The 56,453-nt window shown below is 68.3% G+C and carries 48 protein-coding genes, 1 tRNA gene, 2 pseudogenes and 1 riboswitch (2 of these 52 only partly in view); of the genes and pseudogenes, 21 read left to right on the top strand and 30 right to left on the bottom strand.

The annotated features are described in order from the left end of the window. The 6 genes from SJY11_RS05375 to pgi all read left to right on the top strand — a co-directional run. Window positions 1–1,322: the 3' portion of a murein hydrolase activator EnvC family protein gene (locus tag SJY11_RS05375; protein ID WP_376985431.1), read on the top strand. 1 nt of this gene lie to the left of the window's left edge; 1,322 of the gene's 1,323 nt are visible here — the last part of the coding sequence; its start codon straddles the left edge of the window (only 2 of its three bases are visible, at window positions 1–2); its stop codon occupies window positions 1,320–1,322. After that, complete coding sequence (locus tag SJY11_RS05370) at window positions 1,322–2,650, top strand: S41 family peptidase (protein ID WP_376985429.1); 1,329 nt, start codon at window positions 1,322–1,324, stop codon at window positions 2,648–2,650. Before SJY11_RS05375 ends, SJY11_RS05370 begins: the two co-directional genes overlap by 1 nt. A 119-nt stretch (window positions 2,651–2,769) precedes the next feature. After that, a complete protein-coding gene (locus tag SJY11_RS05365; RefSeq protein WP_376985426.1) occupies window positions 2,770–3,993 on the top strand; it encodes a divergent polysaccharide deacetylase family protein in 1,224 nt (407 codons plus the stop codon). Beyond that, window positions 3,990–4,502 carry an RNA pyrophosphohydrolase gene (locus SJY11_RS05360; RefSeq protein WP_376985424.1) on the top strand — a complete coding sequence of 171 codons (513 nt, stop codon included), beginning with the start codon at window positions 3,990–3,992 and terminating at the stop codon, window positions 4,500–4,502. Before SJY11_RS05365 ends, SJY11_RS05360 begins: the two co-directional genes overlap by 4 nt. Window positions 4,503–4,522: 20 nt before the next feature. Next, window positions 4,523–5,278 (top strand): transporter substrate-binding domain-containing protein, encoded by a 756-nt coding sequence (locus SJY11_RS05355; RefSeq protein ID WP_376985422.1) that lies wholly within the window; start codon window positions 4,523–4,525, stop codon window positions 5,276–5,278. 121 nt (window positions 5,279–5,399) lie between these two features. After that, the gene (gene pgi / locus SJY11_RS05350; RefSeq protein ID WP_376985419.1) at window positions 5,400–7,028 is read left to right on the top strand and encodes a glucose-6-phosphate isomerase; all 1,629 of its coding nucleotides are present in this window, start codon (window positions 5,400–5,402) and stop codon (window positions 7,026–7,028) included. Here pgi and SJY11_RS05345 read toward each other — a convergent pair. The 4 genes from SJY11_RS05345 to SJY11_RS05330 all read right to left on the bottom strand — a co-directional run bounded on the left by SJY11_RS05345 (window position 7,007) and on the right by SJY11_RS05330 (window position 12,686). Beyond that, on the bottom strand, window positions 7,007–8,737 hold the full coding sequence (locus tag SJY11_RS05345; RefSeq protein ID WP_376985417.1) for an ABC transporter ATP-binding protein/permease: 1,731 nt from the start codon (window positions 8,735–8,737) through the stop codon (window positions 7,007–7,009). The two genes, pgi and SJY11_RS05345, sit on opposite strands and share 22 nt — an antisense overlap. 9 nt (window positions 8,738–8,746) lie before the next feature. Beyond that, window positions 8,747–9,619 (bottom strand): ChaN family lipoprotein, encoded by an 873-nt coding sequence (locus SJY11_RS05340; protein ID WP_376985415.1) that lies wholly within the window; start codon window positions 9,617–9,619, stop codon window positions 8,747–8,749. Further along, window positions 9,612–10,367 (bottom strand): hypothetical protein, encoded by a 756-nt coding sequence (locus SJY11_RS05335; RefSeq protein ID WP_376985414.1) that lies wholly within the window; start codon window positions 10,365–10,367, stop codon window positions 9,612–9,614. The genes SJY11_RS05340 and SJY11_RS05335 overlap by 8 nt, the downstream gene beginning before the upstream one ends. A 102-nt stretch (window positions 10,368–10,469) precedes the next feature. Beyond that, window positions 10,470–12,686, bottom strand: a complete 2,217-nt coding sequence (locus tag SJY11_RS05330) for a TonB-dependent hemoglobin/transferrin/lactoferrin family receptor (protein ID WP_376985413.1) — start codon at window positions 12,684–12,686, stop codon at window positions 10,470–10,472. Window positions 12,687–13,068: 382 nt separating this feature from the next. Between SJY11_RS05330 and SJY11_RS05325 the strand changes: the two genes are divergently transcribed. After that, window positions 13,069–15,423: a xanthine dehydrogenase family protein molybdopterin-binding subunit gene (locus tag SJY11_RS05325; protein ID WP_376985412.1), complete on the top strand. Its 2,355-nt coding sequence runs from the start codon at window positions 13,069–13,071 to the stop codon at window positions 15,421–15,423. Here the strand turns inward: SJY11_RS05325 and SJY11_RS05320 are convergent. From SJY11_RS05320 to SJY11_RS05295, 6 genes are all read right to left on the bottom strand, one after another. After that, complete coding sequence (locus tag SJY11_RS05320) at window positions 15,420–16,187, bottom strand: 3-oxoacyl-ACP reductase (RefSeq protein WP_376985410.1); 768 nt, start codon at window positions 16,185–16,187, stop codon at window positions 15,420–15,422. The two genes, SJY11_RS05325 and SJY11_RS05320, sit on opposite strands and share 4 nt — an antisense overlap. Before the next feature lie 166 nt (window positions 16,188–16,353). Continuing rightward, window positions 16,354–17,325: an ABC transporter substrate-binding protein gene (locus tag SJY11_RS05315; RefSeq protein ID WP_376985409.1), complete on the bottom strand. Its 972-nt coding sequence runs from the start codon at window positions 17,323–17,325 to the stop codon at window positions 16,354–16,356. A gap of 150 nt (window positions 17,326–17,475) precedes the next feature. Next, the gene (locus tag SJY11_RS05310) at window positions 17,476–18,225 is read right to left on the bottom strand and encodes an ABC transporter permease (protein ID WP_376985407.1); all 750 of its coding nucleotides are present in this window, start codon (window positions 18,223–18,225) and stop codon (window positions 17,476–17,478) included. Further along, window positions 18,222–18,983, bottom strand: a complete 762-nt coding sequence (locus SJY11_RS05305; protein ID WP_376985405.1) for an ABC transporter ATP-binding protein — start codon at window positions 18,981–18,983, stop codon at window positions 18,222–18,224. The genes SJY11_RS05310 and SJY11_RS05305 overlap by 4 nt, the downstream gene beginning before the upstream one ends. Next, complete coding sequence (locus tag SJY11_RS05300) at window positions 18,973–20,424, bottom strand: acyl-CoA reductase (RefSeq protein WP_376985403.1); 1,452 nt, start codon at window positions 20,422–20,424, stop codon at window positions 18,973–18,975. The genes SJY11_RS05305 and SJY11_RS05300 overlap by 11 nt, the downstream gene beginning before the upstream one ends. A gap of 4 nt (window positions 20,425–20,428) precedes the next feature. Further along, on the bottom strand, window positions 20,429–21,508 hold the full coding sequence (locus SJY11_RS05295) for a LuxE/PaaK family acyltransferase (protein WP_376985400.1): 1,080 nt from the start codon (window positions 21,506–21,508) through the stop codon (window positions 20,429–20,431). Between the two features lie 102 nt (window positions 21,509–21,610). Further along, window positions 21,611–21,736: riboswitch (TPP riboswitch) on the bottom strand. 127 nt (window positions 21,737–21,863) lie between these two features. Between SJY11_RS05295 and SJY11_RS05290 the strand changes: the two genes are divergently transcribed. Then, a complete protein-coding gene (locus tag SJY11_RS05290) occupies window positions 21,864–22,136 on the top strand; it encodes a hypothetical protein (RefSeq protein WP_376985398.1) in 273 nt (90 codons plus the stop codon). A 32-nt stretch (window positions 22,137–22,168) separates the two neighbouring features. Here SJY11_RS05290 and SJY11_RS05285 read toward each other — a convergent pair whose 3' ends face one another. After that, window positions 22,169–22,849: a DUF2161 family putative PD-(D/E)XK-type phosphodiesterase gene (locus SJY11_RS05285; protein ID WP_376985396.1), complete on the bottom strand. Its 681-nt coding sequence runs from the start codon at window positions 22,847–22,849 to the stop codon at window positions 22,169–22,171. Window positions 22,850–23,373: 524 nt separating this feature from the next. On the opposite strand from SJY11_RS05285, the gene SJY11_RS05280 reads away from it, so the two are divergent. Further along, complete coding sequence (locus SJY11_RS05280) at window positions 23,374–24,279, top strand: dihydrodipicolinate synthase family protein (protein ID WP_376985394.1); 906 nt, start codon at window positions 23,374–23,376, stop codon at window positions 24,277–24,279. Window positions 24,280–24,382: 103 nt separating this feature from the next. Here the strand turns inward: SJY11_RS05280 and SJY11_RS05275 are convergent. Together SJY11_RS05275 and SJY11_RS05270 are read right to left on the bottom strand one after the other, a co-directional pair. Beyond that, window positions 24,383–24,550 (bottom strand): annotated as a pseudogene (locus SJY11_RS05275) (DUF6538 domain-containing protein); the annotation flags it as partial. Between the two features lie 97 nt (window positions 24,551–24,647). After that, window positions 24,648–24,737 (bottom strand) — tRNA-Ser (locus SJY11_RS05270). 340 nt (window positions 24,738–25,077) lie between these two features. On the opposite strand from SJY11_RS05270, the gene rplU reads away from it, so the two are divergent. From rplU to SJY11_RS05255, 3 genes are all read left to right on the top strand, one after another. Next, window positions 25,078–25,770: a 50S ribosomal protein L21 gene (gene rplU / locus SJY11_RS05265; RefSeq protein WP_376985392.1), complete on the top strand. Its 693-nt coding sequence runs from the start codon at window positions 25,078–25,080 to the stop codon at window positions 25,768–25,770. A 100-nt stretch (window positions 25,771–25,870) separates the two neighbouring features. Then, complete coding sequence (gene rpmA, locus SJY11_RS05260; RefSeq protein WP_305680153.1) at window positions 25,871–26,137, top strand: 50S ribosomal protein L27; 267 nt, start codon at window positions 25,871–25,873, stop codon at window positions 26,135–26,137. Window positions 26,138–26,288: 151 nt separating this feature from the next. Then, complete coding sequence (locus tag SJY11_RS05255; protein ID WP_376985390.1) at window positions 26,289–26,942, top strand: GNAT family N-acetyltransferase; 654 nt, start codon at window positions 26,289–26,291, stop codon at window positions 26,940–26,942. A 95-nt stretch (window positions 26,943–27,037) separates the two neighbouring features. Here SJY11_RS05255 and denD read toward each other — a convergent pair whose 3' ends face one another. The 6 genes from denD to SJY11_RS05225 all read right to left on the bottom strand — a co-directional run bounded on the left by denD (window position 27,038) and on the right by SJY11_RS05225 (window position 32,771). Continuing rightward, window positions 27,038–28,021 (bottom strand): D-erythronate dehydrogenase, encoded by a 984-nt coding sequence (gene denD, locus SJY11_RS05250; RefSeq protein WP_376985388.1) that lies wholly within the window; start codon window positions 28,019–28,021, stop codon window positions 27,038–27,040. 31 nt (window positions 28,022–28,052) lie between these two features. Next, window positions 28,053–28,799, bottom strand: coding sequence for an SDR family oxidoreductase (locus tag SJY11_RS05245; protein ID WP_326909917.1), 747 nt, complete (start codon window positions 28,797–28,799; stop codon window positions 28,053–28,055). Between the two features lie 37 nt (window positions 28,800–28,836). Then, a complete protein-coding gene (locus tag SJY11_RS05240; RefSeq protein ID WP_376985386.1) occupies window positions 28,837–29,535 on the bottom strand; it encodes a GNAT family N-acetyltransferase in 699 nt (232 codons plus the stop codon). Further along, window positions 29,532–29,858: a hypothetical protein gene (locus SJY11_RS05235; protein WP_376985384.1), complete on the bottom strand. Its 327-nt coding sequence runs from the start codon at window positions 29,856–29,858 to the stop codon at window positions 29,532–29,534. The genes SJY11_RS05240 and SJY11_RS05235 overlap by 4 nt, the downstream gene beginning before the upstream one ends. Continuing rightward, window positions 29,855–30,694, bottom strand: coding sequence for an isocitrate lyase/PEP mutase family protein (locus tag SJY11_RS05230; protein WP_376985382.1), 840 nt, complete (start codon window positions 30,692–30,694; stop codon window positions 29,855–29,857). Before SJY11_RS05230 ends, SJY11_RS05235 begins: the two co-directional genes overlap by 4 nt. Before the next feature lie 214 nt (window positions 30,695–30,908). Continuing rightward, a complete protein-coding gene (locus SJY11_RS05225) occupies window positions 30,909–32,771 on the bottom strand; it encodes an IlvD/Edd family dehydratase (protein WP_376985380.1) in 1,863 nt (620 codons plus the stop codon). A 284-nt stretch (window positions 32,772–33,055) separates the two neighbouring features. Here SJY11_RS05225 and SJY11_RS05220 point away from each other — a divergent pair, with 284 nt between their 5' ends. Together SJY11_RS05220 and SJY11_RS05215 are read left to right on the top strand one after the other, a co-directional pair. Beyond that, the gene (locus SJY11_RS05220) at window positions 33,056–34,240 is read left to right on the top strand and encodes a pyridoxal phosphate-dependent aminotransferase (protein ID WP_376985378.1); all 1,185 of its coding nucleotides are present in this window, start codon (window positions 33,056–33,058) and stop codon (window positions 34,238–34,240) included. Beyond that, window positions 34,237–34,581 carry a DMT family transporter gene (locus SJY11_RS05215; protein WP_376985377.1) on the top strand — a complete coding sequence of 115 codons (345 nt, stop codon included), beginning with the start codon at window positions 34,237–34,239 and terminating at the stop codon, window positions 34,579–34,581. Before SJY11_RS05220 ends, SJY11_RS05215 begins: the two co-directional genes overlap by 4 nt. Before the next feature lie 120 nt (window positions 34,582–34,701). On the opposite strand, the gene SJY11_RS05210 is transcribed toward SJY11_RS05215, so the two are convergent. Further along, a complete protein-coding gene (locus SJY11_RS05210) occupies window positions 34,702–35,523 on the bottom strand; it encodes a DUF3108 domain-containing protein (RefSeq protein WP_376985375.1) in 822 nt (273 codons plus the stop codon). A 299-nt stretch (window positions 35,524–35,822) separates the two neighbouring features. On the opposite strand from SJY11_RS05210, the gene rpmB reads away from it, so the two are divergent. Next, complete coding sequence (gene rpmB, locus SJY11_RS05205) at window positions 35,823–36,110, top strand: 50S ribosomal protein L28 (RefSeq protein ID WP_326909933.1); 288 nt, start codon at window positions 35,823–35,825, stop codon at window positions 36,108–36,110. A gap of 158 nt (window positions 36,111–36,268) precedes the next feature. Here rpmB and SJY11_RS05200 read toward each other — a convergent pair whose 3' ends face one another. The 7 genes from SJY11_RS05200 to SJY11_RS05170 form a co-directional block, all read right to left on the bottom strand. After that, on the bottom strand, window positions 36,269–37,270 hold the full coding sequence (locus SJY11_RS05200; RefSeq protein ID WP_376985372.1) for an esterase-like activity of phytase family protein: 1,002 nt from the start codon (window positions 37,268–37,270) through the stop codon (window positions 36,269–36,271). Between the two features lie 31 nt (window positions 37,271–37,301). Beyond that, window positions 37,302–39,203 carry a cobaltochelatase subunit CobT gene (gene cobT, locus SJY11_RS05195; RefSeq protein WP_376985370.1) on the bottom strand — a complete coding sequence of 634 codons (1,902 nt, stop codon included), beginning with the start codon at window positions 39,201–39,203 and terminating at the stop codon, window positions 37,302–37,304. Continuing rightward, window positions 39,200–39,616: a GNAT family N-acetyltransferase gene (locus SJY11_RS05190; RefSeq protein ID WP_326909939.1), complete on the bottom strand. Its 417-nt coding sequence runs from the start codon at window positions 39,614–39,616 to the stop codon at window positions 39,200–39,202. Before SJY11_RS05190 ends, cobT begins: the two co-directional genes overlap by 4 nt. Before the next feature lie 14 nt (window positions 39,617–39,630). Next, the gene (cobS, locus tag SJY11_RS05185; RefSeq protein ID WP_326909941.1) at window positions 39,631–40,617 is read right to left on the bottom strand and encodes a cobaltochelatase subunit CobS; all 987 of its coding nucleotides are present in this window, start codon (window positions 40,615–40,617) and stop codon (window positions 39,631–39,633) included. Between the two features lie 179 nt (window positions 40,618–40,796). Next, window positions 40,797–41,978 carry a glycosyltransferase family protein gene (locus SJY11_RS05180; RefSeq protein ID WP_376985367.1) on the bottom strand — a complete coding sequence of 394 codons (1,182 nt, stop codon included), beginning with the start codon at window positions 41,976–41,978 and terminating at the stop codon, window positions 40,797–40,799. Then, window positions 41,975–43,216 (bottom strand): glycosyltransferase, encoded by a 1,242-nt coding sequence (locus tag SJY11_RS05175; RefSeq protein WP_376985365.1) that lies wholly within the window; start codon window positions 43,214–43,216, stop codon window positions 41,975–41,977. Before SJY11_RS05175 ends, SJY11_RS05180 begins: the two co-directional genes overlap by 4 nt. Continuing rightward, window positions 43,213–43,875: a class I SAM-dependent methyltransferase gene (locus tag SJY11_RS05170; RefSeq protein ID WP_376985363.1), complete on the bottom strand. Its 663-nt coding sequence runs from the start codon at window positions 43,873–43,875 to the stop codon at window positions 43,213–43,215. Before SJY11_RS05170 ends, SJY11_RS05175 begins: the two co-directional genes overlap by 4 nt. 25 nt (window positions 43,876–43,900) lie before the next feature. Between SJY11_RS05170 and SJY11_RS05165 the strand changes: the two genes are divergently transcribed. Next, a complete protein-coding gene (locus SJY11_RS05165; protein WP_376985362.1) occupies window positions 43,901–44,503 on the top strand; it encodes a hypothetical protein in 603 nt (200 codons plus the stop codon). Window positions 44,504–44,522: 19 nt separating this feature from the next. Here the strand turns inward: SJY11_RS05165 and SJY11_RS05160 are convergent, their stop codons facing one another. From SJY11_RS05160 to SJY11_RS05150, 3 genes are read right to left on the bottom strand one after another with little or no spacing between them, the layout of a single operon-like run. Then, window positions 44,523–46,451 (bottom strand): adenylate/guanylate cyclase domain-containing protein, encoded by a 1,929-nt coding sequence (locus SJY11_RS05160; protein ID WP_376985360.1) that lies wholly within the window; start codon window positions 46,449–46,451, stop codon window positions 44,523–44,525. A 16-nt stretch (window positions 46,452–46,467) separates the two neighbouring features. Continuing rightward, on the bottom strand, window positions 46,468–46,917 hold the full coding sequence (locus SJY11_RS05155) for a cyclic nucleotide-binding domain-containing protein (RefSeq protein ID WP_376985358.1): 450 nt from the start codon (window positions 46,915–46,917) through the stop codon (window positions 46,468–46,470). After that, complete coding sequence (locus tag SJY11_RS05150; RefSeq protein ID WP_376985356.1) at window positions 46,914–49,649, bottom strand: ABC transporter transmembrane domain-containing protein; 2,736 nt, start codon at window positions 49,647–49,649, stop codon at window positions 46,914–46,916. Before SJY11_RS05150 ends, SJY11_RS05155 begins: the two co-directional genes overlap by 4 nt. Window positions 49,650–49,955: 306 nt before the next feature. On the opposite strand from SJY11_RS05150, the pseudogene SJY11_RS05145 reads away from it, so the two are divergent. The 5 genes and pseudogenes from SJY11_RS05145 to SJY11_RS05125 form a co-directional block, all read left to right on the top strand. Beyond that, window positions 49,956–51,834, top strand: a pseudogene (locus SJY11_RS05145) (ABC transporter ATP-binding protein). Further along, window positions 51,834–53,804, top strand: coding sequence for an ABC transporter substrate-binding protein (locus tag SJY11_RS05140; RefSeq protein WP_376985355.1), 1,971 nt, complete (start codon window positions 51,834–51,836; stop codon window positions 53,802–53,804). The pseudogene SJY11_RS05145 and the gene SJY11_RS05140 overlap by 1 nt, the downstream one beginning before the upstream one ends. A gap of 5 nt (window positions 53,805–53,809) precedes the next feature. Further along, window positions 53,810–54,808: an ABC transporter permease gene (locus SJY11_RS05135; protein ID WP_376989256.1), complete on the top strand. Its 999-nt coding sequence runs from the start codon at window positions 53,810–53,812 to the stop codon at window positions 54,806–54,808. After that, window positions 54,805–56,007, top strand: a complete 1,203-nt coding sequence (locus SJY11_RS05130; RefSeq protein WP_376985354.1) for an ABC transporter permease — start codon at window positions 54,805–54,807, stop codon at window positions 56,005–56,007. Before SJY11_RS05135 ends, SJY11_RS05130 begins: the two co-directional genes overlap by 4 nt. Before the next feature lie 34 nt (window positions 56,008–56,041). Further along, window positions 56,042–56,453, top strand: the beginning of a protein-coding gene (locus SJY11_RS05125; protein WP_376985353.1) for a glycosyltransferase family 4 protein. The gene runs 728 nt beyond the window's last position; the window shows 412 of its 1,140 coding nt (coding positions 1–412); the start codon lies at window positions 56,042–56,044; its stop codon lies off the right edge, out of view.

The following is a 56,453-nucleotide window of genomic DNA, read 5'->3' as shown; positions in this document are numbered from 1 at the left end:
TGTGGCGATCGCTGCTGCTGGCGCTGGTGCTCGCCTGGGGGCCCGCCCCGACCAACGCCCAGCCGCAGGACCCGGACGTCCTGGCGCGCGAGGCGATGCAGAAGCTCGTCGAGAAGCAGGCGCGGGAGGCCGAACTCAAGACGATCGAGGAGCGGCTCGCCGGCAATGCCGAGGCACGGGCCCGGCTGGAGGCGGAGATCGCCGGCATCCGGGCCGACCGCGCCGCCCTCAACAAGGCCTTGCTCGACACCACCGCCCGCGCCCAGGCGGCCGAGCAGCGCGTCAGTGTGATCGAACAGCGGCTGTCGCTGTCGCAATCCAGCGAAGCCGCCATCCGCCGCTCGCTGGAAGGGCGGCGCGGCCTCATCTCCGAGGTGCTGGCCGCGCTGCAGCGGATCGGGCGGCGTCCGCCGCCCGCCGTGCTGGTGCGACCGGAGGATATCCTCGAGGCGGTGCGCGCCTCCATGCTGCTCGGCGCCGTCGTGCCCGATCTGCGCCAGGAGATCGAGGTTCTCGGCACCGATCTCGCCGAACTCGTCCGCCTGCGGGAAGGCATCGCGAGGGAGCGCAAGGCCATCTCCGGGGAACTCGAGCAGCTCGCCGCCGAGCGCCAGCGCCTCGCTTCCCTGGTCGAGGCCAGGCGCATGCGCGAGGCCAGCGCGACGCGCGACGCCGAGGTGCAGCGGGGGCAGGACGGCGAACTCGCCGCCAAGGCCCGCAGCCTGCGTGACTTCGTCGAGCGCATGGAGAAGGAGATCTCCGTCGCCAACCGGGCGGCCGAGGCCGCGCGCCAGGCGCTGGAGGCCGAAACCCGCGAGCAGCGTCAGCGCATGGCGGCGCTGGCCTTCCGGGATCCCGCCCGCCTCAGCCCCAAGATCGCCTTTTCCGAAGCGCGCGGCCTGCTGCCGCTTCCGGTCGTGGGATCACAATTGCGTGGATTTGGCGATGCGGACGGTGCCGGCGGCACGACACGCGGTATTTCGCTGGAAACCCGACCCGGCGCCCTAGTTTCGGCGCCTTCGGACGCTTGGGTGGTCTACGCGGGTCCCTTCCGCTCTTTCGGGCAACTCTTGATCCTGAACGCCGGCGGGGGGTACTATCTGTTGCTCGCCGGGATGCAGCGGATCGATGTGGCGCTGAACCAGTTCGTCCTCGCGGGGGAGCCGGTTGCGGTGATGGGCGAAACATCGGAAGCTGCCGCGACGATCGTGGGTTCGGGAGCCGGACAGCCGGTTCTGTATATCGAGTTCAGGAAAGACGGCGTGTCGGTCGATCCGGCGCCGTGGTGGACGAAACCGCTTGGCGAAAAGGTTCGCGGATGATGCGCAAGGTTTCTCTCGTTTTCGCCGGAGCCGTGCTCGGGGCGGGGCTGACCGGCATGGTCACGCAGACGCGTCTGCTGACCTCCACCAGCGCGGTCGCGGCCTCGGCCGAGGTCTACCGCAGCCTGAACCTCTTCGGTGACATCTTCGAGAAGATCCGCACCGACTATGTCGAGAAGCCCGACGAGCAGAAGCTGATCGAGGCGGCCATCAACGGCATGGTCTCCTCGCTCGATCCGCACTCCTCCTATCTCGACGCCAAGTCGTTCCGCGACATGGACACCGATATGCGCGGGCAGTTCGGCGGGCTCGGCATCGAGGTGACGATGGAGGACGGCGTCCTCAAGGTCGCCAAGCCGATCCGCGACACGCCCGCCTTCAAGGCCGGCATCCTGTCCAACGACATCATCAGCCAGATCGACGGGCAGGAGGTCAAAGGCCTCTCCCTGACGCAGGCGGTGGAGAAGATGCGTGGCATCATCAACACCCAGGTCAAGCTCAAGGTCGATCGCCCCGGCAAGCCCGAGCCGCTCGAATTCACCCTGACGCGCACGACCATCGTGGTCCCGGCTGTCGAGGAACGCGTCGAGGGCGATGTCGGTTATATTCGCATCGGCACCTTCAGCGAACAGACCTATGAAGGCCTGCGCAAGGCGATCGAGAAGGTCAATGCCGACATCGGCGCCGACAAGATCAAGGGCTATGTCATCGATCTCCGCAACAATCGCGGCGGCCGCCTCAACCAGTCGGTGCTCGTCTCCGATGCGTTCCTCGATCGCGGCAAGATCGTCTCGACCCGCGGCCGCAACGCCGAGGAAACGCAGGTCTTCAACGCCAAGGCGGGTGATCTCACCAAGGGCAAGCCGGTCGTCGTGCTGATCAACGGTTCCTCGGCCTCGGCGGCCGAAATCGTCGCCGGCGCGCTGCAGGACCACAAGCGCGCCACCGTCATGGGCACGCGCTCCTTCGGCAAGGGCTCGGTCCAGACCGTGATCCCGCTGGCCGGCAATGGCGGCCTGCGCCTGACCACCGCCCGCTACTACACCCCTTCGGGCAACTCGATCCAGGCCAAGGGCATCACGCCCGATATCGAGGTGGTGCAGGACATTCCGCCGGAGCTCAAGGACAAGATCGCCGAGAACAAGGGCGAAGCCGCGCTGAAGGGTCACCTCAAGGCCGGCGACGGCAAGGACGAGCAGTCCGGCTCGGCGTCCTATGTGCCCAGCGATCCGGCCAAGGATACGCAGTTGACCGCCGCCCTGAACCAGATCCGCGGCGTCAAGAAGGACGCCGCGGCGCCTCAGGCTCCGGCGACCAAACCCAACTGAGTCGAGGGGCGACACGGAGAGCTTCGCGGCGCGCTGTCTGAACGGACCCAAATCTGGCAGACTCACGCCTTGCGGGCCACTGATTCGGGTCCCCGTCGCAAGCTTGAGGACGGCTTCGTTTGGCCGGAACGCCGCTCACTGAGCTCAACCAGCCGCTTGGCCAGGGCCTGACCGCGTCGAAGGGCAAGCCCTGGGGGCGCTGGATCGCCTTTGGCTGTGCAGGGCTCGTCGGCCTCGTCTGGGTTTCGATCCTTCTGGTGGTGGCGATCCGGCGCGATCCCGACGGCGGTGAACCCATGGCGACGGCGCAGATCGAGCAGCGGGTTGCTCCGGCCTCGGCGCTGCCCGCCGGCGTCCCCGTCGCCGCCCAGAGCGACCCCGCCACGACGGCACGCCCGCAATCCAGCGCACGGCAGCTCGAAAGCGAAGCGGGCGTCACCGTGGTGCGCCCGGGCTCCGACGTTCCCGGCGCCATCGTGATCACAATTCCCGACAACCCCGGCGCCGTGAAACTCGCGCCGGCGCCGGACAGCCGGTTGGTCGAGCGCACGCGCCACGGCCTGCTGCCGAAGATCGGGCCGGATGGCGCGACGCCAGCCCGGATCTACGCCCGTCCGCCTGGACCACCGCCCGCCGGCAAGGTCGCCGGGCGCATCGCCATCCTCGTCGGCGGCCTCGGCATCAGCCCGACGGGGACCGCCGACGCCATCGCGAAGCTGCCGGGTGCAGTCTCGCTGGCCTTCGCGCCCTATGGCGCGGAACTCGAGCGCACCGTGCAGCGCGCCCGCGGCGAGGGCCACGAGGTCTTCCTGCAGCTGCCGATGGAGCCCTTCGACTATCCCGACAGCGACCCTGGCCCGCATACGCTGCTGACCGGGCCGAAATCAGCGGACAATCTCGAGCGCCTGCATTGGGCGCTGGGTCGCTTCACCGGCTATGTCGGCATCGTCAATTTTCTCGGCGGCCGCCTGACCTCCGACGAGACGGCCCTCTCGCCTATCCTGCGCGAGCTCGCCGGGCGCGGCCTGATGGTCGTCGATGATGGCTCCTCGGCGCGAAGCCTGCTCGCCTCCTCGGCCATACGCGCCCAGATTCCGGCGATGAAGATCGACCGCGTCGTCGATACCGTCGCGCGGCCGGACGCCATCGACAAGGAACTGGCGGCGATCGAGGCCATGGCCCGAGACCAGGGCGTCGCGGTGATCAGCGCCAGCGCCCTGCCCGTCTCGATCGAGCGGATCGCACGCTGGGCGCAGACGCTCGAAGCCAAGGGCCTCATGCTGGTCCCCATGAGCGCCGCCCGCGGGCTGCGCAGCCCGAAGAGCACCGGATCCATCAGATGATCAGCGATCCGCCGCCCGACGGCTACCGCCCCTGTGTCGGGCTGGCGCTCTTCAATGCGCAAGGACTGGTCTTCATCGGGCGTCGCGCCAACAAATCCCAGCGCGAGCATGTCGCCCCCGGCCATGAGTGGCAGATGCCACAGGGCGGCATCGATGCCGGCGAGACGCCCCTGCAGGCCGCGACCCGGGAACTGCAGGAAGAAACCAACGTCACCTCCGTCTCGCTGCTGGCGGAGAGTCCCGGCTGGCTCGCCTATGACCTGCCCGTGGATATCGGCAAGCAGGCCTGGAAGGGCCGCTGGCGGGGCCAGGCGCAGAAATGGTTCGCCTTCCGGCTGACCGGTCCCGACAGCGAGATCGACATCGTAACGCCGGCCGGCGGGCACAAGGCCGAGTTCGACGCCTGGCGCTGGGAGCGGCTGGAACGGACCCCTACGCTGATCATCCCCTTCAAGCAGGGGGTCTACCGCGAGGTCGCGACGCTGTTTTCGCCCTTCGCCGCGGCCTGAACGGCGTGACGGAGAGCATGATGAGCTTCGAAGGTGATCCCGGGCCGGTCTCTGCCGCCCTGCGCGAACGGCTCGCTCCAGGCGGCGTCCTGCGAGCGGGAATCAACCTCTCCAACTTCCTCCTCGTCTCCGCCCGCTCGGCCGACGGCGGCCCCGTCGGCGTCTCGCCCGACATGGCGGCGGCCATCGCCGGATGCCTCGGGGTGGCGCTGCAACTCGTACCTTACGCCTCGCCGGCCCTGCTGGCTGACGCCGCCGGACGTGACGAATGGGATATCGGCCTGATCGGCGCCGAACCCCAGCGCGCCGAAACCATCGCCTTCACGCCCGCCTATGCGCAGATCGAGGCGACCTATCTCGTGCCCCCCGGCTCGCCCCTGACCGGGATCGGCGCCGTCGATGCCCCCGGGGTGAGGATCGCCGTGACGGGCGGAACCGCCTATGGCCTCTGGCTCGACCGCAACATCCGCCGGGCCGAGATCGTCCGGACCGCCACCATGGACGAGACCTTCGCCGATTTCCGTGACCGCGGGCTCGACGCGCTGGCCGGCCTGCGCATGCGCCTCCTCGACGATGCGAAACGGCTCCCGGGTTCGCGCCTGCTCGAGGGGCGGTTCGTGGCCGTGCAGCAGGCGATCGGCGTTGCGCGCAGGGCTGACGGCCTGACGGACGAGGCCGTCGCCTGGCTCGGCCGTTTTGTGGCGGCGGCGGCGACTTCGGGATTCGTGGCCGAACGCATCCGCCACCATGGCGTGAACGGGCTGAGCGTCGCCTGATGGAGCGGCGGGGCTTGCAGGCATTTGCGCCAGCGCCCAATTTCGAACAGCCGGAACCCGTAGAAGCTTGGCGGGTTGCCGGAGCGGCGACGCCTCGGGCGTCGCGGCGAACAGGAGCGTGATGGTGCAGGACGAGATTTGGGCAAAGCTGGCCGCGCATCGGCATGGCACGCAAGCCCACCCCTTGCGGACCCTCTTCGCCGAGGACGCGACCCGCTTCACCCGGTTCTCGGCCCGCCTCGACGATCTCCTGCTCGACTATTCGAAGACCGCCGTCACGGACGAGACACTGGCGCTCCTCCTGACGCTCGCCGAGACGACGGGTGTAGCCGCACAACGCGATGCGATGTTCGCGGGCGAGGCGATCAACACCACCGAACATCGCGCCGTCCTCCACACAGCCCTTCGCGCGCCCGCCGGCACCCGCGTGCTGCTGGACGGCCGCGACGTCGTGCCGGACGTCCATGCCACATTGGACAGGCTGGCCGCGTTTGCCGACGGCGTGCGTACCGGCACGATCGCCGCCTCCGACGGCGGGGCCTTCACCGACGTGATCAACATCGGCATCGGCGGTTCGGATCTCGGTCCCGCCATGGCGACCCTGGCTCTGGCGCCCTATCATGACGGCCCGCAGCTGCATTACGTCTCCAATGCCGACGGAGCCCATATCGCCGACACACTGGCGAAACTCGATCCCGCGCGAACCCTCTTCATCGTCGCGTCCAAGACCTTCACCACCGTCGAGACCATGACCAATGCCGCCACCGCGCGGCGCTGGATCGCGGCAGCGCTCGGCGAGGACGCGGTCAGCGCCCACTTCGCCGCCGTCTCCACGGCCCTCGGCAAGGTCGCCGCCTTCGGCATTGCTCCAGACCGCGTCTTCGGCTTCTGGGACTGGGTCGGCGGCCGCTACTCGATCTGGTCCGCCATCGGCCTGCCGGTGATGATCGCGGTCGGGCCGGGGAATTTCCGCGCCTTCCTTGCCGGCGCCCATGCGATGGACGAGCATTTCCGCACCGCCCCGCTCGCCCGCAACCTGCCCGTCCTGTTCGGGCTGATCGGCATCTGGCATCGCGACATCTGCGGCTATCAGGCCCGGGCGATCCTGCCTTACGATCAGCGCCTTCTGCGCCTGCCGGCCTATCTCCAGCAGCTCGACATGGAATCGAACGGCAAGCGCGTCCGCAAGGACGGTTCGCCCATCGAGCGACCGAGCGGCCCGCTCGTCTGGGGCGAGCCCGGCACCAATGGCCAGCACGCCTTTTACCAGCTGATCCACCAGGGTACGGACACAATCCCCTGCGAGTTCCTGATTGCTGCGGGAGGGCATGAACCGGAGCTGGTCCATCAGCACCGGCTGCTGCTCGCCAGCTGCCTCGCGCAGAGCGAAGCCTTGATGAAGGGCCGGACCCTGGAAGAGGCGCGCGAGGCACTGGCAAAGCAGGGGCTGCCGTCTGCCGAGGTTGACGCCCTGGCGCCGCACAAGGTCTTCCCCGGCAGCCGCCCCTCCATCACGCTGGCCTATCGCCGGCTCGATCCCTTCACTCTCGGGCGGCTGATCGCGCTCTACGAGCACCGCGTCTTCGTCGAGGCCGCGATCTGGGGTATCAACGCCTTCGATCAATGGGGCGTCGAGCTCGGCAAGGAGCTGGCGACGGCGCTGCTGCCGGTCATCGAAGGCAAAGCGCCCGCCGAGGCCCATGATTCCTCGACCGCCGGCCTTGCGCGCTATCTCACGGCAAGCTCCTGATCAGGCGCGAGGGGCGGAGCATCGACCCCTCCATCGTTGTCGAGCCGCAGCGTCCGGCAGGGGCCGATCCCCTGCGGTGCCCGGTGCGCGATGATGATGAAGGCCGCATCCGGCAGCGCTACCCGCAGTCCCGCCAGCACCTCGCGCTCCGCGACGACATCCAGCGCCGAGGTCGCCTCGTCCAGAACGACCCAGTCCGGCCTGTGCAGATGCAGCCGCGCCAGGGCCAGCCGCTGGCGCTCCCCGCCTGACAGGCCGGTGCGCGTCCGCTGCCATGCCGCCTCGTCCTGCGTCCAGAGCGCAGTAAGCCCGACGGCGGCGAGCGCCTGCCGGTATTGCGCCGCGGTAAACGCCTCCGGCAGCGCCGGATAGGCCAGTGCCGCCTCGAGGCTCCCGAGCGGCAGATAGACCTGCTGCGAAGCGAAGGCGATCGAACCGGCCGGGCGCTCGATGCTGCCCTCGCCATGGCGCCAGAGTCCCGCGAGCGCCTTGACCAGCGTGCTCTTGCCGAAACCGGAGGGCGCCGCGATCCAGCAGCAGTCCCCGGCCCCGATCGCCAGCTCCGGCAGTGGCGCGAGCGGGCGTCCCTCCGGCGTCGACAGGCGCAGGCGATGCGTGCGGAAGGCCGTGCCCTCGGCCATCCGGGGGCCTGCCATGCCGTCTGACGGCGCCGCCTCCGCCGCAGCCAGGAAGTGCCGCAGCCGGCTCGCCGTCGCGGCGAGCTGCGCCAGATCCTTGTAGGAGAAGATGAACCAGGACAGCGTCGTCACGACGTTCTGGAACGCGGAGCGGATCTGCATCAGCCCGCCGAAGGTGAGGCGGCCGGCCAGATAGGCCGGCAGCGCCAGGAACATCGGGATCGTCAGCACGGTCTGGAAATAGGGCCGAGAGAACATGCCGAGGATGACCTCGCGCCGCGCCAGCTGATGCCAGTTGGCCGCCAGGGCCGCGAAACGCCGCGACAGCACGCTGCGCTCCGCCGCCTCGCCCCCCGCCAGCGCCACCGGCTCCACGTTCTCGCGCAGTCGGCTCAGCGCGAAGCGGAAATCGGCCTCGCGGCGCTGCTGCTCGAAATCGAGCCGCTTCAGCGGCGCGCCGAGCCCATGCGTGATCAGCGTGGCGAGGGCGACATAGAGGGGCGCGGCCCAGACCATGTAGCGGGGAATCTCGACGGAGACCCCCGCGACGACGAAGGCCAGCGGAAAGGTCGAGAGCGACCACAGGATCGCGACATAGGACACCAGCCCGACGATCTTGCTGATCAGCTCCAGCGCCTCGTCGGTCAGCTTGTCGACGAAGATGCGGCAATCCTCGGCGATGCGCTGGTCGGGATTGTCGAGACCATCCTCGCTCCTGTCGCGCAGATGCCAGTAGGCTTTGCCGGCAAACCAATGGTCGAGGGCGGCCTGCGTCAGCGCGTGACGCCAGCGGATCTGGAGCTGCCGCCGCAGATAGGTCGAGGCCAGGTGCAGCGCCACCGTGATCGCGGTGAGGCCGAAATAGACCCTGATCTGCGCCAACACGCCGGCCACGTTGAGCGCTTGCAGGGCGTTGTAGAAATCGGCGTTCCAGGCGATCAGCGCGACGCCGACCCGCACCCCGATCAGCCCGAGCACCGCAATGACGATGAACTGCGCGAGGCCGACCAGGCCGCCCGGACCGGAGACGCAGAGCTTCGCCAGCCAGGCGATGTGACGGAGCACGGCCATCGCGGCAACTCAACCCGGCTGCGGCCGTTCGCGGCGCGGCGCCGGCGGCTCCGGCCTGTCGAGCCGAAAGAGGGCCTCGGCGATGCCGGCGATCTCTCCCGGATCATGGGCCTCGTCGCTCGTCGGCAGCAGCACCGCGCTGTCGGCGATGCCGAGGTCGCGCAGCTGGTAGGGCGTGCCGTGCCCGTATTCGAGATGGCCACGCCCGATGATGCCGATGACGAGGTCGTCCGGCGCGCGCGCCAGATGCTCGGCGATGCCGCAGGCGAAGGCCCGGTCCCAGCATTGCTGGGCACGCAGGAAACGGTCGCTCACCGGCGAACCGGCCCCACCGCCCGCCACCGGGCGGACGCCCCCCATCAGCCGCTCGAGATAGGCGCGATAGGCCGCGGTCGCCGGGGCCGCCGGCGTGACGCCGTCGCGCTCCGCGACGGGAATCGCCTCCCAGCCGACCTGCCCGACCCGCGTCACCAGGGGGCGGTGACAGTTGAGCGCCAGCATCCGGATGCGCTGCTGGCGGCAGAAATGGAACAGCGGCAGGTAGAGCGCCGCATCGAAGCCCCAGACCTGTGCCCAGTCGCTGCGCTCCAGAAAGGTGGCGGTGTCCATCAGGCCGTCGACCCAGGCATCCAGCACGCCCTGCACGCGGCGCGGGAACATCTCGAAACCGATCGCCATCTGCGGCCTCAGCATGTGCAGGAAGGCCGCGACATGGAGCTGCCAGCGATGGATCTCGGCGATGTCGTGGGTCTCGCCGAGCAGCACGACGCTGCGCCCCGCCATCGCGCGCAGCAGGGCGCCCTGCTCGAGCACCGCGCCGCTCTGCGGGCACAACCAGGTGCCCCGCGGATGCGCGATCGGGGCCTGTGCCGCCTCAACCATGCGCGGCAGGCTCGCGCACGGACGAAACCCCGGCAAAGGCGGCGGCCGGACCGCGCAGGCTGAGCCCGGTCTCGCGGCCCTCCGCATCGAGCGCCCGGAGCACGAGTTCGGCCTCCGTCTGGTGCCGCGCCCAGCCCGCGACCGCCCCCGCTTGCAGATGCAGATGGAAATCGCCCTGCATGACGTTGACGAAGCCCATCGAGGGCTTCGGCTCGGGCAGGAGCCCGACCCAATGCTGGAACAGCCCCGGCCGCTCGAAATCGATCGCGATCGGCAGAGCATTGGCGAGGATGGCGGCGAAGGTCGCAGCGCCCAGATCCTCCGGCGCGACCTCCTGAGCGCCGCCCGAAGGCGCCTCGCGCACCACCGGCTCGAGCGGCGCACCGGCCGCAAGCGGCGCCAGCGCCGCATCGAACAGTTCGAGCCCTTCGAGGCCGATCAGGCTGAACAGCGTCTCGCCTGCCGCGTCCTGGCATTCGAGCTTGGGCAGGACCTTGTCGCGCATCTTGCCGGAACGGTCGACGACGATGCGCTTGACCACCGCGAGATCGATCACGCTGTCATGGCACTCGCCGGTCAGGCGCGCCTTGTCGGCGTCGATCGTCACGCTGTCGACGGCTCCCATCCGCTCATGGATGGCGCCGTTGAAGCGGGCGCTCAGCATCACCCGCCCCATCGCGGGCAGAAGGGGCAGGATTTCGGCCGGGCTTTGCGACAGGGCTTCGCGCAGGGGCGTCGGGGCGTTCATGCTGTGGGCTCCAAAATGAGGGAGCGACGCTGCGGGTCTCGGGCGCAGCGTCGCGAGGCCGCCGCGTCGGGCGCGGCACGGCAGCCCTGACGGGACAGGCGCTCAGAATTCGACGGAAGCCGCGAGCTTGAAGGTGCGGCCGGGAGCCGTCTGGAGTTCGAGAGGATTGCCGGCCGCGACGGAGACCAGCGACGGCGTCTTCGCATAGGAGCCGCCGACGAGATTGGCGAAATACCGCCTGTCGAAGATGTTCTCGACGCCGCCGCGCAGGGTGACGAAGGAGGTCGGCTTCCAGTTCAGATAGGCGTCGAACACCGAGTAGCCGCCCTGCTTGAAGGTATCCGTCGTGCTCGCCCGGTTGGCGCCGCCGGCGAAGGTACCGATCACCTCCGCCTCCAGCCCGTATTCCGGCATCAGGTATTTGATACCGGTGACGGCCTTGAAGGGATTGACGTCGAAGGGCGTCTTGGCCGCCCCGGCCGTCAGGCGCTGGTCGGCATACTGGTAGCTCAGCGACGCGTTCAGCAGCCAGCGCTCGTGCAGCCGGTACTCCGCCGAGGCCTCGATGCCCGAGATCTGCACCTGCGAGACGTTGCGATAGGTGTAATCGACCGTCCCGGGGACCTGGTAGAGCGACTTGATGAAGTCCTTGTAGCGGGCGTGGAAGACGCCGACCGAGAACCAGCCCTCGGCGAACTGGCCGCGAACGCCCGCCTCATAGGAGCGCACGCTCTCGGGCCGCAGATCGGGATTCGGGATCAGGTTGAAGGTCGTCGAGGGCAGCGAGGTGTAGAGTTGCTCGGCGGTGGGCATCTTGAAGCCCTCGGCATAGCGGCCATAGAGCGAGTAGGTCTCGTTCAGCTTGAAGATCGTTCCGACCTGCGGGATCACCTTCTGCGAGTCGATCTCGCGCGGCGCCTTGCCGGGCACGACGACATAGCCGGCCCCGAGCCTGGGATCGATATTGTAGGTCGCGTAGCGGATGCCGGGCGTGATCGTCCAGCGGCCGGACATCAGCTCGATCTCGTCCTGGAGATAGATGTCGGCCCGCGTGGTCGTGGCATTGGCGAAGTTGAAGCCCCCCGCCACCGTGGTGGTCAGCACATTCGTCGCGAGATTGCGGACGTCGTCCTGGCGCTTGTAGTCGGTGCGGGTGATGTCGCCCTGGAAGCCATAGGTCAGGCGGTGGAAGCTAGGCCCCAGCGCGAAGCTCGACTTCGCCTGGATGTCGAGCTGCGAGAACTGCTCCTGGTAGTCATGCAGACCGCGGGTGAAGCGCTGCTGGCCATTGGCGGGCGTCTGCAGGCGGTTGCTGACGAAGGTGCGGCTCTGCGGCGAGTAGGAGGCCTGCCAGCGCACGGAATCGAGGAAGCTCGCCCCGACATCCCACTCATGCTCCAGCGCGATCCGCGTGCGGGACTTCACCTGGTTGCGGATATAGGCGCCGTTGCGAATGCCGCTGCTGACGACATTGTAGTCGTGCAGCTGGTTCACGGTCGAATCGCTGTCATAGTATTCGCCGGTCAGCTTGAAGGTGTGGTCTCCGCTCGGCTTGAAGACGAGCTTGCCGAAGGCGTTCCAGACCGTCGTGTCGAGCGGGTTCAGCTGGTTACAGGCGAGGAAAAGGCTGCTCGGCACGGGGCAGCCCCAGCGCCCGCCATCGGCGCGCGCCTTGGTCAGCTTCGCCTCGTGCCCGGTCTTCTGGCTGACGCCTAAGATGCCCTCCAGCAGCGGCGAGAACCGGAAGGCGGCGATGCCCGTCTTCACGAAGGAGCGGTCGAGGCTGTCATAGGCGCTGTTCAGCCTGACCGCATAAGGCTTGTCCCTACCCTTGAGCAGGTCCTGCGGATCGAGCGTGCGATAGGCCACGATGCCGCCGAGCGCATCCGCGCCCCACAGCACCGAGCCGGGTCCGCGCACGATCTCGACATTCTTGAGGAAGGGCAGATCGACGAAGTCGCGGTTGCCATCGGTGACGCGCTCGATCACGCGCGCCCCGTCCACCTGCATCTGGACACGGTTGCCGCCGACGCCGCGGATGGTGAAGCCGCCGAAATTGGCGAAGGGGTCGGTGCTCGTCGTCTGGCGGTTGACGCTGATGCCGGGCTGATAACGGATCAGGTCCTGCGTATCGCGCGTGATGCGCTGGTCGAGCTCCTGGCGGGAGATGATGCTGACCGTACCGGGCACGTCGAGCGCCTGCTTCTCGCCACGGGTCGCCGTGACGGTGATCTGATCGAGCTCGATCGCGGCAGGCCGCGTCGCCTCGGCGGCCGATTGCGCGCGGCCGGCATTCGGGAAGCAGACAAAAACCAGCAAAGCTGATCCGTAAAGCAGATTTGAATTTCTATACATTGCAAAACCCCAGTCCCATTCGGAACTGTCTATGACGAGTTGCAATAGACTCTCAACTTAAAAGTCTCTCTGAAATGAACTATATAAATCGTCTCTTTCTAGACGGAGGCCGATATACCTCTCAATTCAAATCTGACCGGAGATTGCATTCATTCAATTTCCGACATCATATCGATTTCTAATTTTTCGCATTGCAGCATGCAGTCGGCTGACGGGTCCACAGCTCGGACGTCTCAGCGATCCCGCTTGACGCGGACGGACCAGCGTCCTCTGTCGCGACGAAGGCAGGCGGAGGACCGGGCGGCCCGGCAGGGCTGCGCTTCGGGCCGGGCGGGACGGGTTGGCGATGACGGATGCGAGAACCGCCTGCGAAGGCGCCACAGGCCGAGGGACGGTCGACGACCCGCGCTCGCTGCGGCGGCGGGAGGACGCACGCTTCCTCACCGGGCGCGGCGACTATCTCGGCGATCGCGCCCCGGACGGCGACCTCGCCGCCGTCATGCTTCGCTCGCCTCATGCCCATGCCTGCATCCGCGCGATCGACGGCGCCGCCGCGGCGAGCCTGCCCGGCGTGCACGGCGTCTACACCGCCGCGGATCTCGACGGCCTCGGCCCGCTGCCAACCTCCATCGTCGTCGCCACCGTCGAGCCGCTGATCGTGCCGCCGCGCTGGCCGCTGGCCCGCGATGTCGTCCGCCATGTCGGCGAACCCGTCGCCTTCGTCGTCGCCGACACCGAGGCGCTGGCCCGCGAGGCCTGCGAGCACATCAGCATCACCTACGACATCCTGCCGGCGGTCACCGATCTGCGCGGCGCGACCGATGGGCAGGCGCCGCAGCTCTGGCCGCAGGCCCCGGGCAACATCGCCTTCCGTTTCCGCCGCGGCGATCCCGCCGCCGTCGAGCGCGCCTTCGCAAAGGCCGCCCATGTCGTGAGCTGCGACCTGGTCAACAACCGCATCGTGGCGGCGGCTCTCGAACCGCGCATCGCCATCGGCCGTTATGACGCCGGCGCGGACCGCTACCACCTCGAGATCAGCGGCGCCTCGGTCCACGACATCCGCCGTGAACTCGCGCAAGGCGTCTTCGGCCTGCCGCTCGACCGCATCCGCGTCTCGACGCCCGATGTCGGCGGCGGCTTCGGCATGAAGAACGTCACCTACCCCGAATATGCGCTGGTGCTCTGGGCCGCGCGACGGCTCGGCCGGCCGGTGCGCTGGAGCGCCGAGCGCATCGAGGAGTTCACCGGCGGCGCCCATGCCCGCGACAATCTCAGCACCGCGCGGCTGGCGCTCGACAGGCGCGGGCGCTTCCTTGCGCTCGATGTCGAGACGATCGCCAATCTCGGCGCCTATGTCTCCTCGCTCGGCCCCGGCAGCGGAACCAACGCCCCCGCCGCCGCGATGGGCGGGCTCTACGACATCCCCGCCATGGCGATGGATGTCCGCGGCGTCTTCACCAACACGGCCCCGATCGACGCCTATCGCGGCGCCGGCAAACCCGAGGCGAATTATCTGATCGAGCGGCTGGTTGAGGCCACCGCCCATAAGCTGCGCATCGATCCGGCAGAACTGCGCCGGCGCAACTTCATCCGCAGCTTCCCCTATCGCCGTCCCGCCTTCGGCATGGTGATCGACAGCGGCAGCTTTCCGGAGAACCTCGAACGGGCGCTGGCGGCGGCCGACCGCGCGGGCTTCGCAGCACGCAAGCGCGCCGCCCGAAAGCGCGGCAAGCTGCGCGGCTTCGGCATCGGCTGCTTCCTCGAAACCTCGCGTGGCCGCCCTGACGAGGAGGCCTGGCTGCGGGTCGGGCAGGAGGGCGCCATCGCCATGGCGGTCGGCACCCATTCCAACGGCCAGGGCCACGAGACCAGCTTCGCCCAGCTCGCTGCCGCCCGGCTCGGCCTGCCGGTCGAGCGCTTCACCCTCGTCCAGGGCGACACGGAATCGGTTCCGCGCGGCGGCGGCCATGGCGGCGCGCGCTCGCTCCATCTCGGCGGAACGGCGCTGGTGATGGCGGCCGACGATCTAGTTGTGAAGGCGAGGCCCCTCGCCGCGCAGCTGCTGCAGGTCGCGGCCGACAGCCTCTCCTTCGCGGAAGGCCGGTTCCGCAGCGAGCCGGCGGCGGACGGCCTGCCGCGCGAGATCGACCTCTTCGCCATCTCGGCCCATCTCGCCGAGAACGGCGGAGCACCGCTGGAAGGCCATGGCGACAACCGCTGCGACGTCTTCACCTTCCCCAATGGGGCGCAGGTGGCGGAGGTCGAGATCGATCCGGAGACCGGCGCCGTCGCGATCGAACGCTATGTCGCGGTCGACGACTACGGGACGCTGATCAACCCGCTGCTGGCGGAGGGGCAGGTCCATGGCGGTCTGGCGCAGGGCATCGGCCAGGCGCTGATGGAGGAAGCGCTTTATGATCCCAGCTCCGGCCAGCTCCTGAGCGCGACCTTCATGGACTATGCCGTGCCGCGCGCCGCCGACCTTCCCGCCTTCGATCTGGAGATGGTCGAGGTCCCGACGCGCGCCAACCCGCTCGGCGTCAAGGGCGCCGGCCAGGCTGGCTGCATCGGCGCGCCGCAGACGGTGATCCACGCGATCCTCGACGCGCTGCGCCCGCTCGGCGTGACGCATCTCGACATGCCCGCCACGCCGGCGAGGGTCTGGCGCGCCATCCGGGATGCGCAGGCGGCGAAGCCTTAGGCCATCACCAGCCCGCCATCGACATGCAGCGTCTGGCCGGTGACGAAGCCGCTCCAGTCGGAGGCGAGGAACAGCACCGGCCCGGTGACGTCCTCGGGCGTCGCGATCCGCCCCAGCGGCGTCTGGGCGATCAGCATCTCCCGCACCGCCTCGGGCGTCCGCGCGCTCGCATCGGTCGGCCAGACCAGGCCCGGCGCGACGCAGTTGACCCGGATCCCGAGCGGGCCGAGCTCCGTCGCGAGGTTACGGCTGAAGCCGATCAGCGCCGCCTTGGCGGTGGTGTAGTCGTGATAGGCGATGCTCGGCCGCGCCACGAGGTCGGTCGCCATGTTGACGATGGCACCGCGCCCGCGTCGGCGCATCAGCGGCAGGGCCGCCTGGCAGACATTGTAGGTCGCCCTCAGCGCGCCATCGACCTGCGTCTGGTAGGCCGACCAGGGCGTCTCCCAGAAGCGCGCGCGATGGTCGGGGTCGAAGACATAGGGCGCAAACGCGTTGTTGACGACGGCATCGAGCCGGCCCGCCTCCTCCGCGATCCGCGCCAGCATCCCCGCGACCGCCTCCGGATCGGTGACGTCGGCGGCGATCGCCACCGCCTGCCCGCCCGCCGCCCGGCAGGCCTCGACCACGGCCTCGGCGGCGGCCTCGCTGCTGCGGTAGTTGACGAACACCAGCCCGCCCTCCGCAGCGAAGGCCCTGGCGATGGCCGCGCCAATGCCCCGGCTCGCGCCCGTCACGAGAATGGTCCTGTCGCGGAAGGTCACGATGTCTGTCTGCCCAGCGTTCGAAAGGCTCGCGCGAGAACCACCACGTCATCCCGGGCGACCGAAGGGAGACCCGGGATCCATGCCTGAAGCGTTCCGGAATGGGTCCCGGGTCTGCGCTGCGCTCCGCCCGGGACGACGACGCGTTCAAGGGGAGATAGAGCCCTCACGGGATCAGATCCGTCTTCACCACCTGGCTCATGTCGATCGGCTTTGCGATCAGCCCGAGCCGGTGGAAGGTGTCGGCGCCCTTCTGCAGCAGCTCCGGATCGAAATGGCCGAGGCCCTTCGCCTGCGTCGTCGGCGACACCGTCGAGATGTTGCGCAGCTTGATGATCTCGAGATTGAGCGCCTCGTCGCGGCCATTGATCGCGCGCGTCACGGCGAGCTTCGCCGCCTCCTCGGGGTTCGCGATCATCCAGGCGGCGCTGTCGCGATAGGCGGCGAGGAAGCGCTTCAGCAGCGGCTTCTTGGCCGCATAGGTCGCCTGCGTCACCACGAAGATGTCGCTCGGCAGGTTGAGATGGTCCTTGACCTCGATGACGTCGACCTCCGGCAGGCCCTTCATTTTCGCGACCAGCAGGCCGGTATCGGTCGCGGCCGTGGCGTCGACCTGCCCCTGGATCAGCGGCGCGAAGTTGAGCAGGCCGGTGACCTCAACCGTGACGTCCTTCTCGGTGAGCCCGACCTGGTGAAGCAGCACCTGCAGGTTCTGCCGCGTGCCGCTGGAGAGCGAATAGACGCCGATGCGCTTGCCTTTCAGGTCGGCCGCCGTACGGATACCCTTGGTCTTGGGCGCGACCACGTTGAAGACGTTCTGCGGATAGATGTTGTAGATCGCGACCAGCTTCTCGCCCTTGTCGAGCGCCAGATAAAGCGCCGCCGGATCGGTGAAGGCGATGTCGGCCTGGCCCGACAGCATGTTCTGGATCGCCGAGCCGCCGCCGGTGCCGGGCAAATAGCCGAGGTCGATCCCCTTGGCCTTGAAGAAGCCCTTGTCCGGCTCGGCCAGCAGATTGGTGATCTCGCTGATCGGCTGGCTCCAGCCCGCGACCGTGACCTTGTCGAGCGGCTGGGCGTGGGCAATCGAGAGGCCGAGCAAGCTTGCCAATGCCGCGATCACCAGCCTCCCCGTCATCCTGGGCGCCCGCAGGGCGTCCCGGGATCCATCATAGGGCGCCGTCACCACCCTATGATGGATCCCGGCCCTCCGCTTCGCTCCGGCCAGGATGACGAGCCCCTTCCGGAGGAGATGCGAGAGGTCGAACCGACCCTTGGCAATCATGACTTACCCTTTCAGATGGTGGCGCAGCAGCAGCCGCTCGAGGAGGAGCGCCGCCTGGTAGAAGGCCATGCCGAGCAGCGTGATGACGATGAAGAGCGCGAACATCAGGCTCGAATCCATCACGCTCTGGGCGGCGATGATCGAGGCGCCGAGCCCCGCCCGGCCGCCGATGAACTCGCCGACGACGGCGCCGACCAGCGCCAGCACGACCGCGACCCGGAACCCCGCGAGGATCACCGGAAGCGCACCCGGCAGCTTCAGCCGCAGCAGCGTCTGCAGGCGGCTCGCGCCCAGCATGCGGAACAGCTCGCGCCGTCCGGAATCGACCTGAGACAGGCCGGTCAGCGTGTTTTCCATCAGCGGGAAGAAGCAGATCAGCGCCGTGATCACGATGGTCGGCGTCAGGCCGAAGCCGAACCAGACGATGAAGAGCGGACCAAGCGCGAGCTTCGGCACGACCTGGCTCGCGACGATGTAGGGGTGGAGCAGCCGGCGCAGCACAGGGGCCTCCGCCAGCAGGATGCCTGTCGCCAGCCCGACCGCGCAGCCCAGCGCCAGCCCGAGCGTCATTTCGGTCGCGGTCACCGCAAGGTGCGGCAGCAGACGCCCGCTGGCGATTTCGCTCCACAGCGTGGCGAAGACGGAAGACGGCGCCGGCACGATCAGGGCCGGAACCCGGCCGAGACGGCACCACGCCTCCCAGCCGGCGAGCAGGGCGACGAGCAGGAGCGCCGAGGCCAGCCGTTCTCTCATGGCGCGGCATCCATCGCCTGACGCAGCTCGCGGCAGAGCGCGTTGAAGGCCGGGCCATAGCGCTGCTCGCGCGAGCGCGGCCGCGGCAGGTCGATGGCGAGGTCGTGGTGCAGCCGCCCGCCAGCCATGATCGCGACGCGGTCGGCGAGATAGACCGCCTCGCCGATGTCGTGGGTGACGAAGAGCACCGTCGTGGCATGGTGCGCGCAGAGCGCCAGCAGATCGTCCTGCAGCTCCTCCCGCGTGAGCGCGTCGAGCGCCGCGAAGGGCTCGTCCAGCAGCAGCAGGGCGGGCTGCGTGATCAGCGCCCGCGCCACCGCGACCCGGCTCTGCTGCCCGCCCGAGAGCTGGGCGGGATGCCGGGCCGCGAAGGCCGACAGGCCCACCCGGTCGAGCAAAGCGCGCGCCGTCTCGCGATCCGTCTCGCCCACGCTGCGCTTCAGCGAGAGCGGCAGCAGGACATTGTCGAGAACGCTGAGCCAGTCGAGCAGCGTCGGCTGCTGGAAGACGAAGCCGATCCGCGGCCCCGGCCCGTCGAGCGCCACGCCGTCGATCCGCACCACGCCCCGCCGGGGCGCCAGCAGCCCGGCCGCCAGCTTGAGCAGGGTCGTCTTGCCGCTGCCGCTGCGCCCGACCAGGCAATGGAACTCACCGCGCGGGATCGCCCAGTCGACGCCGTCGACGATGGCCTCTGCGCCATAGCCGAAATCGACCGCCTCGAGGGCGACGAAGGCGTCCGCGTGGGCTTCAGTCGACATAATCGGCGAAGCCGTCGGCGGCGCGTTCGGCCGATTGCTCGATCTCGGTCAGCCGGACGAGATCGAGCAGGTTGAAGCGCCCGTCATTGTGCCAGCCGGCCTCGGGCGCCGCCATCGCCCCGAAGCCGCAGATGCGGGTGACGCCCGCGTCCCCCAGCAGCGCCGCGATGCGGAACAGCTCGCGCGGCGAGGCTGCCACCGCCGCGGTCTGCAGATAGGCGCGGGCGGGCGCGATGAGCGGCGGCACCGCATCGAGGCTGTCGACGGCAACGATCTTGAGCGTGCGGTTGAGCGCGCTCGGCGCGAGCGGCTCAGCCGCCTCGCTCCAGACCACGCTCCAGCCATCGCCGGCCTCGCCCAGCACCACGGTCCTGTCCTCGTCGAAGACGCGCATCTCCTCGCGGCTGCGCCAGGCGGCGATGCCGGCCGCCTCCGCCACCGAAAGCGCGCGGCGCGGATGGCGCGGGCTCAGCGCGCCGAGTTCCTGCGAGACGCGCTCGGCGAATTCGCGCGGCGAGACCGCCCCGCCCCGCGCGACGAACAGCATCTGCGGCGAGTAGCAGCCCTGCTGCTCCCAGCGCGCCACATCCTGCGCCACGAGCCGCGCCAGCGGCCCGGCCCGACGCGTGTCGAGCGCCTCGGCACCGATCAGCCCGAAGCCGATCCTGTGCCCATGCGGGAGGAAGCGCGCCGTCAACGGCACCCGCTCGCGGATCGCCGCCAGCGCGTCATTGCCGCCATAGGCGACGATCGTGTCGGCCTCATTCAGCCAGGCGCTCTCGGCAGCGTCGTCGCCGCCCTTCCACCAGACCACCGCCAGGCATTCGCCGAGCTTCGGATCGATCTCGGCGAGGATCTGCGCGAACCAGCCCGCCAGCAGCGGCTCGGCGCTCGCGACCTTGCCGACCGTGCCGGCCTTGACCAGGAGCCCGCAGATCAGGCTCCAGAGCGACAGCCCCGGCACGTTCCCCGCCCAGATATGGAGCAGGAGCTGCGGGCCCTGGGCGCGCGTGAAACCGCCCTTCATTGCCGGCTGGAAGCCGTCGAGCACGGCCGGATTGGCGAAATCCTCAGTGAGGAAGCGCTGCAGCTGCGGCGCACGGAAGCTGCGCAGATAGCCGGAGAGGCCGAGGCGGACGCTCTCGCGGTCATAGCCGGTCACGATCGGCAGCACGGCCTCCGCCCGCCGCCGCCAGGGATCGTCCCGGTCGAGCAGCCGGGCGATGGCGGCGTCCAGCGTCGCGACGATCTGCGCGACCGGCAGCGTCCGCAGATAGGTCCGCGCCTGCTCGCGCACATGGCTGGCGAGCGCGCCGGCCTGCGCCGTGGTCAGCTCCGGCACCCGCACCTGCACGTGCTCGCCCCAGGCGCTGAAATCCAGCGTCCGCCAGGTGACCTCGCCGGCCGGCAGCCCCGGCAGATGCCCCGCGGTCTCGATCACCGCCTCAGCCCCGCGCCGCCCGCAGGAATTCCTCGACCGCCACCGAACAGCCCTTGGAATCGGCGCCGTCGACGCGGCCGAGCAACCGGAAGCCGCCCTCGACCATCACGCCGGCATCCTCCGTCAGGATCGCGGAGGCACAGTTGAAATGGGCGAGGTCGTGATGGACCAGCACGCCGGTCGTTCCCTCCGGCAGGTCGCGCCCGCTGACCGGATCGACGACACGGCTGCGAATCCAGTGCGGGCCGGACTTCACCGGTGGGCAGACCGCATTGCCGTCATCGTAGAACTGCGTGCTGAGCTCGGTCATGCCGTACATGTTGATGCAGGCCTCGCGCGGCACGCCGAGCGCCGCCGAGAGCGCGTCATAGAAGGCGTCCGGCGTCATCTCGCGCGACTGGCCCTTGAAGCCGCCGGTATCGAGGATGCGGCTGCCTGCGGGCAGCGCGAAGCGCCGCCCCTGCGCCGCCAGCGCATCGAGCAGATGCACGAAGCTGAAGCTCGCGCCGAGCAGCGCATAGGGCTCGCCCGAGGCCTGCGCCCGCTCCAGCGCCGCGATCAGCCGCGGCAGGTCGAGCCCGTCTGCACCGATGAAGCCTTCGCTGTCAGGCGTCCCACATTCCTGCTTCGCCAGAGCCAGGTAATGCGCCAGCGAGGAATTCGGCATCGCCACCTCGTCGGGGAAGAGGATGCCCATGGCCATGCGCTCCCGCCCGGCCATGAAGCGACGGCGGAAATTCACCAGCATCGAGCGGTTCCAGACGGCCATCGTCGGGTGGTGGCTCTTGCCCCGCACCCCGCTTTGCGTCGTGCCGCTGGTCATGAAGATGCGCTCGGCGGCTTCCGGCGGGGTGCAGCTCAGTGTCAGGGTCTTGAAGGCGCTGATCGGCACGGCCGGGATGTCGCGCCAGCTGCGGACGGTGAGCGTCGTGCGCCCGCGCTGGATCGCGAAGCGCCGATAGGGCGCGTTATGGGCGAACTGATGGGCGAAGACGGCCAGCGCCATGCGCTCGAATTCCGCCTCCGACGCCCCGTCCTGGTCGATGAAGGCCAGCAGGGCCTCGATGATCTCGCTCTGCGTCACGTCCGCTCGCGCCTTCCTGCAAGGCCCGTCCCCCGGCGACATGCCGAGCGTGGCCCGAAATTCGGAATGACGGCGCGAGCCTGGAAAAAGGGCGCAGGAATACCGCCCGATGTCCCGCATCCCTACGCCGGCATGACCCGGATCAGGTTCGGAGGGTCACCGCGCTGTTGAACCGAAGTCCGACCGGCGGAATCTCAGCCTCCTCGCGAGGCACCCCTTGGAACAGCGGCCACCATGATCGCGGGCCCGCCCCGCTGTCAAGGAAGCGTCATGGCGACGTCCGCTGGCCCGATAGCCGAAACAATCGCCTGCCGGCGAGCGTTACCTCGGGCACAAGGAAATCAGGAGACGGATGATGGACAGGTCACGCGAAACCCCTGCGCTCGAGATCCCCGACGAGGGCGAGCGGTTGGCCGAGGCTGGCGGCGTTCCGGCGACCGGCCAGGTCAGCCTGCGCACCAACGTCCATGATGCGGGCAGCGGCGCCAACGAGACCATCGACGGCCTCGATGCGACGAGCGAAGCCACCCGCCATGCGGCAGAAGACATCCCGACGGGACAGCGCCCGGAAGGGCCGATCGACTCCGTCCCGGTCTTCGATCGCGCCGGCCTGCCGCCGAAGGTCTGATGGACCGAGGCCGGGACTCCCGCTCCTGCCGGTCACTCGGCTGCGGGGGCTGCCCCCGCTTCCGGCGCCGGACGCCATGCCGCGAGCGCCGCCCGCCCCGCCGCAGTCAACGCATAGACGCCACGGCCCGTTGTCTCGAACCAGCCATAGACGTTCCGGTGCAGGATCTTCTGCGCATCCGGGCAGGTCGGCTTGAGGTCGCGCGGCCGTTGCGGCCCCTCTGCCATCGCCGCCGCGCAGGCCAGGGCCTGCTGGCGATAGGCGGTCATCACCGGCCGGCGCGTGCCGCCGCCGACGACGGGATCGCCCTGACGGCGCTTGTGTTCATCGACGAGACGAGAGCGCCGTCGCGGGTCCTTGCGTGGCGTCGGCGCAACCGGAGACACGAGCACATCGACCTCGCCGGATGAGGCCACACCCAAAAGCCCGAGACCGAGACGGCGACAGAGATTGCGGTAGCGCGGATCGCTCTCGCGGCCCTTGCCCCGGGCCGACAGCCGCGCCGCCAGCCAGACCTCGTCGCCGATGCTCAGGCGGTCGACGCCCTGCAGGATCAGCTCGAGATTGAAGGTCAGCTTGAGCTCGCCGATCACCACGACGGTCGGATCGCCCGCCCGCACCCCGACGAGATCGCAAGGCCCGACCTCGCCCTTGACGGTGTAGCCCAGCCCCTCGAGGAAGGCCTTGACCGGCAGGTAGAGCGACGTTTCCACGGGGACCTCAAACAACCGTCATGCAGCCGGGGCGGTGGAAGAGCCGCCGAGACCGCAGCACCATCTGCCCTGCGGAGGCTTCAGCGCGAGAGCTCGCGGCCAGCGAAGGTGCGGCGACTCGCCTGAGGTATCCTGGGAAATCCTTCGGCGGCGGGGAAGTGGCGAACAGGGAGGGATTGTCCAATCTTCCTAGAGAGATCAATAAATTCAATAGCTTGAGAGCTGCAAACTTTGATCGCGTGTACCACTCCTGTGACCTATCGTCCAGCGGACTCGGGCGGGTTCACAGGGCTCGCACTCAACGCCGGTTGAACTCGTAGACTGTGAATAAGCGCCAACGATTGACCCCACGTATTCTGCCTTTAACCCGCTGACATGGATGGCCTATCACCGTTCAGGGAGGGGTCACGATCGGCGCCGATCGTGACCTCCCTCTCAATGACGATAACCTTTTTGATTGAATGACTTAAACGCCACCTGCGGTAGGGTCGCGCCTCAATGCTGAACCACGGGGAGGAAACGAGATGGACTTCAAGCCGCCATTCACGGGCATTCACGCGATCGTCTATGCGTTGTTCGATGCGCAGGAGCGGCTGAACCGCGAGGCGATGCGCAAGCAGGTCGAGATCTGTCTTGGGCTCGGCGTCCACGGGATGGCGGCTCTCGGGCTGGCGACCGAAGTCTCGAAGCTCGGCGTAACCGAGCGGCGAATGGTGATGGAATGGGTCGCCGAGGATACCGACGGGCGCGTGCCACTGGCCTTCACGATCTTCGGTTCGTCGGTCGCAGAGCAGGTTGAGCAGGTCCGCGCGGCCGAGGCGGTGGGGGCCGACTGGGTGATCCTGCAGCCACCGATGGTCGGAAGCTTCGGCGCGGCAGAGTACATCCGCTTCTTCGGGCGCGTCACCGAGGCGACGTCGCTGCCGGTCGCCATCCAAAACGCGCCGGCCTATATGGGGCGCGGCCTCTCCGCCGATGACATTCGCGAATTGGTGGCGCAGCATCCGAATATCTGCCTCGTCAAGGGCGAGGGTTCGGTCGTGGAGATCCGGCATCTGATCGAGGCGACGGATGGGCAACTGCCGGTCATGAACGGCCGCGGCGGCCTCGAACTGATCGATAATTTTCGTGCCGGTTGCGCCGGGATGATCCTCGCCCCCGATACGATCGACTATGCACTGGCCGCGCATGCGCGGCTCAACGCCGGTAACGAGGAGAGCGCCGAAGCCGCCTATCGCGAGATGCTGGCGACGACGGTCTTCATCATGCAGTCCCTTGAAAGCCTGATCTGCTACGGCAAGCGCCTGTTCGGCGCGCGCGCCGGCATCGAGATCCATGACCGGGCGCCGGCGCTGCGCCCCACTGCGTTCGGCCTCGACCTCGTCCAGCGCCATGCCGCGCGTCTCGGGCCCTATCAAGTCCTCGGCTAATCGGATAGCGGGCGAGCCAGGTGTCGTGAGCGGATCGGGTGAACTCCTGCGCCTCGCGCTCCCTCAGCGAACGCGGGCCGACTTTCAGGTTGGCACAGCGCTTCTCGAAGGCGACGAGCACCTCCGCCTGCTTGAACTTGGCCTTGCACGGATCTCGGGTTCCGAGGCTCTGCTTCTCCTCGGTCTTGCCGAGCAGGGCGCGGAACTCGCCCGGGGTGCCCTTGCGAAACCAGCAGATGCCGGTCTTGGGATGCTTCCAGGGGCGCGACATTGCGAGAGCCATTGTCAACCACCCGTGTGTACCACTCGGGCGGCTGCAAGCCACTGATTTTCAGAACTCTTAGTGGATCAGTCCCTTAGCGGGATGATGGCGGACAGGGAGGGATTTGAACCCCCGATACCCTTGCGGGTATGCCGCATTTCGAGTGCGGTGCATTCAACCACTCTGCCACCTGTCCGCGGTCGCCTTCGGTCGAAGCGGGCTGGTTACTACACGCGGCGTTCGGCCAAAACAAGCCTTCGCTCGCACGCCGGCCGCATTCTGTCCCGCGTCGTCTTTGCAGCGTCGCATTCGGCAGGGTTCGCGACGCTTTCGCTTGACCTCTGCGACCCCAGCGACTATCGAGCCTCGTCCGGCGTGGGGAAACCCGCGCCCGATCTCTTTTAGCCCCTTGGTTTCGCCCCGCGCGAGCAGAGAGCCTTCAAGAGCGAACCCTGACCCGTAACGACTGCCAAAAAGCCGTCCCGCATGTGCCTCGTCGAGGCCGTGACAGGGCGGGGCCGAACATGGAGGATAAAATGTTCGCAGTCATCAAGACCGGCGGAAAACAGTTCCGCGTAACCGCCAACGATCGCATCACCACCGCCAAGATCGAAGGCAACCCGGGCGACACCGTCGCCTTCGACACCGTGCTGATGCTCACCGACGGCGAGAAGACCACGCTCGACGCCAAGGCCCTCTCCGAGATCACGGTTGCCGCCGAGATCGTCGAGCAGGCTCGCGGCGACAAGGTCATCGCCTTCAAGAAGCGTCGCCGCCAGAATTCCAAGCGCAAGCGCGGCTTCCGCGCCGAGCTGACGATCATCCGCATCACCGACATTCTCACCGGCGGCAAGAAGCCGGAGATGAAGAAGGGCGAGGCTTCGGCCGTCGCGCTTCAGGCCGGCGCTGCCGAGGCCAAGGCCAAGCCGGCCGCGAAGGCTCCCAAGGCCGCCAAGGCCGAGGCCGGTGCGCTGGACGCCTCCAACCTCTCGCTGATCTCGGGCGTCGGCCCGACCATCGAGAAGAAGCTGCGCGCCGCCGGCATCACCTCCTGGAACGACATCGCCGCCTGGACCGAGGCCGACGTCGCCAAGTGGGACGAGGAGCTCAAGCTCCGCGGCCGCGCCACCCGCGAGGAATGGGTCGAGCAGGCCAAGGAACTCCTGGCCGGCAAGCCCCCGCGGGCCAAGGCCGACCAGGCCGAGCTGGCTTCCGGCGAGGACTACTGACGCCACCCGTCAGGTCGACTTCGCTTTCGCTTCCCGGACCGGCTGGCTTTTGCCGCCGATTCGGGTTAGAGAACACACATCAGTTTTGAGGTAGGGCGTTATGGCTCACAAAAAGGCAGGCGGCTCGTCCCGCAACGGTCGCGACTCGGCAGGCAGGCGCCTGGGCGTCAAGAAGTTCGGCGACCAGTCCGTGATTCCGGGCAACATCATCATTCGGCAGCGTGGGACCACCTGGCATCCCGGCGCCAATGTCGGCATGGGCAAAGACCATACCCTTTTTGCCACGACGACGGGTCGCGTCCGATTCACGACCAAACTCGGCCGAGCTTTCGTGAACGTAGTCCCGGCCCAAGAGGCCGCAGAATAAGACGGCGGATAGGGACTTCTCCGATCCGCCGGTTCCATCGAACCGGAACGGATCAGGGGTCCAGCCCTCTACGGGTCACCCAAGGTCAGCGAAAGGGAGGTGGGACAAAATCCCAGCTCCCTTTTTCGTTTGCGCCGACGGAGAGACTCAGATGTTCCCCGAATTGACCCGCGACGATGTCTTCCGGCTCGAGACCCGCCGTCTCTGGCTGCGCTGGCCGCGCATGGCGGACGCTTCCGCCATCCTGCGTCAGGCCGGGGAGAAAGCCGTGGCCGAGATGACGGCCTCGATCCCGCATCCCTACCCGGTCGATGCGGTCGAGCCCTTCATCTTCGCCATGCGCAAGGGCAATGCGCTCGGCGAGCATCTGGTGCTGGCGATCACGCCGCGCTCGAAGCCCAACGAGCTGATCGGCATGATCGGTGCGCACAGGCAGGCCACGGGCGTGCCCTTCATCGGCTACTGGCTGGGCACCGGTCATTGGGGCAAGGGGCTGGCGACGGAGGCCACCCAGGCGCTGATCGACACTGTGTTCTCGCTGAGCGAGATCAAGGCGATCGAGGCCGATGCGCGGGTCATCAACCCGGCCTCCAAGCGCGTGCTGGAGAAGTCGGGCTTCCGAGCCGAGGGCTCGTTCCTGAAGTCTCTGCCGGCCCGCGGCGGACTCTTCCCCTGCGAGCAGTACCGGCTCGACCGCTCGACCTGGGCGGCCCTGAAGAACTGGGGCACGAGCGGCTGGACCCATGCGCCAGAGATCGAGCCCTCCGTCGCCGTCGACACGCCGGGCGAACCCTGCCCGGCGTGAGCGTCCCACGTCATTCCTGGGCGGCGCTTTGCGCCGACCCGAGAATCCCGATCAGGAGATGCTCGGGTCGCGCCCGAGCATGACGATTCAGGCCGTCACTTCACGAAATTGCCGCCCAACTCATCCTCGATATGGATGCGGATGATCTCGTCGAAGCTCGACTCCGCCTTGAAGCCGAGCGCGATCGCCCGCTGCGGATCGAAGTTGCGCGGCCAGCCCTCGACGATCTTGTCGATCACAGGGTCGGGCACGCGCTTGATGCGCGCCACGACACCGTCTCCGGCGACCTTGCGCAGCGCCTCGATCTGCTCGGCCACAGTGCAGGAATAGCCCGGCATGTTCAGGGCGCGGCGGGGGCCCACAGTCGCCAGGTCCATGGTTGCGGCATGGAGCAGGAAGTTGACCGCCGAGCGCGGCGAGGCGTGCCAGTGGCGCACCTGGTCCGACACCGGCAGCACCGCGTCGATGCCGTTCAGCGGCTCGCGGATGATGTTGGAGAAGAAGCCCGACGCCGCCTTGTTGGGCGTGCCCGGCCGCACGCAGATCGTCGGGAAGCGGATGCTGAGCCCATCGAAGAAGCCGCGGCGCGAATAGTCCGAGAGCAGCAGTTCGCAGATCGCCTTCTGCGTGCCGTAGCTCGTCAGCGGCGTCGTGAAGAACTCGTCGCCGATCTTGTCGTGGAACGGCGCCCCGAATACGGCGACCGAGGAGGTGAAGACGACACGCGGCTTGTAGCCGTCGCCGGTCAGGCGGATCGCCTCGAACAGGAAGCGCGTCCCGTCGAGATTGATCTTGTAGCCCTTCTCGAAATCGGCCTCGGCCTCGCCCGAGACGACCGCCGCGAGATGCACGATCAGTTCTGGCCGCGAGGCGATCAGCTTCTCAGCCTCGCCCGGCACCGAGAGATCCGAGACGATGGCCTCGAAGGCGAAGGCAGCGCCTTTCGGAGCCTGCGCCGCGACGACATCCTGCGCCGTCACCTTGGCGATCGGCTTAGCCCCCAGTTGCCCGTCACGGGCGAGACGCTCGATGAATTTGCGGCCGGCCATGCCGGCGCCGCCGAGAACGAGAATGTGCATGGGCTTCCTCCCTGTTGTTGTTCTTGTGCGCTCAGAGCGCGAAGCCGCCATCGGCGAGATGAATCTGGCCGGTGGTGTAGCTCGCCTCGTCGGAGGCGAGATAGACGGCGAGCCAGGCGATCTCCTGCGCCGTGCCGAGCCGGGCCATTGGCTGGCGGTCGATGAAGGCCTGCCGCGCCGCCGCTTCCGTGGTCTTGGTCGAGACCGCCAGATCCTTGATGCGCTGGTCGAGCGAGGGCGACTGGATCGTGCCCGGGCAGATCGCGTTCGAGCGGATGCCTTTCTTGATGAAGTCGGCGGCGACCGCCTTGGTCAGCCCGATCACCGCCGCCTTGGTCGTGCCATAGGCGTAGCGGTTCGGGATACCGCGCACGGAACCGGCGCCCGAGGCGATGTTGACGATCGAGCCCGCGCCCTTCTCCAGCATGCCCGGCAGGAACGCCTTGATCGTGCGGTGCATCGAAGTGACGTTGAGGTCGAACGAGAAGTCCCAGGCCTTGTCGTCGGTGTCGAGCACCGTGCCGTGATGGACGTAACCGGCGGCGTTGACGAGGATGTCGATCGTCCCGACCTTCGCCGCGAAGGCCTCGACCGCCTTGTTCGAGAGCACGTCGAGCTTGCGCTTCTTCGCCTTGGGGATGCCCTCGAGCAGCGTGACGTCCTTGTCGGTCGCCCAGACGGTCGCGCCCTCGGCGACGAAGGCCTCCGCGATCGCGCGCCCGATGCCCTGGCCGGCGGCGGTGACGACCGCGACCTTGCCCTTCAAACGTCCTGCCATGCTGTTGTCCTCGCCTTCGCGTTTCTTGGTGGTGACATCAGGCCTGCGCGGCCCTGAAGCTCTCGAGACGGGCCTTCTGATGGCCGTCTGAATCAAAATTGGCGGGATCGAGCCAGGCCTCGAAGGCGGCGTTCACGGCCGGCCATTCGCTGTCGAGGATCGAAAACCAGGCGGTGTCGCGGTTGCGGCCCTTGACCACCATGTGCTGGCGGAAAAGCCCCTCATAGCGGAAGCCGAAGCGCAGCGCGGCGCGCTTGGACGGCTCGTTCAGATTGTTGCACTTCCACTCGAAGCGCCGGTAGCCGAGCGAGAAGCCGTAGCCGCCGCAAAGATGGATCGCCTCGGTGGCAACGCGGGTCCGCTGCAGCTCCGGCGAATAGGTGATGTAGCCGACTTCGAAGACCCCATGCTCGGGGCGGATCTCCATCAGCCAGAGGTGCCCCTTGGGCTTGCCGTCCGCCCTGTCGATGATCGCGAAGGGCACGATGCCCGATTTCGACACCATCATCGCCAGCAACTCGCGATAGGCCTCGCGCGTCTGCGGCGGGTCCGCCGGCATCCACTGCCAGATGTGGTCGTGGCCGGCATTCACGGCCCAAATGTCGTCGAGATGGCGGGCGGGGTCGATCGGCTCGAGCCGGCAGTAGCGCCCCTCCAGCACACGCGCGGGCGGAAAAGGCGGCGCTGTCCAGTTCAGGATCGGGTTGGGCTCGGCCGCAGGGGTCGTATCGCTCATGGTTTGGTCATCTCCTGCCAACCTGTCAGATCGGTCGACACCGTCCAACCCGAACCGAGCTCGGCCGCGATCGCGCCCGCAATCGCCGTGCCTTCGGCCTCCCAGACGCGCTGCTCGGCCTCGCTGGGAAAGCGCGAGCGCGCCTCCTGCTCTTCCTGGTAGATGGCGTCGAATTCATCCATCCAGGCCTCGAGCCGGTCGGCGAGGTCCTCCGACAGGCCCAGATCCTCCGCGTCGGCGGGCTTTCGCCTGCCCTTGGCGTCGAGCGTCCAGAGACCGCTGAGGCCGAGCCAGGCCGGGGCGATGAGGAGCGTGTTGCTCACGAACGCGCCTTCAGGTCTTCGGTGAAGAACGAGTTCAGCGGCGCGGAAGTGCCATTGCCGGCAAAGCCCCGGAAGCTGCCTTCCTCGGCGATCAGCCGCGTCGCCTCGATGAAGGCGGCCCAGGCCGCGCGCGCAAGCGCGCCACCGATCGAAATCCGGCGCACCCCAGCCTTCGCGATGTCTGGAACCGACAATCCGAAATCCCCGTAGACCAGCGCATTGACCGGCCGCCCGCCGGCCGCCGAGACGATCGTCCCAATATCCGCGACCGTCTTCGGGCCGGGCGCATAGAGCACGTCGGCACCGGCCGCAGCATAGGCTTCGATCCGCCGTGCGGCCTCCTTCAGGGGCTCGCCATGACCGGTTAGGTAGCATTCCGCTCGCGCCGTCAGCAGCACGCCGGAGCCGGTCTCGTCGATCGCCTTGCGCGCCGCCTTGATGCGCTCCACCGCGAGCTCGAAGGGATAGAGCGGCTCGTCCTCGCGCCCGGTCGCATCCTCGATCGACAGCCCGGCGACGCCGGTCGCGACGCAGAGCTTGACGTTGGCGGCCACGCCGTCGGGCGTGTCGGCATAGCCGTTCTCGAAATCGGCGTTCACCGGCAAGTCCGGCACCGCCCTCACCATCTCGGCGATATGCGCGAGCATCATGTCGCGCGGCACGTCCTGGTCGGCCCGCCCCTGCGTGAAGGCGAAGCCCGCGCTCGTCGTCGCCAGCGCCTTGAAGCCCTGCCCGCGCAGCCAGCGCGCCGAGCCGAGATCCCACGGGTTCGGCATGACGAAGCAGCCGGACTCGTGGAGCGCGCGAAAGGCATCGACCTGAGGGGAAAAGGCCATTTTAAATCGTTTCAGAGACGCATAGGCAGCCAGAGGCGCATAGTGTCCGCAAAGCGGCGCCTTGTCAGCCCCGGCGCTACGCGCCGCGGGATCGGCGCCGTTGCGTGCGTGGAATGGCGTCCGTTGGCGTCATTCTCGGGCGGCGCATGGCGCCGACCCGAGAATCTCTTGCCGGAGATGCTCGGGTCGAGCCCGAGCATGACGCCGCGCCCAATCAATGATTGTCGCGCGGCACACCGAACTTCTTGTGGATCTTCTGGTACTTGACCGCCGGCTTCAGCACCATGCCCTCGGACAGTTCGCCGACGATCTTGCGCTGGATCTCCTGCCACGGCGTCTGGCTCCTGGGGTACTTGTAGCCACCCGCAGCCTTCAGCGCCGCGCGCCGCTCCTCCAGTTCCTTGTCGGAGATCAGGATGTCGGCCGAACGCTTGTTCAGATCGATGCGGACCCTGTCGCCGGTCACGAGCAAAGCCAGTCCGCCGCCCGTCGCAGCTTCCGGCGAGGCGTTCAGGATCGAGGGCGAACCCGAGGTGCCCGACTGCCGCCCATCGCCGATGCAGGCGAGCGCCGTGACGCCCTTCTTGATGAGATAATCCGGCGGCCGCATGTTCACCACCTCGGCCGCGCCGGGATAGCCGATCGGCCCGACGCCGCGGATGAACAGGATCGAGTGCTCGTCGATCGCGAGCGCCGGATCGTCGATGCGGTGGTGGTAATCCTCCGGCCCGTCGAAGACGATCGCCTTGCCTTCGAAGGCGTTGGGATCCTTCGGGTTCTCGAGATAGCGCTTACGGAACTCCGGGGTGATCACGCTGGTCTTCATGATCGCGGAATCGAACAGGTTGCCGCGCAGGTTGAGGAAGCCCGACTGCGCCTTCATCGGCGCGTCATAGGCCTTGATGACGTTGCGGTCCTCCGCGAAGAAGCCTTCGCAGTTCTCCGCCAGCGTCCGGCCATTGGCGGTGATCGCGGGCTTGATCTTGCCCTTGGCGACGAGCTCGGCGACCACGGCAGGCACGCCGCCGGCGCGGTAGTAATCCTCGCCGAGATACTCGCCGGCCGGCTGCAGATTGACCAGCAGCGGGATGTCGTAGCCGACCGCCGTCCAGTCCTCGTTGTCGAGCGGCACGCCGATATGCTTGGCGATGGCGTTGACCGAGATCGGCGCATTGGTCGAGCCGCCGATGGCGGAATTGACCACGATCGCGTTCTCGAAGGCTTCGCGCGTCATGATCTTGGACGGGATCAGGTTCTCCCAGACCATGTCCACGATGCGAAGCCCGGTGAGATAGGCCATCTCGTAGCGGTCGCGATAGGGCGCGGGGATCGCGGCCGCGCCCGGCAGCGTCATGCCCAGCGCTTCGGCGATGGAGTTCATCGTCGTCGCCGTGCCCATGGTGTTGCAATGGCCCGCCGACGGCGCAGAAGACGCCACCAGATCGACGAAGCCTTTGTAGTCGATCTCGCCGGCCGCCATCATCTGGCGCGCCTTCCAGACGATCGTGCCCGAACCGGTGCGCTCGCCGCGGAAATTGCCGTTCAGCATCGGCCCGCCGGGCAGCGCGATCGCCGGAATGTCGACGGTCGCGGCCGCCATCAGCTGGGCCGGGGTGGTCTTGTCGCAGCCGGTCGTCAGCACGACGCCGTCGAGGGGGTAGCCGTAGAGGATCTCGACCAGCGACAGATATTGCAGGTTGCGGTCGAGGCTCGCCGTCGGGCGCTTGCAGGTTTCCTGGATCGGATGGATCGGAAACTCGAAGGGCACGCCGCCGCGCTCGCGGATGCCGTCACGGACGCGGTGCGCGAGCTCGATGTGGTGGCGGTTGCAGGGCGCGATGTCCGAGCCGGTCTGGGCGATGCCGATGATCGGCCGGCCCGACTGCAGCTCGTCGCGCGACAGCCCGAAATTCATCGTCCGCTCGATATAGAGCGCCGTCATGTCGGCATTGGCGGGGTTGTCGAACCAGGCCTTCGAGCGCAGTTGCTCCGGCTTGATCCGCCGCGGCGCCTTCTTCTTCGTCGTGGCGACCGGGCGGTCCTCGCGCGGCACATTGCCTTCGGGGGTCTTGGCCATCCTCGTTGTCCTCTCGCACGGCGCGGGCACTGACGGCCGCTTGCCGATCTCTGCTTCTACCAATGTGAGACAGGCTCATCATGCCCATCGTCCCCGGCGCGGCAAGAGCCGATCCGGTCGATAGTCATACTATTTACGCAGGCTGCATACAGCATGCAATCATGTCGCAAGTGGCGGCGGCGGTCGCCGGGCGATCCGGTTTGACGCCAGGGCCGGTTTGACGCCAAGAGAAGGCAAGGCCCCCTGAGCGGGCCGCATCGCGACCGATCCCGAGGAAGCCCGCCATGACGCTCCATGTCGTCCCCGCCTTCGCCCGCATCGGCGAGGAGAACGCCTTCGCCGTGCTGGCGCGCGCCACCGAACTCCAGCGCCAGGGCAAGGACATCATCAATCTCGGCATCGGCCAGCCCGACTTCCCGACCCCCGACCACATCGTCGAGGCCGCCGTGAAGGCGCTGCGCGACGGCCATCACGGCTATACCCCGGCCAACGGCATCCTGCCGCTGCGCGAGGCGGTCGCTGCCGATCTGCACAAGCGCTTCCAGGTCGAGGTCTCGCCTGAAAGCGTGATGATCGTGCCCGGCGGCAAGGTCACCATGTTCATGGCGATCCTGATGTTCGGCGAGCCCGGCGCCGAGATCCTCTATCCGGACCCCGGCTTCCCGATCTACCGCTCGATGATCGAGTACACCGGCGCGACGCCGATTCCTGTGCCGATCCGCGAGGAGAACGGCTTCGCCTTCTCAGCCGAGGAGACGCTCGCGCTGATCACGCCGAAGACGCGGCTCCTGATCGTCAACTCGCCGGCCAACCCCACCGGCGGCGTCACGCCCAAGGCCGAGGTCGACAAGCTCATTGCGGGGCTGGCGAAGTTCCCCGATGTCGCGATCATGTCCGACGAGATCTACGACCAGATGCTCTATGACGGCGAGCAGCATGTCTGCCTGCTGAGCTACCCCGAGATCCGGGACCGGCTGATCCTGCTCAACGGCTGGTCGAAGACCTATGCCATGACCGGCTGGCGCATGGGCTGGTCGATCTGGCCCAAGCCCCTCTACGACAACGCCCGCAAGCTGGCGGTCAACTCGCATTCCTGCGTCAACGCACCCGCCCAATGGGCGGGCCTTGCGGCACTGACCGGCCCGCAGGACGCGGTCGCGATGATGCTGGCCGAGTTCGACCGGCGCCGGAAGGCGGTGGTGAAGGGGCTCAACGCCTTGCCCGGCGTCTCCTGCATCGTGCCGAAGGGGGCCTTCTACGCCTTCCCGAACGTCTCGCAGACCGGCTGGAAGGCCAAGAAGCTCGCCTCCGCCCTCCTCGAGGAAACCGGCGTCGCCACCATCGGCGGCCCGGATTTCGGCATCCATGGCGAGGGCTATATCCGCCTCTCCTACGCCAACTCGCTGGAGAACATCGAGCGCGCGCTGGAGCGCATGGGCACGTTCCTGAAGAGCGCGAAGGCCGCATGAGCTTCGGCGGCGCCAGCTACCTCTATCTGGCGGCGGCGATCGTCAGCGAGGTCATCGGGACCTCGGCGCTGAAGGCGTCGAACGAGTTCACGCGGCCCCTGCCGACCGTGATCATGCTCGCCGCCTTTCTCAGCGCCTTCTATTTCCTGACCCTGACCTTGCGGACGATCCCCGTCGGCGTCGCTTACGCCATCTGGTCGGGCGTCGGCATCGTCATGATCAGCATCATCGCGAGGGTGCTGTTCGGGCAGAAGCTCGATGCGCCCGCCATCCTGGGCATGGCGCTGATCGTGGCCGGCGTGCTGGTGATCAATCTCTTCTCGAAATCGACGGCTCATTGAGCAAGGGCGTCATTCTCGGGCGGAGCGCAGCGCAGACCCGAGAATCTCGGGCAGGACGAACCTCCGGCGCTTCATCGGCCTGAGATGCTCGGGTCAAGCCCGAGCATGACGCCATCAGCCTCAGTTCCTGACCGTGCTCGCCGTCATGCCCGGATCGACCTTGAAGCTCGAGGCCTCCAGCACCGCCGTACCGATCATCGTCTTCACCGAGACGCGCACCGGCACCATGACGTTGGTGCCCGCAACCGGCGCCAGCCAGGTGCTGATGTCGCGGTTCTCGATCATGAACTTGGTGCTCGGCCGCTGCGAGCGATGGCCGGCGATCGGCACATAGCGCACCTGGCACACCGCAACCGGGCCGCTATAGCCGTCGAGCTTGACCTCGCGCGTGCCCGACTGGCTCATCTTGATGTCGTAGCGCGCCGCGCCGTCGAAGATCTGGAGCGTCCGGTTGCAGGCGTTGGACAGCCCCTTGCCGACGACCGGCATCAGGAAGGCGCTCAGCGGATCGATCACGTTGCGGCGATGGCCGTCATTGAGCGGCACGCGGTCCGGCTTGGCATCGATCGGAGGCTCGATTGCAACCGCCGCGACGGTGTTGCTGTCGAGCGCCATGCGCACGGTGCGGCTCTCGCTGGAGCTTGCCGAACTGACGGCAAAACTGGTCGGCGAGAGCTTCGTGCCGTTGAGGCTGCCGCTGGCGGCCCCCGAGCCGCGCCCGCCGGTGAAGCCCCCGATCAGGCCCGTCAGCTTGGCGGTCAGGTCGAGCTTGTAGGCGGAGCCCTCGATGCCGCCGGTGAGGTTGGCCGTGCCGAGCGTCAGCCCCAGCAGCGACACGTCGTAGCGCGCGTCGAGCGAGGCGGCCGCTGCGGGAAGCCCGAGGGTCGCGGCTCCGACGGCGAGCATCCACCCGCCCAGGGACGATGCGATGGCGGGTTTCATCCACTTCCTCCATGTTGGGCAGTCAGCGGCAGATGCCAGGATCGAAGAGCGACATGCACGGCGATTCGGTCCGAATCGTGACCCTTTTTGTCGGGGTTGGCGAGCGACAAAGCGCGCTGGCGGGTCAGGCCGCGATCACGGACACGAGACCGCAGCAGTTTGCATGACTTTTCCTTGACGCGCCTGCCGGCCTTGGCTATGCAACCGCGACTTCAATTTGACTTCCGGTGCTCATGTCCGGCACGTCGCGTGTCGGCATTTTTGTTTGAGCCAGCCGGTTGGATTTAGGGAACGATACCATGGCGCGCCGTTGCGAACTGACCGGGAAAGCCACCCAGACCGGCCACCTCGTCAGCCACTCGAACCACAAGACGAAGACCGTGTTCCGTCCGAACCTGGTCAATGTCACCCTGCAGTCCGACGCGCTCGGCCGCTCGGTGCGTCTGCGGATCTCCGCCAACGCCCTGCGCACGGTCGATCACCGCGGCGGCCTCGACGCCTTCCTGGTCAAGGCCCCGGCCTCGGACCTGTCGACGGGCGCCCTGACGCTGAAGCGCGACATCGAGAAGAAGCTCGCCACCGCCTGAGTGGTGTCGCCTCTTCTGCACTGAACGAAGCGGCCGCGAGGCCGCTTTTTTCGTTTGGGGGGACAGCACGACGTCATTGCGAGCGCAGCGAAGCAATCCAGATGGACGCGCTCTACGACGCCTGGATTGCTTCGCTGCGCTCGCCATGACGGCTTTCGTCAGGCGAGAACGAATTCCAGCAGTACCGTCCGCTGCAGGAACGAGAAATTGTCGTCGGAGATCAGCGTGAGCACGGTCTTCGCGCCCTCCTGATGCACCGCGAGCCCCTCCATGTTGTCGATCTCCTGGCCGAGATCGGCCTCGATCAGGACAGGCCCGTCGAGCAGCGCGCCGGGCTTCAGGCTCGCTCCGGGAATGCGGCGGATCCGCATGCCGACGCCGCGCAGCGTGCGATACCAGCGCTCCAGCAGCAGAATGTCGCCATCGGGCAGGAAGGCGAGGTCGGTGATGTCGAAGCCGCCATGCCTGATCACCCTGAACAGGCCGGGCTGACGGCCGAGGATGACGCCCAGCGTCGGCTCGTCGTCCGAGCCCGAGCGCTCGGCGATGGCGACGATCGCGCCCGCCAGCGGCTGCCCGGGCGGCACCACGCCGATCGCCTCCAGCCCGCGATTATCCGGCAGGCGCTTGACCTCGCGTGGCACCGGCGCCAGTTGCGCCCGCGCCGTCACCCCCTTGCCGGCCCAGTCGAAGCGCAGCACGTCATGGGTCCGCTCGACGCCGAGATAGGCGATGCCGTCGGCGATGCACAGGCTCTCGGTGTCGTAGTAGCGCGAGCGGTGCAGCGGCTTGCCTGACGTGCCGAGGATCGGGGAGAGTTCCGCACCCTCGAGCCCGGTCAGGCGGCCGTTGCGCGAGGTGAGCGTGCCCGTCAGCCAGAAGCCGTTGTCGGTCACCGCGACGAGATCGGTTCCGCCCGGCCCGCGCCAGAGTCCCGACAGCCCGCCGAAGCGCGAATGGCTGCCGGTGAGCACGAGCCCGCTGCGGAAGGTCAGCTGGCCGAAGCGCGTCTTCTCAGGGCTGCGCGGCTCGAAGGCGGCGATCGGCCGCGCCGAGACGGCGACGGGGATGCTGCCGGTGTCGGGAGGCGCAGCGAGGGCCGGACCGGTAGCGGCGACCGCCCCCAGGCCGGCCAGTGCGGCACGGCGGGTCAGGCGCATGGCAGCAAAGCGCCGGAAGGGACGGAAGCCCTCACATCCGCCGCCGCGACCCGCCCGAGGACTTCGCGTTCAGTCCCGCATCCTCCTCGAAGAGTTCGGCGAGCTTCTCGGTCATCACCCCGCCGAGCTCCTCGGCATCGACGATGGTGACGGCGCGCCGGTAGTAGCGGGTGACGTCGTGGCCGATGCCGATGGCGATCAGCTCGACCGGCGAGCGCGTCTCGATCTCGGCGATGATGTGGCGCAGATGCCGCTCGAGATAGTTGCCGGAATTCACCGACAGCGTCGAATCGTCGACCGGTGCGCCGTCCGAGATCACCATCAGGATCTTGCGCTGCTCCGGGCGCGCCAGCAGGCGCTTATGCGCCCAGTCCAGCGCCTCGCCGTCGATGTTCTCCTTGAGCAGGCCCTCGCGCATCATCAGGCCGAGATTCTTGCGCGCCCGCCGCCAGGGCGCATCCGCCGCCTTGTAGATGATGTGCCGGAGATCGTTGAGGCGGCCGGGATTGGCCGGCTTGCCTGATTGCAGCCAGCTCTCGCGCGACAGCCCGCCCTTCCAGGCGCGCGTGGTGAAGCCGAGCAGCTCGACCTTGACGCCGCAGCGCTCCAGCGTCCGCGCCAGGATATCGGCGCAGGTGGCGGCGACCGTGATCGGCCGTCCGCGCATCGAGCCGGAATTGTCGATCAGCAGCGTCACCACCGTGTCGCGGAAATTGACGTCCGATTCCTGCCGGAAGGAAAGCGGCTGGTAGGGGTCGATGATGATGCGTGGCAGGCGCGCCGGATCGAGCGCGCCCTCCTCCAGGTCGAACTGCCAGGAGCGGTTCTGCTGCGCCATCAGTCGCCGCTGCAGCCGATTGGCGAGCCGCGCCACGACGCCCTGCAAATGCGCCAGCTGCTTGTCGAGATAGGCCCGCAGCCGGGTCAGCTCCTCGGCGTCGCAGAGGTCCTCGGCGGTGACGATCTCGTCGAACTTCTGGGTGTAGGGCTTGTAGTCGGTCTGCGGCCGGTCGTTGGCCTTGCTCTCGCGCGGGCGCGGCGCCTCGCCGGCCTCGTCGGCCTCGGAGTTCTCGTCCTCCTCGTCCCAGTCTCCCGAGGGCGCGTCGGAGGCTTCCGTCGCCCCCTCCTGCAGTTCCTCGGTCGCGTCGTCGGAGACCTCGACCTCGGAGCGCTCTCCGGCGCTCTCCTGCTCGGCCTCGCCGTCCTGCTGCTGCTGCTCGTCGGAGGACTGGTCCTTGTCGTCCTCGTCCTCCTCCGAGTCCTCGCCCTGCGCCGTCTGCTCGGCCATGTCGAGCGAGGCCAGCATGTCGCGCACGGTGCGGGCGAAGGCGCGCTGGTCCTCGACCGCCTTGCCCAGCCGGTCGAGATCGGCGCCGGCCTTGGCCTCGATCTGCTCGCGCCAGAGATCGACCAGCTTCTCGGCCGCCTTGGGCGGCTTCAGGCCGGTCAGCCGCTCGCGCACCATCAGCGCCAGCGCATCCTCGAGCGGTGCGTCGGCCCGGTCGGTGATCTCCTCATAGCGGCCGCCACGGTGGTAGCGGTCCTCCAGCATGGCGGTGATGTTGCCGGCCATGCCGGCCATCCGCCGCGCGCCGACGCATTCCACCCGCGCCTGCTCGACGGCGTCGAAGACGGCGCGCGCGGCGTCGCCTTCCGGCGCGGCGCGGCGATGCACGCTGGCATCATGGCAGGCCAGCCGCAGCGCCATCGAATCGGAATGGCCGCGCAGGATCGCGACGTCCTGCGCCGTCAGCTTGCGCGGCGGCTCGGGCAGGCGGGCGCGCTCGCCGACGAGCGAGGGTTTGTCGGCCGCGAAGACGATCTCCATCTCCGGCTTGCGGGCGATCGCCTTCATCGTCGAGGAGATGGCCCGCTTCAGCGGCTCCGCCGGCGCTTCCTTGGTCGTTCCGGGCTTGCGGTTGGAGATGCTCATAGCGCCTTCGCGAAATGGTGGATCCGGTGGCCCGCGACGGGATAGTCCTCCATCACGCCGCAGGGCTTATAGCCGAGCCTGGGATAGAACTGCGGCGCCTGGATGCTCATCGTACTCAGATAGACGCCCCGCGCGCCATGCTCGCGCGCGGTCGTCTCAGCCAGCGCGACCAGCGCCTCGCCATGGCCGGCGCCGCGATGGGCATCATCGATCCAGAGCAGATCGATGTGGAGCCATTCCCATTTCAGCTCCCCGATCAGCCCGCCGACGATCGTGCCGGCCTCGTCGCGCAGGCTGAGTGCCAGCGGTTCGCTGTTGCGCGGCCCGACCCTCGCGGCGTTGTAGGCGCTCAAGCCCGCGACCACGGCCTCCCTCGTCGCCGCGACATCGCTCTCGCGCTGGAGGGTCGCCATGGCGGGAACGGCCGTCAGCTCAGGACCACGTTCGCCGCGCTCTCCGGCAGTTCTTTGCCGAAGGAGCGCTGGTAGAACTCGGCCACCAGCGTGCGCTCCATCTCGTCGCACTTGTTCAGGAAGGTGACGCGGAAGGCGAAGCCGACATCGCCGAAGATCGCGGCGTTCTCGGCCCAGGTGATGACCGTGCGCGGGCTCATCACCGTCGAGAGATCGCCGTTCATGAAGGCGTTGCGGGTCAGGTCGGCGACGCGGACCATCTTGTCGATGACACTGCGGCCTTCCGGCGTGCCCTGGAAGTGCTTCGACTTCGCCAGCACGATCTCGACCTCGTTGTCATGCGGCAGGTAGTTCAGCGTGGTCACGATCGACCAGCGGTCCATCTGGCCCTGGTTGATCTGCTGCGTGCCGTGATAGAGGCCCGACGTGTCGCCGAGGCCGACCGTGTTGGCGGTGGCGAAGAGCCGGAAGGCGGGGTGGGGACGGATGACGCGCTTCTGGTCGAGCAGCGTCAGCTTGCCGGACTGCTCCAGCACGCGCTGGATCACGAACATCACATCCGGGCGGCCGGCATCGTACTCGTCGAAGACCAGCGCGATGTTGTTCTGCAGCGCCCAGGGCAGGATGCCGTCCTGGAACTCGGTGATCTGCTTGCCTTCCTTCAGCACGATCGCGTCCTTGCCGACGAGATCGAGGCGGGAGACGTGGCTGTCGAGGTTGACGCGCACGCAGGGCCAGTTCAGGCGGGCCGCGACCTGCTCGATATGGGTCGACTTGCCGGTGCCGTGATAGCCCGAGATCATCACGCGCCGGTTATGGGCGAAGCCCGCCAGGATCGCGATCGTGGTGTCGTGGTCGAAACGGTAATCGGGGTCGAGATCGGGCACATGGGCCTCGGTCGTCGAATAGGCCGGCACCTCCAGATCCGAATCGATCCCGAAGGTCTGGCGCACCGACAGCTTCATGTCGGGCAGGCCGGCGGCAGTCGTCGTTGTCATCATCAAGTCTCCGGGCGTGGGAGCGTGGCCGGGGAAGACCGGTTGTCCCGACGCCGACCGAGGAGGGAGGCAATGCCTCCTAATTAGAGGCAAAGCCCTGGACCGGCAATTCGCAAAGCGCCGGGTCGGCACTACGCGGCAGGCATGCCGGGCATCGCAAGAGCCATGCCGCCGGCGGGTCGTCAGCCATGGGCCCGCGCCGCCAGGAGGCGTGTCAGGAGGCCGGCCACCCGGCCGGCGCCATCGAGATCGATCGTCGGGCGCGCAGGCGCCTCGCGGTCCAGTGCCGCCGTGACCGCGGCCGCCAGATCGGCGGGACGGGCCGGCTGCGGGCCCGACAGCCTCAGGCAGTGCGCCAATCGCGCCTTTTCCATCGCCTCGGCACGGATCGCCTGCTCCGTCTCGGCGCCCTCGTCGAAGGGCACGACGATCGCCGGCCGGCCCGCTGCGACGAGGTCGAGCACGGTGTTGTAGCCGGCCTGGCTGATCGACAGCGCCGAGCGCGCCAGCAGGGCCGGAAAATCCGCTCGCGCGCGCTCGACCGTGACGTTGGGCGAGGCTGATTGCCGCAGTACGGCGAAATCGCTCTCCGCCACGCCCTTGCCGACGAGAATGCGCCAGCGGCGCGAGGGCTCGCAAAGCCGCGCCGCCGCGAGGCAGAGCCGGAACAGCGGCAGCGCGGCGGCCGAACCGCCACCCGAGACGACGACCTCGCCCGCACCCTCGCCATCGGCCGATGCGGGCGCAGTCACCGGCGGCGGCGCCAGATAGCCCGTATAGTGCAGCCGCGCCGCCAGGGCCGGCGAAACCGGCCAGGAGGCCTCCAGCGGCAGGAAGTTCCGGTCGCCATGGACGAGCACGCCGTCGAACAACGACGACAGGCGCTGCTCCGCCTCGGCGATCCGGTCCGGGCGCGGCGTCACCAGCACGTCCCGCACCGAGGCCAGCACCATGGCGGACGGGTTCGCGGACCTCGCCGCGGTGATCAGCGTCAGGAATTCCTCCGCCAGTTGCCGGCGGCCGAAGGGGAAATGCTCGGTCACGACGACATCGGGCTTCAGCGTCGTCGCCAGCGCGGCGAGCATGGCCCGGCGCCGCGCCAGCCGGCCTGCCTCGATCGGAGCCCCCGCCTCGTCGAGCAGATTGCGGAAATCCAGCCCCTCGACCTTGACCGGCGGCAGTTGCACGAAGGTGAAAGCCTCGCCCGTCATGTCGCGCAGCGGCATCCCGCCGCTCGCCAGCGTCACCGCGAATCCAGACTCGGCCAGGGCCCGCGCCAGCTGCGTCGCCCGCACCAGATGGCCGCTGCCGAGCAGATGCGTCACCGCGATCAGGACGCGCGCTGGGCCCCTCTCGACGCTCACGGCACGAGCCCCGCCGAGGCGCGCAGCCGCGCCGCGATCCTGTCCAGCCCCGCCGCGGCCGAGAAGGCGCCCGTCAGGCGGGCCAGCGCCGCCTCGCCGAGCGCGGCCCGCCGGTCCGGCGCCTCCGCGAGAGCGGCGAGCGCCTGCGCCAGGGCCGCGACGTCGCCGGGCGGCACGAGCAGCCCCTCGACGCCATCGCGCACGAACTCCGGAATCCCTGCGAAATCGGTGGCGACGATCGGCAGGGCCTGGCTCGCCGCCTCCATCACCACATTGGGCAGCCCGTCGCGATCACCGTCACCGGCCTTGCGCGAGGGCAGCACGAAGAGATCGGCCTCGCGCAGCGCGGCGATGACATCGCCCTGCGCCTTCGGCCCGGCCCAGGTCACGCGCTCTCCGAGCCCCAGCGCTATGGCCTGAGCCTGCAGCGCCTTCAGCCTCTCGCCGCCACCGATATGCGTCAGCCGCCAGTGCAGCCCGGCCGGCAGCCGCGCCAGCGCCGCCAGCAGATCGTCAAAACCCTTCTTCTCGACCGCCCGGCCGATGGTGACGATGCGGACAGGGTCGGCCGGGTCGCTCCCGTCGCGCGGTGGGCGTGGAGGCGGCGCCGGAAAGCGGCCGAGATCGAGCCCGTGATAGACCAGCGCGACCTTGTCGGGCCGGTCGGCCAGGCGCTGCAGTTCGCGGTGGCCGTCCTGCGTGCAGGTCACGCTCCAGGCGGCGTCCGCGATCTTCTCGCGCTTCTCCCAGTCCGGCGTCGTCCAGATGTCCTTGGCATGGGCCGAGAACGACCAGCCGATGCCGCGCAGCAGGGCGGCGTAGCGGATCACCGAGGCCGGCGTGTGCAGATAGTGGACATGCAAATGAGCCGTCCCGGCCGGCAGCTCGCGGGCCATCACGCAGGCCTGGCCGAAGCGGCGCAGGCGGTTGCGCGTGCGATCACGAGCGATGTCGCGCAGAAAGACCGGCAGCAGCCGCAGCAGGCCGGGGCGCAGCAGCGCGCCGAGCACGCCGCGCAGAACGCGTCCCGGCTCCTCGTGCAGATATTCGGGCAGGTAATGCACCGGCACGCTGATCTGGTCGTGCATCAGGTGGCGCGCGGCATCGGTCGGGCGCCGCAGCGACCAGATCGCGAAGGGCAGGCCGCGCTGCTGCAGGCCGAGCAGTTCCTGCGCGATGAAGGTCTCCGAAAGGCGCGGATAGCCCTTCATGGCAATGGCGATACAGGGTTCCCTCATCGCCGGCCGATCAGCATGAAGCGGGTATAGTTCTTCGTCGGCAGCGCCCCGGCGAAGAGCGTCTCCGACAGGCCGGCCTGCGCCTGGAACGCTTCCAGCGAGGGCACGCAGCTGCGATGGTCGGGCTCGCGGACATAGTCGTTCGACTGCAGCAGCAGCGGCAGCCCCCGCGGCAGCGCGGCAAGCCAGCCCGGCACGTCCGCCAGATGCTCGCAGCTCGTGTTGATCACCAGGCCGGGCTTCGGTTGCTGGGCGGCGAAATCCAGCGTCGTCATGTCCGCCGTCAGGGCGCTGAAGCGCCCGTTGGCGACATGGCGGCGGTTCAGCCGCTCGGCGACATCAGCGCAAGCCGGATCGAGATCGACGCTGACGACAGCGGGAATGGCCAGCCGCTCATCGTCGAGGAGCAGCGCGCCCAGCACGCCGTACCAGGCGCCGAGCACCCAGACCGGGCCGTCGGGACGCGGCAGAACCTCCGCCAGCGCATCGACCAGCCAGCGCTTCGAGGCGATCTGCTTGTGGTTGAAGGCGATCCAGAGATCGGGCGGCATCCCGTCGGCGACGAGGCGAGCGAGATCGCCGACGACGCTGTTGCCGGTCAGGGCTGCGACGCCGCGCAGAATGTCATAGAAGGCGTCGGGCGGCGCGTCGGACGTCATGTCGTTTCGGAAACGGGGATCGAAGGTGGCGGGACCATATGCAAGCGCGCCCGCAAAGGCCAGCGGGGCCGGCCCGGCTGCGGACGCCCTCGCCGGCACCCGCCTGCCGCATCTCGCGAGCCCGGCGGCGGCGCTGCGGCAGGTGCTGGCGGCCCATGCGGTGCGCCGCTGCCCCCATGTCCTGGAGATCGGCGGCGCCGGCCTGCCGATCACCGGCTTCCTGACGCACCAGCCCGCCAGCGTGACGGTGGTGGATCCGAAGATCCCCGCCCATGAAGCGGATGCGCTCAACGGCGCACCCTGCCGGCTGCGCCACATCGCCGCCAAGCTGCAGGAGGTCGCGCTCGCGCCGCCCGGTCCCTATGCGCTGGTCCTGCTCGGCCTCTCGCTCAAGCCCTTCGGCCGCCGGGGCGCGGTGTCGCCCGAACTGCTCGCATTGGCGGCGGGCGCCACGGTTCTGGTGATCGACTACGCGCTGGAGCTGGAACGGGCGCAGGGGCAGATCGGCGGCCTCACCGGAACGCGGACAGACGCTCCGGCGATCGACCTCTCCCTGACGATCCATGACGAAGCGCTGCGGGCGGCCGGCTTCGACCGCAGGCGCTTCCTCGTCTACGGCGCCGCCTGAAGCAGAGGCGGCCTCTGCATCAGGCTCCGGCGTCGTCCGGGGGCGCGGCCTTCTTCGACGAAGCCTTCCGACGCGGCTTGCGCGCAATAGGAGCCGCCCCCTCGGCCACCGCTTCGGCGGCGGGCGCCTCCGACGGCATCGGCGCCGTGACGGCAGCCTCCAGCACGGCGAGACCTCCGGCCACCGCCGGCTCATCGACCGGCTCGGGGGCCACCTCGGGTGCTTCCTCGAAGACCTCCGCCGCCGTCACGCGGTCGTCCCGCTCGTCCGCCAGCTCCGGCGCGCTGGCGAAGCCGACCGCATTGAGCGGCTTCTCCCGGCCGCGGATCGTGATCTTGAGCGCGGTGGTGCCGCGATAGCTGCGGCCGCTCGCGCGGATCGTATCCTCCGAGACCAGAATGTCGGCCAGCACCCGTCGCGTGGCAAGTTCGAGCTGCGCCGCCACCGCCACGGTCTCGCCGACCGTGATGTCGCGCCGCCCCAGGCTGTCGTTCTCGACCGCACCGGTGATCGCCTGCCCGCTATGGATGCCGATGCCGATGCGCAACGGCAGCGGCAGCGCCGCCCCAAATTCGCGGTTCAGCGCCTCGACGGCGCGGACGATGTCGGCGGCGGCCGCGATGGCCGTCTGGGCGCTGCGCGCGGGCGTGCCCTCGAGCCCGAACACCGCCATGAAGCCGTCGCCATAGAAGGCGTCGATCCGGCCGCCATGGGCGGTGATCGCCTGCGCCATCTCGTCGAAGAACCGGTTGAGGAGCCCGATCAGTTCCTGCGGCAATTGCCGCGCCGACAGGGCCGAAAAGGCGCGCAGATCGGCCACGACGACGGTAAGGCCGCGCTTGCCGATATTGCCGTCGGTCTCGATCTGGCCGGGGGTGGTCGGGTTCAGGCGCGACGCGAGCAGGATCTGCACCTGAAGATCGTCGCGCGGCCGGATCTGGCAGGCGAGTCGCACCCTGTCCGGCGCCGCAATCCGCCGCAGCAGCTTCGCCTCGTTGGGCCCCGGCGGCGGCAGGCTGTCGCCGCCATCGAGCACCAGCACGCGGCAGGTGGCGCAGCGCGCCCGCCCGCCGCAGAGCGCGGCATGGGGGATCCCGAACCGCCGGAACATCTCCAGCACCGTCGCCCCGGGAGCGAGCTTGCGCACGCCGTGGCCGACGAAGCGAACGGTGATCTGCCGCGTCGTCCGCACGCGGATCTCGCGAATGCCGACGAAGGCGACGAAACAGCCGACGAGCCCGTAGAAGACCGTCTTCGCCCAGGTCACGTTCTGGTTGAACATGACGATCTGGGCGTCCGTCGTGACCTCGGGCGCCATCGCCATCTGCCCGGCCTCGCGCCCGCCCACGGCAAAGCCGATCAGGGCCAGGATCGGGATCAGCACCGCCAGCAGCAGGAAGGGGTCGCGCCAGCGCTGGTAGCCGTCGCGCGAGCGCAGCGTGAAATGCAGCCCGATGATGCCGTGGACCCAGACCAGCAGCAGCAGGAGCGACTGCGAAGCGGCCAGCCCCGGCCACAGCCTGCGCAACACCGCCCGGTAGCTCTCGTCGAGATGGAAGAAGCTGCCCATCACGCGGGTCCCGACGATGTGGTCGATCAGGAACAGCGGGATGGCGAGACCGAGCGCGATCTGCAGCATCTCGCGCGCCGGCATCTTGAAGGTGCGCCGCTGCGCCACCCGCACCAGCGCGAAGAAGGGGTGGACGATCAGCGCCCCGTAGAGCGCCACCGTCCCGGCCCAGGAGTGCCAGAGCCAGTAGCGCCACTCCTGAACATGCTCCATCGCAGCCACGCCGGCGATGCCGGCGGCGTGATTGAGGAAATGCGTGGTCGCGAAGAAGAGCAGGATCATGCCCGAGGCAAAGCGAATATCGCGGCTCCAGGACGAAACCTGCCCCATGCCGGCGCCCATCGCCGCGCGTCGTCCCGCCGCCTGCTGCAGGCTCATGCCGAGGCCCCGATCGTCAATGCATCTTCTCCGCATGCAGCGTCATGTCGGCGAGGCGATAGAGCCGCGACGCCAGGTCTTTCGTCAGCGCGAGGCTGAAATCCGGCACCGTCTCGATCAGTTCGAAGAACAGGTCCTTCGGCAGGCGCAGCGCCGCCACATCCGTCTTCGCGGTCACCGCCCCGACGAAATTGCCCCCGGATAGGAGTGGCACGTCGCCGATAAGGCTGGTGAAGCTGAGCGGCAGCCTCGGCCCGGTGCCGTCGGGCCCGAGGTGGGAGATCTCGAGTTGGCCATGGAGGATGACGAAGACCCCGTCGGGCGCCTCACCCTCGGCGATGATCTGCATGCCCGCCTCGAAATGCAGCTTCTCGCCCATCAGCGCCACGAGCTTGAGCCGCGGCTGCGGCAGCGCCCGGAACAGGGGAAGCTGCCTCAGGCAGGCGAGGTCGGCTTCCAGTGTCATGGTCTCGCCTCCATCGGTTCGCTGCGGATGCCCTGCCCTGTCGCAGGCGGGACGAACGGCTCGTCTGCGGCCTCGTCGCCGCTTTCGATTGTCGCCGAAGGGCCATTGAAGACGATCCGGACCGGGATGTCATCGACCAGATGGGTGTCGCCGACCAGCAGGAACAGCGTCATCTCCACACAATGCGCGCGCAGCCGGGCGATCACCTGCTCGGGCTCGGGCGACGTCGCCAGGAAGGCGCCGACATCGAGGATGGCGATCTGCGGTGCCTTGATCAGGGCCTGCGCCAGCGGCACGGCGAGCTTGAGCCGTGTCGGCAGGAACCGCCCCCTGAGCCCGCAATCGGTGTTGAGGCCGATGCGGTAGAGATCCCCGTCGAGGCCGGCGCGCGCCAGCGCCTTGCGGACGATCGCCGCCACCTTCTTGCGTGCGTCGGCGATACCGTGGCCGATGCGCCCGAACATCAGATTGTCGCGCAGGCTCGCGCCCAGCATCACCTTCTCGGGGTCGTAGAAGTCGACATCCACTGCGGCATCGGCCGGGAGATGGCGCTTGAAACTCCCTCGCGCCCGCAGGATGCGCTGCTGCAGCCGCTCGTCGAGCAGGTTGAGTCGGTGCTTGGGCTCGATATAGCCCAACGCAAGGGCAACGAGGTCCCGCTCCGCCACCGCATCGAGCGGGCTGCGCATGTCGTGCTTCTCGAGCAGCGCGGCAAGCTCGGCCAGCCGGTCGAAATCGAGCCCCGATCCGAAGGAGTAACGTTCGAACAGGGCGTGGCCGTGCGGCAGGCCGGCGAAGATTTCCGCAACCGTCCCGGCGATCCGCGAACCCACCTCGACCAGTGGCTCGACCAGCGATTCGGCCTTCAGGATCGCATGGGCATAGGGTTCAAACAGGAGGGTCTCGTTGGCGAAGCGCGGCCCCGTCCGCGCGCCGAAGATCAGATTCTCGGCGATCGTGGCGTTGGCGTTGTAGCTCGCGGGATCGAAGGGCGTGATCAGTCCGGTCAGCTTGCTGTGGGCCAACTCATCTGCCACGGCCCGGCGCGCATTGACGATCTGCGCCTTCGCATCCTCGCGCAGCGAGGCGGTGACCGTGCCGTCGAGCCCCAGTTCGTAGACGTCTTCGGCGCAGCCGAGCACGTCGAGAACGGCCCTGAGCCGCGCGGCGAGCTCGGCCTCGTCGGCCACGCCGGCGCCCTCGTAATCGGTCCAGTCGGCCTCGAAGAGCAGCGGCGTGTTGCCGGAGCGGATCGACTCCACGAACTGGCGATGCTCGCTCGCCGAGAGCTTGCCTTCGGGGCGGATGTCCGGCCGCCGCCGCTTGAGAGGCAGCAGGATGTTGTCACGGATCGTACCGGCAATGATCTCCGTCTCGCTGCCGGCATAGCCGATGAGATGGCTGGCGCGCTCGACCGACATGCGCGCCAGCGGGGCGGCGTCGATCATCACGCGCCCCGAATAGGACATCGCCTGCCGCCCGAGGATACGGCCGAGGACATCGCGGCCGCCGCCCTGCGGGCCGACGACGGCGACTGCGCTCGGGCGGACCAGCCGTGCCGAGAGCGGCAGCAGCAGCGGCTGCCCGCGATTGTCGAGCATCTGGACGCTGTCGAGCCGGATCTCGCCGGTCGGAGGCAGGCGTTCGACACCACCCGGCTCGTCGAGCTGGACCGTGTCGTCCGCGTTGAACTGCGCGATGACCTGCTCGTACTTGATCGTCACGTCGTTGCGCTGCTGGTCCCAGTCGATCAGTTCCTTGATCGGCGGCGGCAGGTCGCGATAGGCGGCGATGACGGCGACGAGCTGGCCGATGTCGAGCCGCCCCTGCAGGGCGAAGAACCCGCCGATCGCGTAGAAGAAGAACGGCGTGATCTGGGCGAGCAGGTTGTTGATGAATTTGACCGCGAATTTCCGCTTGTAGAGCGCGTAGCGGATGTCGAAGAGCCGGCCGAGCCGGCCCGAAATGTCGGACTGGACATAGGTGGTCGCGCCATGGGCCTGGATGGTCGGCCCGGCATCGACGATCTCGCCGATCCGCCCCGCGAGCTGGCGTGAGGCCAGCTGGCGCTCGCGCCCCAATCGCAGCTGCTCGCGCCGCAGGATCGGCACGATGATCGCCTGGGCGAGCACGATCACCAGCGCGATCGAGCCGAGCCAGACGCTCTGCACCATGATGAAGGTCAGCGCGGTCAGGGCCTGCGTCAGCAGGAAGACGGGCTGGATGAAGGCATCGCCGACGAAGCCGCCGATCGGCTCGACCTCGTCCTTGATCATGCTGGCGACCTCGGCCGGCTTGACCGCCCGGATCTCCTCGGGACGGAACCGCATCAGCTGGCTGAACAGGTCGTAGCGCATGCGCCGCAGCATCCGCTCGCCGAGGATGCCCTTGCGGACGTTGATGACGTATTTGAACGCCCCGTTGACCAGGACGAGGAACAGGAAATAGCCGCTCAGCCCGAGCAGGAGGCCGAGCTGGCCGACCTGGAACCCCTCGAAGAGCGTGACGCTTGCCCCGCCGAGGAAGGATGGCAGGTTCAGGCCGAAATCCAGCAGGGTCGCGGTGGTCTTGCCGTCCTTGAAGGCATTGCCCTGGATCGCGTCGTTGACGATCCGCTTCGGCACGTCGAACGACGCCCAATAGAACGGGATCGAGGCCAGGATGATGAGCAGGACGATGATCTGTTCACCGCGGCTCTTCTCCCAGACATATCGGAAGAGATTGGTCTCCAACGGGTATCCTTGCCGGCGCGACGCAACGTGCGCCCGTCTCCTGACCTGCGGCCCACATATGTGGGCCAGCTACGCCCCGAGTGCAATCCGACGTCGTCCTCCGATTGCACGACGACTGCACTGCCGGGTGGCGGCCTCGCGGGGCGCACGGCCGACTGCGACCGTTGCGCCCCTGTCATCGGCGCCAGCCAACCTCCGGCGCGATGACGCATCCGCCTGAAAGCCGTTGGCAAAGCGGACCTTTCCGCGTCTAGTAACATTGTGTCGAGGTGAGGCGGCGTTGGCACGTTCTGGCGAAGGCGGCTGATGGATATTCTGCGGATCGGCGATTTGCGCATCGGCTTCACGGTTCACGGGCTCGCTCGCGACGTCGTGAAGGGCGTCAGCCTGCGCGTTCCCGCCGGCAGGACGGTCGCGCTCGTCGGGGAATCGGGCTCCGGCAAGTCGGTGATCTCGCAGGCGATCATGGGATTGCTGCCGCGCGCCGGCGCCGTCACCGGCGGCGAGATCCTGTTCCGCGATCCCGAGAAACCCGGCTCGTCGATCGACATCGCCGGCCTGCCCGCCGAGGGCAAGGAGATCCGGGCCCTGCGCGGCGGCCGCATCGGCATGATCTTCCAGGAACCGATGTCCTCGCTCTCTCCGGTCCACACCATCGGCAACCAGATCGAGGAGGCGCTGCTGCTGCATCGGCCGATGCCGAAGGGCGAGGCGCGCGGCCTGATCGAGACCATGCTCGGCCGCGTCGGCTTCAAGGACCCGGCGCGCGCCTTCGGGCTCTACCCCTTCGAACTCTCCGGCGGACTGCGCCAGCGCGCCATGCTCGCGATGGCACTGATCTGCAAGCCGGCCCTGCTGATCGCCGACGAGCCGACGACAGCGCTGGACGTCACCATCCAGGCCCAGGTGCTCGACCTGATGCGCGATCTCCAGGCCGAGATGGGCATGGCGATCCTGCTCATCACCCATGATCTCGGTGTCGTCGCCAACATGGCCGACGAGGTCGTCGTGATCTATCACGGCGAGATCATGGAGAGCGGCCCGGTGGAGGAGATCTTCCGCCGCCCGCGCCACCCCTATCTCAAGGCCCTGCTCAAGGCCTCGCCGCATTTCGACATGGCGGAGGGCGAGCGCCTCGTGGCGCTGCGGGAGGCGCGGCCCCGTCCGCCCGCCACGCCGCGCGCCACGCCGCAGCCGGGCGCCGAAGCCGCGCCGCTGCTCAGCGTGAGCGGCCTGCGCAAGGCCTACACCACGGGATCGCGCAGCTTCTTCGGCAAGGGCACCCAGCAGACCGTGCTGGCCGTCGACGATGTCAGCTTCGACATCCGGCGCGGGGAATGTCTCGGCCTCGTCGGCGAGAGCGGCTGCGGCAAGACCACGGTCAGCAAGATCGTGATGCGCGCCGTGACACCCGACGCCGGCGCCATCGTCTTCGACGACGGACGCGCGCAGATCGACGTGCTCGGGCTCGAGGGCGAGGCGCTGCGCGCCTTCCGCCCGCGCGTCCAGATGATCTTCCAGGACCCGGTCTCCTCGCTCTCACCACGCATGACCGTGATGAGCATCCTGCGCGAGCCCCTGGCGGTCCACGGCAAGGGCGGCAGCGACGAGCAGACCGCGCGCGTGCGCACGCTGATGGAGGATGTCGGGCTCGATGTCCGCTTCCTGAACCGCTACCCGCACTCCTTCTCGGGCGGGCAGCGCCAGCGCATCGGCATCGCCCGGGCGCTGGCGCTCGAACCCCGACCTGATCATCTGCGACGAGCCGGTCTCGGCCCTCGATGTCTCGGTCCAGGCCCAGATCCTCAACCTGCTCAAGGATCTCCAGGCCGAGCGCGGGCTGACCTTCCTGTTCATCTCCCACAATCTCGCGGTGGTGAACTACATGGCGGACCGGATTGCGGTGATGGCCAACGGGCGCATCGTCGAGATCGCGCCGCGGCACGCGCTGTTCAACCGCCCGGTCCATCCCTACACCAAGGCGCTGCTGCGCTCGGTGCCCTTCGCCGATCTCGACCGCAAGCTCGACTTCAAGCTCGTCGCTCCCGGCGGAGCCTCGGATTCCAGCCATTGGGGCCGGGTGTTCCGGGCCGATCCGGCCGGCGAGGCGCTGGCCCATCTGCCCCTCGGCGAGGGCCATTTCGTACTCGCCCGCCCGGGCGCCGACATGCGGGAGATGGCCTGATGAGACCGCTCCGCCCGACCCGTCGCGGCGCCCTGCTGACGGGCGCCGCCGCCCTCGCCGCGGCCGGCCTGCCGCGCCTCTCGGTGGCCGCGCCCGCCCGCCCGGCCCGGCTGATCGACAGCCCCGCTTTGGCGGAGCGCGTCGCGGCTGGCTCGCTGCCGCCGGTCGATCAGCGGGTGCCGCTCGCGCCCCGCATCGTCGATGTCTCCGGCCCGGACCGCATGCCGGGCCGGCATGGCGGCACGATGCGCATGCTGATGGGCGATCAGCGCGACATCCGCATGATGACGCTCTACGGCTACACGCGGCTCGTCGGCTATGACGAGAATCTCGACATCGCCCCGGACGTGCTCGAGAGCTACGACGTCGAGGGCGGGCGCATCTTCACGCTGCGGCTGCGGCCCGGCCATCGCTGGTCCAACGGGGCTCCGTTCACGACGGAGGACTTCCGCTACTGGTGGGTGAATGTCGCCAACAACAGCCGCCTCTCGCCGGGCGGCCCGCCTCAGGCCCTGCTCGCCGGCGGCGAGCCACCGGTCTTCGAGGTCCTCAGCGAGACGGAGGTTCGCTACAGCTGGGCGAAGCCGAACCCGATCTTCCTGCCGGCGCTCGCCGGCGCGCAGCCGACCTACATCTTCATGCCCTCGGACTATCTGAAGCAGTTCCATGTCGACTTCGCCGATCCGGTGACGCTGCGCTCGCGCGTCCGGCAGGCCCGCGTCCGCGACTGGGGGGCGTTGCACGAGCGCCTCTCGCGCACCTACCGGCCCGAGAACCCGGACCTTCCCACGCTCGATCCCTGGCGCAACACCACGCCGCTGCCGGCCGAGCAGTTCAGCTTCCAGCGCAACCCGTTCTTCCACCGGATCGACCAGAACGGCCGGCAATTGCCCTATGTCGACGAGGTCACGCTGACGGTGGGCACCCATTCGCTGGTGCCGGCCAAGACGGCCGCCGGCGAGGCCGACCTCCAGGCGCGCTATCTGCGCTTCGACAACTACACCTTCCTGAAGGACGCCTCGAAGCGGATGAACTTCGACGTGCGGCTCTGGAAGCGGGCCGAGGGCTCTTATTTCGCCCTGATGCCGAACCTGAACGCCATCGACCCCGTCTGGCGCGACCTCAACCGCGACCTGCGCTACCGCAAGGCGCTCTCCGTCGCGATCAACCGCAAGGACATCAACCAGGTCATCTTCTTCGGCCTCGCCAAGGAGAGCGGCAACACCGCCCTGCCCGAGAGCCCGCTCTATGACCCCGCCTATGCGAAGATGTGGATGCAGCACGATCCGGCCCTGGCGGAGCGGTTGCTGGACGAGGCCGGTCTGACCAAGCGCGCCGCCGACGGCATCCGCCTGCTGCCGGACGGGCGCCGGCTCGAATTCACCATCGAGACCGCCGGCGAGAGCACCGAGGAGACCGACATCCTCAACCTGATCAAGCAGGATCTCTACGCCGTCGGCATCAAGATCTACCCGCGCTCGACCCAGCGCGACGTGTTTCGCCGCCGGATCATCGCGGGGCAGACCGTGATGTCGGCCTGGGCCGGCATGGACAACGGACTGGTCGCGGCGGATATGGAGCCCGACGCCATGGCGCCGACGAGCTCGGCCCAGTTCAACTGGCCGCGCTGGGGCCAGTATCTCGAAACCGGCGGGCGCGAGGGCGAGGCGCCCGATCTGCCCGAAGCGCAGGAACTGGTCTCGCTCTACGGCGAGTGGCGCAGCAGCGCCACGCGCGAGGAGCGCCGGCGGATCTGGCGGCGCATGCTCGAGATCAACGCCGAGCAGCTGTTCGCCATCGGCGTCGTCAATGCCACGCTGCAGCCGGTCGTGGTCTCGCGCAAGCTGAAGAACGTTCCGCAAAAGGGGCTCTACAGCTTCGAGCCCGGCGCCTTCTTCGGCCGCTACATGCCCGACACCTTCTGGTTCGACACCACCGCGACCGCCGCTCTCGACAAGGCCGGGGGCTGACCATGCTGCTGAAATACATCCTCAAGCGCATCCTGGTGATGATCCCGACGCTGCTGGTCACCAGCGCGCTGATCTTCACCGTCATCAACCTGCCGGAGGGAGACTATTTCGAGACGCTGGCCGCCGAGATGCAGGCGCAAGGGGAGAAGGCCGATCTCTCCCGCATCGAATTCCTCAAGCAGGAATACGGTTTCGACCGGCCGGTGATCGAGCGTTATTTCTGGTGGGTCACCGGGCTCCTCCAGGGCGACATGGGCTACTCCTTCGAATATCAGCGCCCGGTCCGGGAGGTGGTCGGAGACCGGCTGATGCTGACGATGATCGTCTCCTTCGTGACGATCATCTTCACCTGGGTCGTCGCCTTCCCGATCGGCATCTACTCGGCGACGCATCAGTATAGCTGGGGCGATTACGGACTCACCTTCATCGGCCTGATCGGGCTGGCCGTGCCGCATTTCCTGCTGGCGCTGGTGTTCATGTATTTCGCCAATGTCTGGTTCGGCACCTCGATCGGCGGCCTCGTGGACCCGCAATATCTCAACCAGCCGATGAGCTGGGCCAAGGCCGCCTCCGTGCTGGAGCATCTCTGGATTCCGGTCATCATCATCGGCGCCGGCGGCACGGCGGGCATGATCCGCTCGGTGCGCGCCAACCTGCTCGACGAGCTCCAGAAGCAGTATTACGTCACCGCCCGCGCCAAGGGGCTGCCGCCCGGCAAGGCGCTGCGCAAATACCCGCTGCGCATGTCCCTGAACTTCTTCGTCTCCGACATCGGCGACATCCTGCCCTCGATTGTCTCCGGCGCCGAGATCGTCGCGATCGTCCTCTCGCTGCAGACGACCGGTCCGCTGCTGATCCGCGCCCTGCAGAGCCAGGACATGTACCTCGCCGGCTCCTTCCTGATGTTCCTCTCCTTCCTGACCGTGATCGGCGTGCTGATCTCGGACATCGCGCTCGCGATCCTCGATCCGCGCATCCGACTGCAGGGTGAGGCGACCAAGTGAGCCAGGCCCCGACCCCGACCCTGCCGACCAACGCGCTGCCGCAGGATGGCGCGCCGCTGCCCCATACCGCCTCCACGGCGCCCTTCGAGCCCAATGCCGTCGAGGTGATGACGCCCGAGCAGGAGCGCGTCTATCTCGCCTCGCAATGGCAGCTGATGTGGTGGAAGTTCCGCCGCCACAAGCTTGCGGTCATCTCGGGCGTCGTCATCCTCGTGATCTACGCGATGGCGATCTTCGCCGAGTTCCTGGCGCCCTATCACTACACCACGCGCAACACCGACTTCATCCGCGCGCCACGGCAGGAGGTGCACCTCTTCCACGAGGGCCGTTTCCTCGGCCCCTTCGTCTATCCCTATACCCAGCGCCTCAACATGGAGAACCTGAAGCGCGAATACGACGTCGATCGGACCCGCCCCCAGCCCCTGCGCTTCTTCTGCCGCGGCGAGGAGTACCGCTTCTGGAACCTCGTCCCGGGCAATCTCCATTTCGTCTGCCCGCCCGAGGACGGCACGCTGTTCCTGCTCGGTTCGGACCGGCTCGGCCGGGACATGCTCTCGCGCATCCTCTATGGCGGGCGCATCTCGCTCTCGATCGGACTGCTCGGGGTCTTCGTCTCCTTCGTTCTCGGCGTCATCATCGGCGGCATCGCCGGCTATTACGGCGGCAAGGTCGATCTCGTCGTCCAGCGCCTGATCGAGATCGTCCAGTCGCTGCCGCATATCCCGCTCTGGCTGGCGCTGGCGGCGATCATGCCGCCCTCCTGGAGCCCGCTGCTGGTCTATTTCGGCATCACCGTCATCCTCGGCCTGATGGACTGGACCGGGCTGGCCCGCGCCGTGCGCTCCAAGCTCCTGTCCTTGCGGGAGGAGGATTACGTCGTCGCCGCCCAGCTGATGGGTGCCAAGCCGGCGCGGATCATCGGCCTGCATCTGGTGCCGGGCTTCATGAGCCATCTCATCGCCTCGGCGACAATCACCATCCCCAAGACCATCCTCGGCGAGACGGCGCTGAGCTTCCTGGGGCTGGGCCTGCGTCCGCCGATCACCAGCTGGGGGGTGATGCTCAACGAGGCACAGAACATCAATGTCGTGGCGCTCTATCCCTGGCTGCTCTATCCCGTCGTTCCGGTGATCCTGATCATCCTGGCCTTCAACTTCCTCGGCGACGGCCTGCGCGACGCGGCCGACCCCTATCGCTGACCCCTTCTGCCAGCCCGTCCGACGCGAAGACCCGGTGCGCATCGCCTTTCACACCCCGCTCAACGCCTATGACGACGGCCGGATTTCGGGCGACCGCCGCATGGCGAGGCAACTCGTCGCGGTGCTGGAAGGCCTCGGCCACACGGTCACGCCCGGCATCGGCGCGCGCGACTTCATGCCGACGCCCGAGCCCGAGCGGCTTGCGGCCCATGAGGCCGCCGCCCTGCGGCGGGCGGAGGAACTGCTCTCGCAATGGCGCGCCGACGGCGCCGCCCCGGAGCTCTGGTTCACCTATCACAACTACTACAAGGCGCCCGATCTGCTCGGCCCGCGGATCAGCGCGCGCCTCGGCATTCCCTATGTCGTGGCCGAGGCCAGCGATGCGGAGCGACGCGCCAGCGGAGACTGGGCGCGGCACACGGCGATCGTCCGCGACGGTCTCTCGG

Source organism: Allobosea sp. R86505 (assembly GCF_042466375.1).
In the GTDB taxonomy this organism is placed as follows: domain Bacteria; phylum Pseudomonadota; class Alphaproteobacteria; order Rhizobiales; family Beijerinckiaceae; genus Allobosea.
This window is presented reverse-complemented; position numbering and strand designations above follow the sequence as displayed.

Bases quoted from the DNA above. Each gene is read 5' to 3' on its own strand.
- SJY11_RS05190 (WP_326909939.1), bottom strand. From the start codon at position 39,616: ATGGCGACCCTCCAGCGCGAGAGCGATGTCGCGGCGACGAGGGAGGCC.
- SJY11_RS05305 (WP_376985405.1), bottom strand. From the start codon at position 18,983: ATGTCGACTGAAGCCCACGCGGACGCCTTCGTCGCCCTCGAGGCGGTC.
- SJY11_RS05325 (WP_376985412.1), top strand. From the start codon at position 13,069: ATGACGGATGCGAGAACCGCCTGCGAAGGCGCCACAGGCCGAGGGACG.
- SJY11_RS05345 (WP_376985417.1), bottom strand. From the start codon at position 8,737: ATGGCCGTGCTCCGTCACATCGCCTGGCTGGCGAAGCTCTGCGTCTCC.
- denD (WP_376985388.1), bottom strand. From the start codon at position 28,021: ATGCACATTCTCGTTCTCGGCGGCGCCGGCATGGCCGGCCGCAAATTC.
- SJY11_RS05280 (WP_376985394.1), top strand. From the start codon at position 23,374: ATGGACTTCAAGCCGCCATTCACGGGCATTCACGCGATCGTCTATGCG.
- SJY11_RS05245 (WP_326909917.1), bottom strand. From the start codon at position 28,799: ATGGCAGGACGTTTGAAGGGCAAGGTCGCGGTCGTCACCGCCGCCGGC.
- SJY11_RS05175 (WP_376985365.1), bottom strand. From the start codon at position 43,216: ATGAGGGAACCCTGTATCGCCATTGCCATGAAGGGCTATCCGCGCCTT.
- SJY11_RS05220 (WP_376985378.1), top strand. From the start codon at position 33,056: ATGACGCTCCATGTCGTCCCCGCCTTCGCCCGCATCGGCGAGGAGAAC.
- rpmB (WP_326909933.1), top strand. From the start codon at position 35,823: ATGGCGCGCCGTTGCGAACTGACCGGGAAAGCCACCCAGACCGGCCAC.
- SJY11_RS05170 (WP_376985363.1), bottom strand. From the start codon at position 43,875: ATGACGTCCGACGCGCCGCCCGACGCCTTCTATGACATTCTGCGCGGC.
- cobS (WP_326909941.1), bottom strand. From the start codon at position 40,617: ATGATGACAACGACGACTGCCGCCGGCCTGCCCGACATGAAGCTGTCG.
- SJY11_RS05140 (WP_376985355.1), top strand. From the start codon at position 51,834: ATGAGACCGCTCCGCCCGACCCGTCGCGGCGCCCTGCTGACGGGCGCC.
- cobT (WP_376985370.1), bottom strand. From the start codon at position 39,203: ATGAGCATCTCCAACCGCAAGCCCGGAACGACCAAGGAAGCGCCGGCG.
- SJY11_RS05360 (WP_376985424.1), top strand. From the start codon at position 3,990: ATGATCAGCGATCCGCCGCCCGACGGCTACCGCCCCTGTGTCGGGCTG.
- SJY11_RS05210 (WP_376985375.1), bottom strand. From the start codon at position 35,523: ATGAAACCCGCCATCGCATCGTCCCTGGGCGGGTGGATGCTCGCCGTC.
- SJY11_RS05160 (WP_376985360.1), bottom strand. From the start codon at position 46,451: ATGAGCCTGCAGCAGGCGGCGGGACGACGCGCGGCGATGGGCGCCGGC.
- SJY11_RS05215 (WP_376985377.1), top strand. From the start codon at position 34,237: ATGAGCTTCGGCGGCGCCAGCTACCTCTATCTGGCGGCGGCGATCGTC.
- SJY11_RS05255 (WP_376985390.1), top strand. From the start codon at position 26,289: ATGTTCCCCGAATTGACCCGCGACGATGTCTTCCGGCTCGAGACCCGC.
- SJY11_RS05155 (WP_376985358.1), bottom strand. From the start codon at position 46,917: ATGACACTGGAAGCCGACCTCGCCTGCCTGAGGCAGCTTCCCCTGTTC.
- SJY11_RS05340 (WP_376985415.1), bottom strand. From the start codon at position 9,619: ATGGTTGAGGCGGCACAGGCCCCGATCGCGCATCCGCGGGGCACCTGG.
- SJY11_RS05200 (WP_376985372.1), bottom strand. From the start codon at position 37,270: ATGCGCCTGACCCGCCGTGCCGCACTGGCCGGCCTGGGGGCGGTCGCC.
- SJY11_RS05225 (WP_376985380.1), bottom strand. From the start codon at position 32,771: ATGGCCAAGACCCCCGAAGGCAATGTGCCGCGCGAGGACCGCCCGGTC.
- SJY11_RS05335 (WP_376985414.1), bottom strand. From the start codon at position 10,367: ATGAACGCCCCGACGCCCCTGCGCGAAGCCCTGTCGCAAAGCCCGGCC.
- SJY11_RS05310 (WP_376985407.1), bottom strand. From the start codon at position 18,225: ATGAGAGAACGGCTGGCCTCGGCGCTCCTGCTCGTCGCCCTGCTCGCC.
- SJY11_RS05315 (WP_376985409.1), bottom strand. From the start codon at position 17,325: ATGACGGGGAGGCTGGTGATCGCGGCATTGGCAAGCTTGCTCGGCCTC.
- SJY11_RS05355 (WP_376985422.1), top strand. From the start codon at position 4,523: ATGAGCTTCGAAGGTGATCCCGGGCCGGTCTCTGCCGCCCTGCGCGAA.
- SJY11_RS05370 (WP_376985429.1), top strand. From the start codon at position 1,322: ATGCGCAAGGTTTCTCTCGTTTTCGCCGGAGCCGTGCTCGGGGCGGGG.
- rpmA (WP_305680153.1), top strand. From the start codon at position 25,871: ATGGCTCACAAAAAGGCAGGCGGCTCGTCCCGCAACGGTCGCGACTCG.
- SJY11_RS05230 (WP_376985382.1), bottom strand. From the start codon at position 30,694: ATGGCCTTTTCCCCTCAGGTCGATGCCTTTCGCGCGCTCCACGAGTCC.
- SJY11_RS05290 (WP_376985398.1), top strand. From the start codon at position 21,864: ATGGACAGGTCACGCGAAACCCCTGCGCTCGAGATCCCCGACGAGGGC.
- rplU (WP_376985392.1), top strand. From the start codon at position 25,078: ATGTTCGCAGTCATCAAGACCGGCGGAAAACAGTTCCGCGTAACCGCC.
- SJY11_RS05240 (WP_376985386.1), bottom strand. From the start codon at position 29,535: ATGAGCGATACGACCCCTGCGGCCGAGCCCAACCCGATCCTGAACTGG.
- pgi (WP_376985419.1), top strand. From the start codon at position 5,400: ATGGTGCAGGACGAGATTTGGGCAAAGCTGGCCGCGCATCGGCATGGC.